The sequence below is a fragment of the Lysinibacillus sp. HST-98 genome (assembly GCF_016757845.1).
GTDB classification, from domain to species: domain Bacteria; phylum Bacillota; class Bacilli; order Bacillales_A; family Planococcaceae; genus Lysinibacillus; species Lysinibacillus capsici.
In genome coordinates, this window is sequence record NZ_JAENHX010000002.1 from 515737 (window position 1) to 573407 (window position 57671).

The following is a 57671-nucleotide window of genomic DNA, read 5'->3' on the forward strand; positions in this document are numbered from 1 at the left end:
ACGTACAATAAACATTACAAAAAATGCGATGATTGCTACAATAAAAGAGCCAACCAGGATTCGCAGAGGCGTAAATGGTTTTTGAAATGTACTAAAAAAATAAATAGAAAAGGCAATTAATGCTCCCCATAGGTTGTAAAATATAGAACCAAACATTAGATTTCACTCACTCCCTGGTTAACTGTTCGGATGTGTAATATCGACGTTGCAGGATTAAATTCAATCGTTCTACCACTATTTCCACCAGTATCCTCGGCCACTAAAGGGATGCCCTGCCTCTTTAATTCATTTTTGACAGCTTCTACATTGCGGGGACCAATACGCATTGTATCTTTGTCAGAAGTAAATTGGAACATCTGCGCACCCCCTGCAATTTTTGCCTTGAGTTTAAATTTTTGAACGCCTTCTAACTTTAGTAAATCAATCATTGCAGCAATCCCTGAATCTGCAAATTTCGCGACATTGATTGACTCAGCTCTTCCTAAACTTGAATCTGGTAACATCACATGGATTAAACCAGCAATTTTTTTTGACTCATCATACAAAATAACACCAACACATGAACCAAGACCAGAAGTTCGAATCGTGTTAGGTAGCTTTACTACATCCATTTGTGCAATTCCCACTTTAATCACTTGTCCACTACTATTGGTTAACATATCACGAAACCCCTAATGCTTTAAAAATGGCATCAAATGAGTCAGGATCTGGTAGTAGGAAGAAATGACCCCTCACCGTTTCATGGTCTTCCACACCTTCTTCAAAAATGGATGTATTTATAACAATAACATTATCGCTGACATGAGATAATTCTATTAAACCAATGCTTATTATAGCTCCAAACATATCAACACTTAGACCTGGCACAGTTGGATAAATTTTTAAATTAGTAAAATCCGATAAGGCAGATAAATAGGAGCCCGATAAAATATTACCCATTTCTTGCATAGCTGATAAACCTAACTCTGAAACAGGTCGTTTTTTAAAGTCAAAAGAGTCATCGAAAATAAGTCGACGTATAAAGCGGTTTGCTTGTTCGATAGGTAAAATAAAGAACATACTTCCCTCTGCATCACCTTCAATACGAAGGTAAATGCCAACAACTACGTTTTCTGATCCCCCAGCCAACTCCATCATATCGTTAAAGGACACCATCTCTACCTTTGGAACACGCATATCAATTTTTTTCCCAAGTAAATTGGAAAGTGCTGTCGCGGCATGCGCAGCACCGATGTTTCCAATCTCCTTTAATACATCTAAATGTAGTGATGTAATTTTTTGATTAAATGTCATTATCGATCCCTACTTTAGTGGATTTAATACTTTTTCTAAATGTAATAAGATTAATAATCGCTTCTCTACTTTAGCAACGCCTGAAATAAATTCTTCTTCAAGTGAGCCAACGACTTCTGGTTGCGGTTCAATAGCACTTGCAGGAATATCAATAACGTCGTTAGCGGAATCCACTACAAAGCCTACTTCCATATCTTCTAATGAAATAATAATAATGCGTGTTGTTTCCTCATGTTCAGAAATAGGTAATTCAAAACGTTCACGTAAATCCACAATTGGTGTGACAACACCTCGTAGATTGATTACACCTTTTACATATTTCGCTGTTTTCGGTACACGTGTGATATGCATTAATTTCTCAATTCCTTGAACATGGGACACAGGAATTGCATATTCTTTATCTGCTAATTGAAAAACTATTACTTTAATACTTTCTTGCTCCACTGCATTTGTCATACTTTACACCTCTCTTATTCATTCACCTTATTTAATTAGTGCGTTGCAATCTACAATTAAGGCTACTTTACCATTGCCTAAGATTGTTGCTCCTGAAATGGCAAAGATATTTGTTAAGTAATTTCCTAAAGACTTCAAGACAATTTCTTGTTGGCCAATGAATGAATCCACCACTAAACCAGCAAGTTTTTCACCCTTACGGACGATCACTACTGAGTGGAATTCTTCATCTTGTTGCTCTTGACGAGGCACCTCAAAGATTTCCTCTAAGAATACCAACGGCACAACTTTGCCACGGAAGTCGATTACTTTTTGATTATGCGCATTCATAATCTCTGATGAACGGATAATAGATGTTTCAATAATAGAAGATAGTGGAATTGCATAAATTTCCTTTTCAATCTCCACAAGCATAACTGAAATAATTGATAATGTCAGTGGTAATTGAATTGAGAAGATGGATCCAACATCTTGTGTTGATTCAATTGAAATATTGCCACCTAGTGATTCAATCGTTGTTTTTACAACATCTAAACCTACTCCACGACCAGATACATCGGAAATAACATCTGCAGTTGAGAAGCCTGAAGCTAGAATAAGTTCATTAATTTGTTTATCAGACATTGAATAGGATTGTTCTTGTGTAACAATACCTTTTGAAATAGCTTTCGCTAACACTTTTTCTCGATTTATGCCCGCACCATCGTCTTCAATTTCAATAAAGACGTAGTTTCCACTATGGTAGGCACGCAATACGACAGTTCCTTCTTCAGGCTTGCCTTTTGCACGACGAGCAGTTGGATTTTCAATGCCATGATCCACAGAATTACGAATCAAGTGAACAAGCGGATCTCCAATTTCATCAATTACTGTACGATCTAGTTCGGTTTCAGCACCAATAATTTCAAGGTTGATTTTCTTATTTAAATCACGTGATAGCTGACGAATCATTTTCGGGAAACGATTGAACACTGTTTCTACAGGTACCATTCGCATTGTTAAAATAATAGTTTGCAAATCACCCATCACACGACTCATACGCTCTACTGTTTCATTTAGTTCGCCATGATTTACTTCCGTAGAGATAGACTGCAATCGACCACGATCAATGACAAGCTCTTCAAACAAGTTCATTAAAATATCTAGACGTTCAATATTTACACGAATTGTTTTATTACCTACAGGTCCATGATTTTTGTCAGCCTTGGAAGGTGCAGCTTCTTTAGCAGGCTTTGCAACAGGCTCGGCTTTTGCAGCAGGCGTATTTGTTGGTATAGCGGCTACCTCAGCCACTGCAGTTGCAGTTGCTGCTACTTCTTGCTGCGCTTCAAATACTTTTTCACTAAATTTCCTTTGGTCAATTGTAGTCACAATAACCTCATCAACTTCAGAAACTTTCATTAGCTTTTTCTGCATATCCTCAGCTGTTGTTTTTGTGACAAAAGCTACATAAAATTGTTGATCAAACTGCTCATCTTCTAGCTTTTCAACAGATGGACTTGATTTAATGACATCCCCATCTTTTTCTAAAATCTCAAACACCATAAATACACGTGCTGCCTTAAGAAGGCAATCCTCACGTAATGTTACTGAAATTTCAAAAGCATTAAAGCCTTGTTCAGCCGATTGTGTAATGACTGTTTGTTCAAACGAATCATATTCTAATACACTTTCAACAACCGGTGCAGCAACCGTTGCTACCACCTCTGGTACTGCTTCCTCACCTAGTTCTATACGCTTTAGTTGTGCGACAGTTGAGGAAACATCACGCTTACCATCTCCACCGTTAGCAATATCCATCACCATTTCTTCTAAATGATCAACAGATTCAAATACAACATCTAAAATTTCAGGTGTAACATGAATCTTCTCATTACGGATGGCATCTAAAACATTCTCCATTTTATGGGTTAAATCTGCTAAATCTTCGAAGCCCATTGTGGCAGACATACCTTTTAATGTGTGTGCAGAGCGGAATATTTCCCCAACAATTGCCAAATCATCTGGATTTTTTTCTAATTCTAATAAATGTTCACTACACGCTTGTAAATGCTCTTTACTTTCTTCAATAAACATCTCTAAATATTGATTGACTTCCATAAGAGGACACCCCTTTTAAGGCAAATATTTCATTATTGTTTGTGCAATATCATCTACATCTGCAACTTCATCAACAAGTTGCGTTTCTACTGCTGCTTTTGGCATACCATATACAATGCAAGTTTCTGCTGATTCTGCAATAGCAATGACATTGCCAGTATTTTTTAATGCTTTTAGACCATTAGAGCCATCATGGCCCATACCTGTCATAATCACTGCTACTTTATCAAAATCTTTATATTGACTAACATCTTCGAACATTACATCTACAGAAGGTCGGTGGCCAGATCTTGGTGCTTCTTGATTATCAAGAACAATGCCAAAGGTTGTTCCTACTTTTCTAAGTTTTAAATGATATCCACCGGGTGCAATATAAGCTACTCCATTTTGCAAAATATCGCCCTGTTCAGCTTCTTTAACAGAAATTTCACTTAGCTGATCAAGTCGATTAGCAAGCGATTTAGTAAATCCAGCAGGCATATGCTGAACAATTAATATAGGAGCTTGAATAGACTTAGGAATTTTAGTAATAACCTCCTGAAGTGCACGAGGTCCTCCTGTTGATGTGCCAATTAACACAAGCTTCTTTCCTATTTTACTCCATTCTACCATTGGTTTAGTTACGGCTACCTTAGTAGAAACAACATTAGTAGACGTATTTGTTCGTCCATACTGTTGTGGTTCCTTTATTACGGTACTCACCCTTGTCACTTGTTCTTGTTGTCGTTTACTACCAGAAGGTTTTTTCAATTTGGAAATTGGCACCGTTGCAGCTTGTTCCACTTTGTGCACAAGTTCATTTTGAATTTTATGTAAATCAAGGGAGATGGTACCGCTCGGCTTGGCAACAAAATCGACTGCCCCACCCTCAATTGCTGCAATTGCATTTTCTGTCCCACGTTGAGTGGTACTTGAGAGCATTACTACAGGAACTGGACATTGTCTCATAATTTCTTTTAAAGCATCGAGCCCATTCATTTCAGGCATCTCAATATCCATTGTCACAACGTTTGGCTTCAACGATTGTATCTTTTTGATCGCATCTTTTCCATTTCGAGCTGTTCCAACTACTTCCACCTTCGAGTTGCCAACAAAAAAGTCACTAATTAGCTTTCTCATAAAAGCAGAATCATCCACAACTAAAAGCTTGCTTTTATGCAAAAAGTCCAATTAATCACGCCCTTTCGAGAAAATACTTCTAAGTTTCGATAAAAATTTTTTCGTTGTTTGATCATGTGCATGTATTTCCCCCGCACGTTGCTCCATAAAACGAACGACTATAAGTTGCAATGTCTTTGATATTAATGCGTCTGGATAAGCAAGTGAGAATGGCACTTGCTCGCGCACTGCCTTACGCACAACAGGGTCTTCAGGTAATGAACCAAGAATGATCGTTTCTTTGTCTAAAAAACGTTTCATTGTTAACTGTAAACGTTCATTCGTTTCTAATCCTTCTTCTTTACTGAGAGCGCGGTTACAGAGAATATAAAACTGCTTATCTGGATCTCGAACATGAATATATTTCATCATGGAGTACGCATCTGTAATAGAAGTAGGTTCCGCTGTTGAAATGACGATAATTTCATCAATGGATGTGAGTAAATCTAACGACCAATTAGTAGCACCAGCGCCCATATCAAATAAAATATAATCATAGTTTTTTTGAAGTTCTTCAAATGCTTGAATAAGTCGTTCAAACATACTATGAGACCAATCAAGCACACTCGTCATACCTGACCCACCTGAAATATACCTTAAATCGTAAGGTCCTTCAAATATTACCTCATCTAGTAGCTTATTTCCTTCTAAGTAATCTTTTAAACTATAAGAAGCATTTTTCCCAATTAAGATATGGATATTCCCCATCCCAATATCCATGTCTACAATGACAACTCTTTTTCCCTTTTGGGCTAAAGTCATGGCAAAGTTCATTGTGAAGTTACTTTTACCTACTCCACCTTTGCCACTTACAACTGCAATCGCTCTACCTAGTTCGCCTTGCTGTTTCATCATTTTTAAGCGTAATGCTTCAGCTTGGTCTCTCATTTTTCTTCACCTTGAAAAAACAAATTAAGTACTGCTTCTAAATCAGCTTCTTCAATATCTTCTGGTACTTCTTGACCATTCGTATAGTAAGCAAGTCCTTTATTATATTTAATCATTAAATTGATCATTGTGCCAATAGAATTTGTTTCATCAATTTTTGTAAAAATAAATTTTTGAATTGGTAATTGCTTAAATTGATCTACAATATTCTCCATATCCCTTTCTTTCGTTGTCATTGCAAGCACTAAATAAGATTCTGCATGATCATCGAATTTTATGAGGCGTTGGAGATCATCAACATACTTGACTTCTTTATAATTTCGACCAGCTGTATCAATAAAAACCAAATCTAAATGTGATAATCTCTGGATCGCTTGTTCAAAATCTGTTGCATTGTAAGCAATTTCTACAGGAGCTTGTAAAAGACCAGCATATGTTTTAAGCTGCTCTATTGCCGCAATCCGATAAGTATCTGTCGTAATAAAGCCAATCTTTTTCTTTTTTTCTAACACAGCTCTAGCAGCCATTTTGGCAATGGTTGTAGTCTTACCAACCCCTGTTGGCCCTAAAATGTTTATATATTTTCTTTCGTAGGATAATCCTCCGACTGGAAGAACTTCTAGCTTCTTACGTAGTAAATTTTTTGCTATCAATTTACATTGTGAAAAATTTATTTCGGATGCTTCTTTAAAATGCATAAAAAGCTCATCACCTATCGTTGTGATGAGCTCTTCACTTAGCTCTTGCTGTCTTAAGTATTCAATGAAGGGTAAGAGTTCATCGGGATATTGAGCTTGGGTAGTCTTTTTATGCATCGATTGCATTAATGATTTTAAATCAGCTATTTCTTTTCTTAATTCTTCTGACATGCTAGCATCCTCATGTACTGCTGCTACATCAAGGGGTGGTTCCTGATGTATTTTTGCTTGAATAGCATTAGTAATCTCTTGCAACTTTGCATTTTCTTTTTTTACTACAGGCAGTACAGCTGGTGTTGGTACTGAAGCCACTTGCTGTGGCTCCATTACATCAATACCCGCAACCACTTCAAAACTCTTCTTTTTTATCATGCCAAAAAATTTCTTTGTGATGACGACTTTTGAATTTAAAATGACTGCGTCTTCACCTAATTCTGCTCGCACTTGCTTCATCGCCTCTGGTATGGATGATGCATAATACTTTTTCATTTTCATTGAACATTCACCACCCCAACACTTTGAATTTCAACCGAAGCATCCAATTCATTATAAGATAGAACCGGAATTTGTGGGAAATAACGTTCCGTTAGTTGTCGTAAATACATTCGAACTGCTGGAGAGCATAATATAATAGCTGATTGCTCCATAAACGAAACACGCTCTACTTCCGCTGCAATAGTTTCTAATACTGTTTGAGAATCTTGTGGGTCCATAGCTAAATAATTTCCGTGATCCGTTTGTTGGATACTATCAGCAATCATTTTTTCTACTTTACCTGAAACCGTAATCACCTTTAATACTGAACTATCCCCAACATACTGCGCTGTAATTTGACGAGCTAATGCTTGACGCACATATTCAGCTAAGATATCTGTATCACTCGTTAATTTTGCATAGTCTGCAAGTGTCTCAAAAATAATTGGTAAGTTACGCACTGATACATTCTCTCGAAGAAGCTTACCCAGTACCTTTTGGATTTCTCCAGTAGATAAAGGTGCAGGTGTTAATTCTTCTACTAAAATTGGATGGGATTCGCGTAAGTGATCGATTAACTGCTTTGTCTCTTGACGGCCTAATAACTCATGAGCATTTGCTCGAATGATTTCAGTTAAATGTGTTGACACCACACTTGGTGGGTCCACAACTGTGTAACCATACATTTCCGCGTCCTCTTTTACTTGCTCTGTAATCCATTTAGCTGGTAATCCAAATGATGGTTCGACAGTATCAATACCTTCAATAGAATCATCGTCGCCAGGACTCATCGCTAAATAATGATCTAGTAAAAGTTCGCCTCGTGCCATTTCGTTCCCCTTTATTTTAATTCGATATTCATTTGGTTGCAGCTGAATATTGTCTCGAATGCGGACTACCGGGATCACGATACCTAACTCCAAGGCAAGCTGTCGACGAATCATGATAACACGGTCTAATAAATCCCCACCTTGAGCGGCATCTACTAAGGGAATTAATCCATAACCAAATTCGAATTCAATTGGATCCACATTTAATAAATTCACAACATTCTCAGGGCTCTTCATGCCATCAGTAGCCACTTCTTCCTCAATCTCCTGTAATTCCTCTTCATCCTCTGGCTTCTTACGTTCCATCATATAAGCTCCAGCAATTAACGAAAGACCTATTGGCAGCGTTACCCAGTTTGGTATTGGCGTAAATAACCCTAGTAATACAATGGTACCACCTGCTACATAAAGCAGCTTAGCTTGAGCAAATAATTGACCTGTAATGTCCTGGCCAAGACTTCCTTTAGAAGAGGCACGTGTTACAACAATCCCAGTGGCTGTTGAAATAAGCAAAGCAGGAATTTGGGAGACAATACCATCCCCAACAGTTAGCTTAGAGAAATGTGTTGCCGCTTCTGCAAATGGAAGCCCCATTTGGACAACCCCAATGATGATACCAAATAATAGGTTAATAATAACCATTACCATCGAGGCAATGGCATCCCCTTTTACGAATTTTGTAGCACCGTCCATCGCCCCGTAGAAGTCGGCTTCTCCTGATACTTTTTCACGACGTTCACGTGCTTCCTTTTCGGAAATAATCCCTGCATTTAAGTCAGCATCAATACTCATTTGTTTACCTGGCATCGCATCAAGTGTGAAACGTGCTGCAACTTCAGCTACACGCTCTGCACCTTTTGTAATAACAATAAACTGAATTAACACTAGAATTAAAAAGACAACTAAACCAACAAGAATATTTCCTCCAACTACGAAATCACCAAAAGTTTCAACGACCGAACCTGCATCTCCGTTTGCTAAGATGGCACGAGTTGTGGAAACACTTAGTCCTAATCGGAACAAAGTTAATAGTAAAATCACCGAAGGAAAAATAGAAAAATCCAATGCTTCTTTCATACTCATTGCTGTGAGTAGTACAATTAATCCTAATGTAATATTAATGACAATTAAAAAACTTAACATCCACGGAGGAAGAGGGATGATGAGCATCGCAACGATTAAAATAACCGCACCTAAAACCCCAATATCGCGAACTTTCATTTGTGTCCCTCCTACAAAAAGCCTTAAATTTTTCGCTTAATACGGTAAACATAAGCGAGTATCTCTGCTACTGCTTTGAAAAATTCTTCTGGTACCTGATCGCCTATTTCTACCTGGTCATACATAGCACGTGCTAAAGGTCGATTTTCAACCATTATTACATCATGTTCTTTGGCGATCAGTTTAATTTTTTGAGCAATAAAGTCTGTCCCCTTCGCAATAACACGAGGGGCATCCATACTGTCCTCATTATATTTGAGGGCAATTGCATAGTGAGTAGGGTTGGTAATAACTACATCCGCACTCGGAACCTCTGACATCATACGTCTCATCGCCATCTCACGTTGGCGTTGTTTGATTTTTGATTTGATTAGGGGGTCACCCTCACTATTTTTATATTCATCTTTAATATCTTGTTTAGACATTTTAAGATTTTTTTCATACTCATGTTTTTGATACATCCAGTCTAAAACGGATACACAAAGTAATACTAAAGAAGCTGCTATACCCATAATACCAACAAGCTTCCCTACCGTAATGAGAGTCATCCATGGACTTTTAAACGATAACGCCAAAACTTCTGGTAAGTTTGACCAAATAATAATTGTTGTAACACTTCCAATAAAACCAATCTTTAAAACAGACTTTATTAACTCCACAATGGCTTTGACAGAAAATATCTTTTTTAACCCTTTAATAGGGTCCATCTTTTTCAAATCAAACTTCATTGGCTCTAACGTAAAAAGAAAACCAAATTGCATAAAGTTACCTGCAAGTGCTCCGACAAATGCAATTGCCATGATTGGCACAATGATAAAAGCCATTTGAATCAAAGTTTCTGTAAATAGGTGCATCACACTATCAATAGTCAGTGATTCGATGCGTATGTTTTGAATAAAGGTTTGCCTGAAAAAAGCTAATAGCTCGTCACGCAAAGAGCCTGCAAAGAAAAACAAAAAGATAAATACCATTAACATTACAATGGCACTAGAAATATCTTGACTCTTGACAACTTGCCCTTTTTTTCGAGCATCCTGTCGTTTCTTAGGGGTTGCCTTTTCTGTTTTTTCACCCGCAAAAAATTGTAGCTCTAAATTCAGTAGTAGTCTCATATTATCCACCACCTAAAATGGCCATTAAATCACGCATCCCATAAATCATAATCGTAATAAGCTTTTGAATAACTTGAATCATAACGGCCATCATTGTAAATAACACTAAAAAACTAACACCAATTTTAATAGGAAAGCCGACAACAAATATGTTTAATTGCGGTACTGTTTTTGCAGTGATCCCTAAAGCTAAATCGACCAAGAATAAGGTCGCTACAACAGGAGCAGCCATCTGGAATGCTATGGCAAAGACTGCTGTGAAAGTTGTGATAATAAATTGAGGAAAGTTTTCGTTCATAAAACTAGGGAATTGATCCATCGGGAAAAATTGATAGCTGTAGTAGATTCCATTAAGAATCATATGATGGCCATCAATCGCTAACAATAAAAGTAGTGCTAGCATATTAAAAAACTGACCGATTAATGGACTTTGAGCACCTGTTTGCGGGTCAATTATATTGGCAATGGCAAAACCCATTTGAAAATCGATAAAGCTTCCTGCAATTTGAATTGCGGACATGATGATATAGCCCATTAGACCAAGTAAAAGTCCAACTAGTGCTTCTTTCATCACTAATAATATGTAATCATCATTGAATGCAAATGGCTCAACATCAATTGTATAGTACATCATCCAAGCTAAAACCAGTGCGAGAGTAATTTTGACTTGAGGTGGAATGGTTCTATAGGAAAAAAAAGGAACCGTTGCAAAAAAGGCTGAGACACGTACAAGTACTAATAAGAAAACCGTTAAATGCGGAATTAATTCATTCATGTACTCACCCTATATAACGCGTTAAATTCTCAAATATGTCTCTCGCATAGCTTGTAACTTGAGATAGCATCCAGGGGCCAAAGAATACGATGGCCACTAAGACAGCAATAATTTTTGGTACAAATGCTAACGTTTGCTCTTGTATCGACGTTGTGGCTTGAAAGATACTTACCGCTAAACCCGAGATTAAAGCAACTAATAGTAGCGGACCGCTTGTTAGAAGGATAATCATTATAGCACGCTCTGCAATGGAAATAACCAACTCACCTGTCATACTGTATCATCCCCTAAAAACTTTGTAGTAACGATTTCATAACGAGATACCAGCCATCAACCAGTACAAATAATAATATTTTAAATGGCAATGAAATCATTACTGGCGGTAACATCATCATCCCCATCGACATTAATGTACTCGCGACAATCATATCGATCACAAGGAATGGAATAAAAATCATAAAACCAATTTGAAATGCTGTTTTAATTTCACTTAAAGCAAAGGCAGGTACAAGCATAGTCAGTGGAATTTCCTCCACTGATGCTGGTTTGTCTGCTTGATTATATGTTAAAAACAAATCAAGATCTTTTTGCCTAGTATGTTTACTCATAAACTCTTTAAATGGCACACTAGCACGGTCATAGGCTTCTTCTATACCTATTTCTTCAGCAAACAATGGTTGTAATGCCTCTTTATTGACCTCTTGAAAGGTTGGAGCCATGATAAAAAATGTTAAAAATAGTGCCAGCCCAATGATCACTTGATTTGGGGGCATTTGCTGTGTTGCCAATGCTGTACGCACAAATGATAAGACTATGACTATACGAGCAAAGGATGTCATTAAAATTAAAATACTAGGTGCAAGTGATAAAACTGTTAGTAAAAGTAAGAGCTTTACAGATGTAGAGACATTCGTTGGATCGCTGTTGGAAAAAATATTGATTAAATCATTCATTTACCATCCTTCTCCTTCTGCTTCCATCTCTCTATCTCATCACTACGCTCCTGTTTTATTTCGGATAGCTTTTTTTCGAATAGATTGCCAAATGAATCTTGCTTTTGCTGCTCATTTTGCACCTTCGCGCTATCTTTTCTCTTAAACTTAGAAAATACTTCTGCAATATACGGTGATGTTGCTGCAAATTCTTGCCTTTCGTTATATAGGGCTAAAAGAGCTTCAACTTCTTCAGGATCTGTAATTTCTCGTAAAAGCTGAACGTCTTCTCCGACCCCAACTAAATACAATGTTTTACCTACCTGTAAAAGCTGAACTGACTTTTGCGCACCTAACGATAAACCGCCTAAATTTTGTACCATTTGATTACGTTGGAAGTTTAAATTTCGTTTATTTAAAAACTTCATCAATCCATAAAATAAAGCTACAACAAAAATAAGCGCCAAAACCATTTTTATGTATTCCCATGCAGATATATCTCCAGCTGCTGTTACAGTTGTTTCTTGTTTAGCAGCTGGATCAGTCGTATCTCCATTACAAGCTTCTGGATCTTTAATGCAATCCGTGACACTATTTGTATCAGCGTCTGCATAGACAGAAGTCGGTGTCGGGTACAAAAACAGGAAGGATACAAGAAATGCGAAAATCATCGTTAAACGAAATGATTTTAACATTTTCATGCAATCATCCTAGCGCTTTTTGAATCGCTTCAATTACACGATCTGCTTGGAAAGGTTTTACGATAAAGTCTTTCGCACCAGCTTGAATCGCATCGATTACCATTGCTTGTTGCCCCATTGCTGAACACATGATTACAGTTGCACTTGGATCTGTTCCCTTAATTGCTTTAAGAGCTGCAATACCGTCCATCTCTGGCATTGTGATATCCATTGTTACTAAATCTGGTTTTAGTTCATTGTACTTTTCGACAGCTTGTAAACCATCTGCTGCCTCTCCAACAACTTCAAATCCATTTTTTGATAAAATATCCTTGATCATCATGCGCATAAATGCAGCGTCGTCTACAATCAAAATTCTTTTAGACATGGTTAACTCCTCCAATTGAAACTATCTTAAATTATTTAAACGCTCTGCTTGACTTAAAACATCTGTAATACGGACACCAAAGTTTTCGTCAATAACAACGACTTCCCCTTTAGCAATTAAACGACTATTGACTAAAATATCAACCGGTTCTCCTGCTAATTTATCCAGTTCAATGATTGAACCACTTGATAGTTCTAAAATCTCTTTAACAGAACGTTTCGTACGTCCTAACTCTACAGTAACTTGCAATGGAATATCAAGTAGCATATTTAAATTTCTAGCTTCAGATTGAGAGATTACATTTGAATCGAAGCTAGCAAACTGGGCTTGTTGCACATTTACAGGTTGTGCAGGTTGTGCAGGTCTTGCCGGTTGTGCAAATTGTTGTGGCTCCTGATAAATCGGTTGCTGCATCGGTGCTGACTGCTGTTGATAAACTGGTTGTTCAGATGGTGGTGCTACAGGTATTTGCTGTTGAACAGGCGGTGGTGTAACTGGTGGAGCCTCAGGTGCAATAGTTGCTGCCACAGGTTCCTCAAACACTCCTGTTTCACCTAATAATGATTTTACAATATTTTGACTAAATTTAAGCGGTAATAATTGCATTAAATTCGAATCAATTAAATTACCAATTCTTAATCTAAATGAAACTTTCACCAGCAAATCGTCTTCTGGAATATTTTCTCGACCTTCATCTTGCGAGATGTTCATTAAATCAATTGTCGGTGGAGAAATATCTACTTTTTTGTTGAAGACTGTCGACATAGATGTAGCAGCTGAGCCCATCATTTGATTCATAGCCTCTTGAACAGCACTTAGCTGAATTTCACCTAAGTCTGGCTTCGGATTTAATCCATCGCCACCTAACATTAAATCTGCGATAATTGCTGCATCAGATTGTTTAATTACAAGTAAATTCATACCTGTCAAACCAATTGTATATTCAACTTGTACAGCTACATATGGATGAGGAAATTCCTCTTCTAATTTATTACGATTAATCATTGAAATACTTGGAGTTGTAATATCTACTTTTTGACCCAATAACGCTGAAAGAGCTGTGGCAGAGCTACCAAAGGATATATTACCTACCTCTCCTAATGCATCTTGTGCAAACGAATCAAGGTAATCCTCCACTCGTATCTCATTTATTTCTTCATTTGTTGAAGCATCAGTGTCGTTGTTTTTATCTCCCAACGTCTCGCCCCTTAATAGCGCTTCAATTTCTTCTTGGGAGAGCATTTCATCACTCATCTTCGTCTCCTCCTTTCAAAGGGTCGATAATCTGGATTGCTAATTTTTTGCCCTTTTTACCTGGTTGAACAGTGAACTTCGGCAATGTACCTACTTTTAGTAGTAATGGCGCTTCAATTTTTTGATCTAACTGTATGACATCTCCAACTTGCATTGTTAGGAAATCTTCAATGGTGATGTCCGTTAATCCTAATTCAACTGAGAGTGGTAATTGGGCTTGTTTCACACGGGTTTCAAGCATTTTTGTTTGCTCTGGTGACATCTCTTTCGTATTGGTTTGCATCCAATAGCGAACCGAAAGATTTGGAACAATTGGCTCCAATACAACATGCGGAATACAAATATTAATCATACCGCTTGTCTCACCAATTATCGTATTTAACGAAATCACGACAACCGTTTCATTAGGTGAAATCATTTGTAAAAATTGTGGATTTACTTCAAGTTCCACTAATATTGGATCTATTTCCGCAACATTTTCCCATGCTTCGCGTAAATTGTCGAATGAGCGTTCAAAAAGGTTTGTCATAATTTTTGTTTCAATTTCCGTAAGGTTATCTACATTACTATGACTTGCCCCACTACCGCCCATTAGGCGATCTAACATCGAATAGGCAATGTTCGGATTAATTTCCATCAATATATTACCATCTAATGGTGGCACTTCAAATACATTAATGAGTGTCATATTTGGAATGGAACGAACAAACTCTTCAAATGGTATTTGGTCTACTGATGCAACCGTAATTTGTACATAGCTTCTAAGCTGTGCAGAGAAAAAGGTTGTTAATAGTCGTGCGAAATTTTCATGTATTCGGGTCAAACTTCGGATTTGATCTTTTGAGAAGCGAAGTGCTCGTTTAAAATCATAAACTTTAACCTTACGTCCCTCGTCCTCTTTTTTTATGTCATCCGCTGACATTTCCCCTGTCGATATAGCGGAAAGCAGCGCATCTATCTCGGATTGAGATAACACATCTCCTGCCATTTGCCCACCTCCAATTCAAGCAGTTTCTGTTTTATTGAGTAATGAAGGAGGTAAAATATACTTCCTGAACTTCTCCCTCTTGCATTAACTCATTTAATCTTGTTTTTAATGATTTTTGGAAAATTTGTTTCCCTTGCTTACCTTCTAAGTCCTTTTGCTCCATTTCAGAAAGCTCTTGAATGGCGATGTTTTGCACTTGGAAAACGCGCTTTGTTAATTCTGCAGCAGCATCTTTGCTTGTCGTTTGAATTTTCAATGACAAGCGCACAACTCTTTTATCTGCAAGATTTGTCGTGATCTCTGGTATCTCCACTGTTGCCTCTACAATCTCATCAATGGACGGCTCAACAGCTCCTGTGGGTTTATTAAATTGCGTAAGCAATACAAACAAAATAACCCCAATCAGAATGACTGCTACTAGTAAAATAATAATCATTGTTAGCATTTTATTATTCTTCATCTTCTTCACCTCGTAGATGCGGGTTGGATAGTATTTGTATATTGTTATAAAAGGCAGTTACCTTTTGTCGCACCTCATCTTCACTCTCTAAAACAATTAATTTTGTTCCAGATGTTAATGTAATAGTCGTATCGGGAAATGATTCGACTGTTTCTATGTATAAAGCATTTAATGTAAATGCTTTGCCATTTAGACGTGTTAGTTCAATCATGAATTAGGGCCGGGTCTAGCATGAGAGCCGGCCCGACCCTCCCTCATATGAAAAATATGTTTGTTAAAATGTCCGTTTTTGAAAGGACTATATTATTATCGTTTTAAGTTTACTAGTTCTTGTAACACTTCATCTGAAGTTGTAATAATACGTGTGTTCGCTTGGAAACCACGTTGTGCAACGATCATCTCTGTAAACTCTTCAGATAAATCAACATTGGACATCTCTACTGTCCCAGGTACTACTTTACCCATACCTGCAACAGTGGCTACTTGTGCATAAGCAGCTCCTGAGTTAGCTGTTTGTTGGTAATAGTTGCCGCCTACCTTAGCTAAACCCCCAGCATTAGGGAATTTTGCCATAATCAGCTGTCCTGCCCATTTACGATTACCGTTTAGGTCAACATATTCAATCGTACCATTTGGTCCTATGCTAATCTCTTTAGCAGTCGTAGGGATACGTATCGGACCTACATCTCCAGCATCAGGGGCTAATACACCATCATCGTCAAATAAATTTGCACCTTCATCACCTGAAGCAATTGGTGCATTCTCTGGATTGATACCATCATCATCAGCTTCCATTACAATTTCATCTCCAGCAGATACACCTACTAGATATTTACCATCAGCATTAACTAAATAGCCATTGCTATCCATATAAAACACACCATTACGAGTAAATAGGGTATTGTTGAAGCCCTCTTCATCAATAAAGCCACTATCTGGGTCTGGAGCTCCATTTGCATCGGCGACCATGAAGAAACCATCTCCCTCAATCCCTAAGTCAAGTCCTCGACCAGTCCCTTGTAATGAGCCACCACCATGTATTGTATCAATTGCTGCTAATTGGGCACCTAAACCAACTTGTTGTGGATTCACTCCTCCTCGCGTAGCTGTTGCTGCGGATGCACCTGCCTGCGTTTGAGACATTAAATCTTTAAAATTTACACGCCCTTTTTTAAAGCCAATTGTATTAACGTTCGCTATATTATTACCAATTACATCCAACTTTGTTTGGAAGTTTTTAAGACCTGAAATACCTGAGTACATAGAACGTAACATATGTTTTCGTTCTCCCTTCGTTTTATATAGGGTGAGCCTCTATCAGTCAGCTCACCAAGGCTTCCTTACTTAAGAAGGTCCAGCCTTCAAAGCACAATTGTGCCATCAATATTAGTAAATAACTGTTGCTTTGCTTCCGTGCGATCCATTGCTGTAATGACAGTAGCATTTTTAGCACTGACAATTAAAGCTGCTTGATCCATCAAGACTAATGGTTGTTTGACACCTTTTGAGTGTGCTTCAAATACCTTATCCGATACAACCTGCCATTCTTGTTCAGAGATATCAATTTTTCTCTCCATGATACGTTCATGCGCATGTTTGCTCACTTTTAGCTCTTGTCTAGAAGCTTCCTGTAAATGAGCTTTAAACGATTGTTGTGTATTGATTGGCTTAGGCTGTACTGTGCGAATAGATGGATGCAAGGGTACACGATGAATTGAAAACTTATCCATCACGATTCTCCACCTTTATTCACTAATAACTGTAAAATCTTTATCTGTTAGCTTTTTATCATTGTCTAGTACGTAATTAATGACCCCATCTTTATTAGAAACAGAGACAATTCGTCCTGTTAGCTCTTGGTCACCGTCTTTATACGTTACATTCTTTCCAATTAATTGGCTAGCCTTCACTAACGGAGATTCTTGTACATTATTATTGCCATTTGAACTAGGATTGCCAGCTCCACTTAAAATTCCAGATATATTACCAGGTGAGATTTCTTTTCCATCTGCTAATTTAAAAACAACACTACCATCTACAAATTTAAGTGATTCAATTACACCTATGCCTTCATTGACCACAGGATTTTCTTTTTCATCTTTTTCTTCTGTTATTTCATGCCATTTGACTTCCTTGCCAATAAAGGTTGCATAGTTCATCATTTGTGATTGTTGTTGTGATGACAATAATGATTCCATTGCCTTTGTCATATTTTGCATTTGTTCCAAAGAAGAGAACTGCGCCATTTGAGAAATAAACTCCCTGTCGTCCATTGGATTTGTAGGGTCCTGATGCTGTAATTGTGTAATCAACAATTTTAAAAAAGCGTCTTTACCTAGCTCACTATTGCCTGTTTGCTTCGTTGGCTTTTTATAATTTGAGTAATAAAGATCATCCGTTATGGATGTATTTGTCACTTTTGTTGTAGTATCTGCCATTGTTACACCTCCTCACTTATTAAATAGTCACTAAAGGACATTCCTTCATCTTCGTCATCACTTTTTTGATCCTGTTCTTCGTCCTGCTGCTGTTTAAAGAAATTATTGAAGAAGCTTTGATCACGTTGTTGACGATCAGCATCTTGTAATGATTGTGCAATATCAAGGCGATCTACTTGTATATTTTGCTGAGCAAATGCCTGTTTTAGCTGGTGTGCTTGGTTATCAAGCAATTCACGTCCATGGGCTGTAGAAGCCAGTATACGGGCTGTAAGAACTCCATCATTTTGTACAAGTTCAATACGAACTGTCCCTAGATTTTCTGGATACAATTTTATGGTTAAGCGTGTAATACCTTGAGCATTTGAAATCTGCGCTCGATTGATAATGGCTTGCATTTCTTTTAGTAAAGCTTCGGATTGAGCAGGCTTAGCCGTTGGTAACGTTACATGGAATGTGTCTGGTTTCGTTTGTACAGTTTGTGGCGTAACCATGTCATTTGTATTTGTTTCACTTTGTTTCGTCATTTGGACTTGCTGAACAACTTGCTGGAAGCCTTGTAATGGCAATGTAACAGTTGTTTTAGTTGTTGTTACCTGCAAAGTTTCTACCTGCGTTTGTAAAGTCGTTAATAGGCTTCTCACCGTCGTTAATAGGTCTTCTTGGGGTGCTGTTAAGTCTGTCTTTTGCCCTACTAATTGCGCTAACTTCAACACTTGAAGAAGTTGTGATGCCTCTTTTGGTGTCACTTGACCTTCGCCTTGTAAAGCAGTGCTTATATTCGCCTGTAGTACCGGCGCTTGGGCATCTACTAATGTTAAGAGCTCCCAAACATCACTTGCTTCCTTTTCTTCTCCTAGTAACTGTTGGATGATTTTTTGAAGCTGCTCTTCATCAATAGCTAATGCATTTAATATATTTTCTAAATGAAGCATTTCATCCATTGCCACTGCCTTACCGTCTTCTCCAAGTTGAAGCATTAATAAGCCATCATCGTGAGAAATCCCCAGTAAATCTAGTACTTCCTCCATTGAGTCAGCATTTAATAACGCTTGTAAATCCGCAAGTTCATTTGATGAAGTCGTTTTTGTTGATTGAGTTGTTTCAGTTGAAGAAGTTAATACTTGCCCAAAAACTGAACCAAACTTTGATAAATTTTCTTTCTTCGGTGTGCTGCCTATTTTTCCTTCAGCGTTACCAACTGTTGTTGACTTTGTTGCTGCAGTTTTAGTAGGTACTGTTTTATTAATCATTTGCATCATCGCTACATCCACTATTTTTTCACCTCCTTTCAATTATCCTACTGTTTAGCCATAAGTTCCGTATATTTTGCTGCATCTTTTGCATCCATTTTCTCTAAAATAGCTGCTAATTTATCTGGCTTTAAATTCGTTAAAATCCGCAGTGCTTCTGTATCACTCATATTGATTAACACAGGTGCCGCAGCTTTCGGCGACATCTTATCAAATGTTGATAAAATATCGTTAAAGTCACGCTTCACATCATCTTGTTCACGATTTAATTTTTCAATTTCAAATTGAAGCTGTTCCTTTTCTGTCAGCAGCTTCTCTTTTTCAGTAATTGTTGAATCTAATTTTTTTTGAAGCTGGGTAATCTCTGCTTCTTTTTCTTGTACCTCTGCCTGTAAACTCACTATTTTAGAGTCGTTATTAACGACAGCATCCTTTGCTTGTTGTTCTTCTGAGGGGATAAAGGGTAAACTACCTATTGCCTTTTTTCCTAAATCAAAGACATTTGTATTCATTAAAGTTGCCACAACAAGCAAAACCGCTACTACAAACATAATCGGCAGTACAATCCAAGTAAAAAACTTAAGAAAGCCCCCAGATTTTTTCTTTGGTTGCTCTTCTACTAATTCTGTTGCTAATCGATTGTCTTTCTTTGCCATGAAATCACCTGATTTCTTTCTTGTTATACGTTTGTAATGAAATTTCATCTAAAAAAAGGCTTTCTATACGATCTTGCTCTTGTTGGAAATGCTTAAAATCCTTTTCTCTCATTTTTTCAAATTTACGTACTTCCAAGTTTTTTTCTAATAGTTTTTCTTCGTGCCAATTCATCTTAGCACGAGCTTGTATCACTTTCTGTTGTACATCTGCAATTGTTTTTTCGAGACTATCAATAAAACGACTATAATGATGAATTTCATCTATGGATGAACCAACCATTAAACGCTCCTGCTGAAATGTAATTAAATCTTCTTTCTTTTTTAGCAAGTCATATAATTTCGTTGCTATTTCTTCAAAAGAACGGACAGATTCCTTATAAGCCATTTCGGTTTCGTTTTTTTCTTGCTCGCGAATAGTTAACACTTTTTCAAAACGATACACATAACTGACCATCTATTTCGCACCACCGTTCGATAATGTTATTAACTCATTGACACTTTCTTCAAGTGTCACTTTATCTAAGTAACCCTGTTTAAGATAAGCAGTAATGAGCGGTTCATAATGAATTGCTTCATCAATCTCTTTAGAGGTTCCTCTTTTATAAGCACCGATATTGATCAAATCCTCTGATTTGTCGTAAGTATAATAGAGTTCTCTTAATCGTTCAGCAGCTTTCTTATGAGTTGGCTCTGCAACATGATTCATCAAACGACTCACACTTTTCAAGACGTTTATGGCTGGATATTGCCCTTTGTTGGCAAGATTTCGATCCAATACAATATGACCATCTAATATCCCTCGCACAGTATCCGCAATGGGTTCATTCATATCGTCACCATCTACTAAAACAGTATAGAATGCTGTTATAGAACCCTTTTCATTGGTGCCTGTACGTTCTAGTAATTTAGGCAATATCGCAAAAACCGAAGGCGTATAACCTTTTTGTGCTGGTGGTTCTCCTGTGGCAAGTCCAATTTCACGTTGTGCCATAGCCACACGTGTCACGGAATCCATCATCAGCATGACATTTAAGCCTCGATTTCTAAAATATTCGGCGATTGCTGTTGCTGTAAATGCCCCTTTAATCCGCATTAATGCTGGTTGATCGGATGTGGCTGCAACAACAATCGATCGACTTAAGCCTTCAGCACCCAAATCACGTTCGATGAATTCCCGAACCTCACGACCACGCTCGCCTATTAGCGCAATGACATTCAAATCTGCTTGTGTATTTCTTGCGATCATACCCAGTAAAGTACTTTTACCTACCCCAGAACCGGCGAAAATACCAACACGTTGTCCATTTCCAACTGTTAGCATACCGTCAATAGCCTTAACTCCCACTTCAAGCCTTTCATTAATCGGTGGACGAGTTAGTGGGTTTGGTGGATCTTGCTCTGTAGGGACTGTCATGAGACCTCTAGGTAATAGAGTGCCATCAATTGGATTCCCCATAGAATCCAATACTTTGCCGATTAACTCAGGACCCACTTTTACTTCCAGTGGGGCTCCCGTCCCTTCGACAAGGCAGCCAATAGATATTTCACGTAAGGAGGTAAAAGGCATCAAGGCGACTATTTCATCTTTAAAACCAACGACCTCTGCTAAAATAATCTGGTGACCGTGATTTACAGTTTCCACATGAATTTTACAGACATCACCTATAGAACTATCTGGACCTTGCGACTCAATCATTAAGCCAACAACTCTAGTAACCCTACCGAACTTTTTAAAAGTTGGGATATGCGGAATTTGTTCAATTAATTGAGCCGCTTTCATCAAGATCATTCCTTACTCTCTAATATTTCATGTAACTTTAATCTAAGTGCATTTAATTGCTCATCGATACTAACCATAATTCGCCCATGATTTGTTTCAATATAGCAATCTGTCTCATTATCTAAATCTTCATTTACAAAAATCATAAATGGTACGTCTATTGGGAACATTTCTGCTAATTCATCTCGGTTGGTCGTAATTAAAGCATAATAAGCTGGTGAAACATAAATTTTAATTTCCTTCATTTCTCTTGCTTCTTTCAGCCCTCTACGCACAATCGATAGAAATAGTTCGTTATCCTGTTCTAACGAAGTACCAATAATTCTTTCTGCAGCAGTTAAACCTAACTCTAAAATTACCGCTTCTTGATCCTCAATATATTTTTGAGCATTTTCTTTCGCTAACATCATTATTTCGTTCGCTGTTTGAAGTGACTGAGCCATTGCTTCAGTGGCCTTATTCACGCCATCTTCATAGCCTTGTCCAAATCCTTCATCATAAGCTTCTTGAACACGATTGGGTCTCTCTTCCTCCCAACTTAGCTTTAAATGTTCAATCTCTTGAAAGTGCCTATGTTTTTCCTGTTCAAACATCTCTCGTTCAGCTTGCAAAGCAGTTCTTGCTTCAGTAAGTAAACGATCTCGCTCTGCCACGACTTCATCCAACGTTAATTGATGCTGAGGAGGTCCTTCTTCTTGGTATTCTTCCACCGCTTCAAACATATCACGAATCTGTATTTCTTTGACATTATCGCTATCAGACTTAGTGTAAATAGAACGGATGATTCTAGACAATGACGTCATCTCCTCCACCACGAGCAATAATAATCTCTCCAGCATCCTCTAGACGACGAATAACAGCAACAATACGAGATTGTGCCTCCTCTACGTCACGTAAACGTACAGGTCCCATAATTTCCATTTCTTCTTTAAATGTTTCAGCCATACGTTGTGACATATTACGGAATATAATATCTTTTACCTCTTCACTTGATACCTTCATTGAAAGCAGTAAGTCTTCGTTTTCACAATCACGAATAACACGCTGAATGGAACGATTGTCGAGTGTAACAATATCCTCGAACACAAACATACGTTTTTTGATTTCCTCTGCAAGTTCTGGGTCTTGTATTTCCAGTGCATCGAGTATCGTTTTTTCTGTTTGTCGATCTACTCCATTTAAAACTTCAACGACTGCATCAATACCACCAGTTTCTGTATAATCCTGCGTTACGGTTGAGGATAATTTACGCTCTAACACAGATTCAATTTCGCTAATCACTTCTGGTGAAGTCGATTCCATGACCGCTATACGTTTAGCAATGTCAGCTTGTACTTCCTGTGGTAAAGAAGATAAAATAACCCCTGCTTGCCCTGCCTCTAAATAAGAGAGGATTAGGGCAATTGTTTGAGGATGTTCATTTTGGATAAAGTTAAAAATTTGCGATGGATCAGCTCTTCTAGCAAAATCAAACGGGCGTACTTGTAAAGAAGATGTTAGTCGATTGATGATTGTTTGTGCTTGTTCTACGCCAAGTGCTTTTTCTAATACTGTTTTTGCATAGCCAATACCACCTTGTGTGATATAGTCCTGCGCGAGAGCAATATTGTGAAATTCTTCAATAATTTCTTCTTTTACATTTGATTCTACTTTTTTAACACTTGAAATTTCTAATGTTAAACGTTCAATTTCTTCCTCTGTTAAATGCTTATAGACAGAAGCTGAAACTTCAGGCCCTAATGAAATTAACAAGAGAGCGGCCTTTTGTTTTCCGGTTAATTCTTTATCTTTCTTGGACACAGCCGAACCTCCTAGTTAGTCTTCAGCAATCCAACTACGCAGTAACTTTGCAAAATCGTCTGGCTTTTCTTTGGCCATTTTTTCTAGCTGCTTACGACGCATTGTAGCTTCCGTTTCAATTTCTTCATTAATATCATCAACCATTAATTCTTCTTGTTCTTCTAGGATACTTAACTCTTCTTCTTCCTTCGCACGTTTACGTGAACGGATAATGAAGAATGCTAGTAATAAGATAACAGCTAACAAGATACCCCCGATAACCCAAACCCACCATGGAATGATTGGTTTTTCATCAGCTACCTCTGTTGCCTTACCGTATAATGGTTGTACAGATACCGCCACTTTTTCATCGATCTGCTCTTGAGTAAGTTCTGCTGCTACGTCTTTGGAAATTGTTGTACGTACAATTGTACTTAAAATTTTCTCAATATCTTCTTGAACACCATCTGGTAATGACGCTGCGTCAGTTGCTGTCGGTGGTTCAACAATTACTTGAATCCCAATATCCTGAATTTTATAAGGAGCTTCTTGAATATCCTTACGTATACGGTTCACGTCATTATTAATCGTCTCTTCCGTACGTTCATAATCACCATTTCCTGCTGCACCTTCATTATAAGTTGTGAAGTTATCAGTAGTTGTTTCAGCTTCAGGGGTTCCAGCAGCGGCAGCTGCTCCTGTACCAGAATATTGCTCTGTAATTCGCTGAGCACTTATGGCAATACCTTCCATATTCTCTTCATCAACAGGTGTCACAAGATTTTCTTCACGATTTTCTTTCTTGAAATCAATATCCGTTGTGACAGAAACCATTACTTTATCTTGTCCCATCAACGTTCCAAGCATATTTTGCACTTGACGTTGTAGATCTCGTTCTACCAATTTCTTCATTTGTAATTGGCCTTCAGCTGTTGTTGTGGAAGTACCATCAGCTGTTGCGGCATTCAGATCAAAGTACTCTGAAAATTGGTTAGAGATCACGATATTTTCAGTCTTTAAATTCGGAATACTTTTTGACACTAAATTGTACATTGTAGTTATTTGCTGTTCTGTAAATTTATAGCCAGGATCAGTATTTAAAACGATAGATGCGGTTGCCTCTCCTTGAACATCCGTTACGAATACACCTTCCTCAGGAACAGTAATCATCACTTTTGCATCTTTTACACCTTCCAGATTTTTGAAAAGTTTAGCAATTTCAGTTTCAGTAGCTGCTTTTTTTAATAGGTTAAATTCATTATCAGTCATACCAAATCCTGAACTATTAGCAAATGAGTAATCGATTGAACCTGTTTGTGGATACCCCTCTGAAGCTAATTGCACTAATAAGGAGTCAACTTGCTCTTCTGGCACTAAAATAGATGTTCCACCTGGAGCAATTTGATAGGTCACACCTTGGGAATCTAGCGCTTCCTTTACTTGTCCAATTTCCCGTGTTGATAAATCTTTATAAAGTGGAACATATGTAGTTTTGGAAGCAAAAAATGTCACAATTGCTGCTAATGCGATTACACCTACTACGGAGCCAATCATAACTATTTTTTGCTTTTTACTTCGACTTGTCCAAAATTGACTGGTGTCGTTTTTTATTTTTGTCAATCGTTCATTCATTATGAATCCTCCGGTTATAGTGAATAACCTAGCCATCAATAATTTGCGAACATAATGAGCCACTCTAAGTGGTGGTTGTTAATCTATATTGAAAAGAGTTTACTTACTCTTTACAATAAAATTAAACACTCATGCGCATTATTTCTTGGTAAGCTTCAATCACCTTATTGCGAACTTCAATTGTTGCATTTAGGGTAATGCTTGCCTTTTGCGAAGCAATCATCACTTCATGCAACTCCACATCTTCACCTTTAATTAGCTTCTGAGTAAACTTATCAGAAGTTATTTGTTGATCATTTACCTTTGCAATTGCTTCTTTTAACGAGTTCGCGAAGCTTTGTTGCGCTTCATAAGGTGTAGCATTCAGCTTATTCGTGTTATTTACAACCTGAGTAGGTGTCATTAGCGAAATGGACGAAATGGCCATGTATGTATCTTCCTTTCTACTTAAATTTATTTACCAATCTCTAAAGCCTTTGTAAGCATGGATTTATTCGCATTAAATACAGTTATATTAGCCTCATAAGAACGAGTAGCCGACATTAAATCAACCATTTCTTTCAATGGGTCGACGTTGGGCATGTTTACATAACCATCTGCATTTGCATCTGGATGAGTTGGATCATATACAAGTTTGAAAGGTGTTTCTTGATCTTCTGAGATTCGAGTAATTTTTACACCATTACCAACACCACTTTTTGCATTTTTACCTAGTGCTACATTCAAAAAATTTGAAAATTGTCCTTCTTGTGCTGACAGCGTCACGGACTTACGTCGATATGGTTCCCATTCCCCATTTACTTGACGAGCGCGAGTTGTATCCATGTTAGCCATATTAGAAGAAATAACATCCATACGTAAACGCTGCGCTGTTAAAGCGGAGGCAGTGGTATTCATCCCATGAAAAATAGACATCTATTACTTACCTCCTTTAATAACAGTATTCAATGTGTTTAATTTCCCATTAACACGATCGATTAGAGCATTATAATAAATTTGATTCTCTGCTAATTTCGCTTGCTCAGCATCCATATCTACAGCATTCCCATTGTTTCTATATCGCAAGTTCTCAACAATATTGACACCTGGTGTAGCTTGTCGAAACGTGAAATCATAATGTCTATTATCAGTGCGGTATGCAGAAATAGCTATGCTCTTCTGCTCTTCCAACATATCCTTAAAACTAACATTTTTCGCCTTATAATTAGGTGTATCGACATTCGCGATATTATTTGCGATTGTTTTATGATTTAAAGTGGCATAGGAAAGTCCATTTTCCAGGCTACTAATAGTTCCTCCAAATAAATTCAAAACTGCTCACCTCATTTTATTTAAAATCTATGTACTTGTTAATTTATCCAATAATACAATTGTAATTAAGATGATACCTAGTGTCTATTGTCTTTTGTCACTTTTTAATAGTCTATACGCCCTATTTTTTCTACTCCTTAACCATGACAAAACTTCCCCATCCTTTGTGTCTCTAGGCTTCAGTAAGGATTAATAATCATCTAGTTATTTTACACCATTTCGACAGTGTTTACGATTTTATTGTGAAAAATGCCTTTTTATGAGGTTAATCGCCTTTTTTAATCCTTTTAAATAAAGGTCCCTTTTTACTAGCTCGATCACTGTGGGAGTATTTTTTATAGAGTGACCATTAGTTTATTCACCATTATTCCAAAGTAACATACCAGCATTTTTTATATGCTAATCGTCGTGACAAATTATCGAACATTTTTAGGATAAAAGCAACGAAATCCATGTTTTTGTATTAATACTCTAAAAAATAAGTGCCCTAAAATTTCGAAAATACACAAAAAAACGTCTATATTTACCATAGACAGCATCATAGTTTTGAAAAACAATACATTTTACGAAAGATGAAAAAGGCTTTCATTCCACGCTACATACTTGCCACTACACTTCTCTCTCACTCAGTTTAAAGTCTCCCCTTTCTCACAAGGGAATCAATTAGCCTTCTACTCCACCGTTCTACATTAAAAGCAAAAATTACGATCGCTAGTCTGAAAGGTCACTTTTCCTCATGGTCGACTAACGGATTCATTGTCCACGCCTCTAAAATGGACGATGACGAACCCTAATGCACCCCCTCACCTTTCTAAAAGATCTTTTTCAAATTATCTTTTTCAACAACATAAAAAGCGTCTATGTTTACCATAGACGCTTCGAGCATAGTTGCTCTCTTAAGCTACTTGCCACGTCCAAGTAGCCAGTTTCTTTAAATTCATGGCAGCAAAAGTAAGCATCGCCTGCATGGACAATTTTTTTATACCTCTTAAGGTTGTCCATCGCATACCATGCTTTTCCTTTGCATCGGCAAAGACACGCTCAATCGTTTCTTTGCGCTTTGCATAGATTTGTTTGATGTCATTGGAATGACGTAAATGTTCTGCTTCCTCTGCATATGATTCCCAAATATGACGTTGAATGAGTTTTTGATGTTGCTTACTTTCTGTACATTGGGATAGGCTCGGACACTTCGCACAAATCAAAGGATTCGATTTATATTGACGATACCCTTCTTTAGTCGTTGTCGTATACTTCAATATCTGTCCTTGTGGACAAAGATAACAATTATAGTGCTCATCATATATATACTCATACTTTCGGAAGAAACCATCTTTCGTTTTAGGACGTGTATAAGGAAGAACAGGCAACATTTGATTCTCTAATAAAAAGTTTGTAATTGCGGGTGTTTTATAGGCTGCATCTGCCGCAACAGCTAATGGTTTTTGAACGTTTTTAATGATTCTTTCCACAAGTGGCTGTAATACATGACTATCGTGCACATTTCCCGGAGTCACAATGGCACCCAAGACAAAGCCCTTTTCATCTGTCGCTGCATGAAAAGAATACGCAAACTGTTTCGTACGTTCATCCTTCACGTAATATCCACTTTCAGGATCTGTCGTGCTTTCCTTTATTTCTTTCCATTCTTCTTTTTCAAATTTCTCCGGGGAAAAGGGCTTTTTTCCGTGTTCCTCACGATCAATATTTAACTCTAATTGAAGTTTCTCTTCATAAGCCCGTGTTTCTTTTCGCACAACTTTTTTATCATACTTTCGTTTATTCGCACTCGCTTTCACATGCGTAGAATCGATAAATAAATGGTCTGCATGGAGGAGTCCTTGATGCATAATCTCTTTTAATATACGATAGAATATCTGCTCAAATATATCAGTGTCTTGAAAGCGACGGACATAATTTTTACCAAAGGTAGAGAAATGCGGAACTTCTGTATGGAAGCCAAATCCTAAAAACCAACGATACGCCATATTCGTTTCAATCTCTTTGATGGTTTGACGCATGGACCGTATACCAAAAACGTACTGAATAAACGTCATTTTAAAGAGAACAACAGGATCAATACTAGGGCGTCCTTTAGCAGAGTAGAGGTTTTCTACTAAAGGATAGATAAATGAAAAATCAATAGCCGCCTCTAGTTTTCGTACTAAATGATCTTGGGGAACTAATTGATCAATCGTTAGCATTTCTAATTGTTCACGTTCATTGATTTGATTTTTCGTCATCATGGTTGATCACCTCGAAAGTGTACTTTTTATCAATAGATGAATAAGGAATTCTTTATGTAGAAGTTGATTGGAACGAAGGGTGGCGACTCCTGCGGGAAAAGCGGGAAAGTCGAGATCCTGGACTGAGCGAAGCGAGGGAAGCAGCTCGACCCCGCCCGCGGAAAGCGTCCGCCCGTAGTGGAAATCAACGGCTTTACATTATTTTATTGTAAAAGAAAAAAGACTGTAGGCAAACTCAAAATTCATTGAGTTTGTCTACAGTCTGAAGCGTCTATGGTTTACCATAGACGCTTTCATTAGCTTCTTAAAAGAAGTATTTATTTCATTTTAATTTCTGCTAAAGCATTTAAGAATTTATCGTTTAGCACTTTAATATAAGTACCTTTCATGCCTAAAGAGCGAGATTCAATGACACCAGCTGATTCAAGTTTACGTAATGCGTTTACGATCACTGAGCGTGTAATACCCACTCGATCAGCAATTTTAGAAGCAACTAGTAAACCTTCATTACCATCAAGTTCTTCAAAAATGTGTTCAATTGCCTCTAACTCACTGTACGAAAGTGAATTAATAGCCATTTGCACGACAGCTTTGCTACGAGCTTCTTCTTCAATTTCTTCAGACTTTTCACGTAAAATTTCCATACCAACTACTGTTGCACCATATTCAGCTAAAATTAGATCATCATCTTCAAATTGTGAAGATAAACGAGCAAGAATTAATGTGCCTAAACGCTCACCACCGCCAACGATTGGTACAATTGTTGTTAAAGCATTTTGGAATAAATCTTTATTTTCTACTGGGAAAGCAGTATGTTCATTATTAATATCTAAATTTGAAGATGTTTCAGAGATCGTAAATAAGCTATGTGTGTATTCTTCTGGGAATTGTCTCTCTTCAAACATTTTTTTCATACGTTCATTTTCAATTTGTTGGTGAATTGAAATACCTAATAATTTACCTTTACGGCTTAAAATATAGACATTACTATCAATGATATCTCCTAGTGTATCTGCCATTTCCTTAAAGTTTACAGGCTTACCAGCAGAAGCTTGAAGCATCGAGTTAATTTTACGTGTTTTTTCTAATAAATTCATTATATGTTCCTCCTATAAATAATCCGAAGAGTATTTACTAAATATTCTAAAGGTTTTTACTATTGAATGATACTAATCAGCTTTATCTTACAGTATAAACTGTGACAAATCTTTGTTTTTTACAATTCCCGCAAGTTTTTGATCCACATACGCCGCATTGATTGGGATACTCGCTGGCGCAATCTCAGATGCCTCAAACGATAGTTCTTCCAGTAAACGTTCTAATATCGTGTGTAAACGACGAGCTCCAATATTGTCTGTTTCCTGATTCACTTCAGTTGCTATCTCAGCAATCCGTTCAATAGCATCTGTCGTGAAATGAATTTCTACGCCTTCTGTCTCTAAAAGCGCTTTATATTGCAGAATTAATGATTGATCTGGTTCTTGTAAAATACGGACAAAATCCTGTTTTGTTAATTTTTCAAGCTCTACCCGAATTGGAAAACGGCCTTGTAACTCGGGAATTAGGTCTGATGGTTTTGACATATGAAATGCCCCAGCAGCAACAAACAGCATATAATCTGTTTTCACTGCACCATACTTCGTAGTGACAGTAGAACCTTCTACAATTGGTAAAATATCACGTTGAACTCCTTCGCGGGAGACATTCGCCGAAGTATTTCCTTCTTTACTAGCAATTTTATCGATTTCGTCAATAAAAATGATACCCGTTTGCTCAGCTCTATTAATGGCTTCCTGTGCTACTTCATCAGCATCTATCAGCTTATTTGCTTCTTCTATTGTTAAAATACGACGCGCGTCTTTTACTTGCACACGGCGTTTTTTCTGTTTTTTAGGCATTAAACTAGATAGCATATCCTGCATACCACTATTCGCAGACATATCCATTCCTGTTCCTTGTAACGCATCAAAAATGGATGGATTTTGTTCTGTTACCTCTACAGTAACCCACTCATTTTCTAACTTACCATTGCGTAAATCAATGGCAATTTGAGCACGTTTCGAGCGAACTTCTCCATCATCTGCTGATGAATCATCATTTGTTGGTTGTTCTTTCCCACCAAATAGCATTTCAAACGGATTTTGCATCGCCTGTTTTTTACGTAAAGAAGGCACCAAAAGTTTCACGATTGCTTCATTTGCTAATTCTTCTGCTTGTTCCTTGACAGACTCCATCATTTCTTCTTTAACTAGACGGTGAGAAGCTTCTACCAAGTCACGGACCATTGATTCAACATCTCTACCCACATAGCCTACTTCAGTAAACTTTGTCGCTTCAACTTTTACAAAAGGGGCATTGGTAAGCTTTGCAATTCTTCTGGCTATTTCTGTTTTACCGACACCAGTTGGCCCAATCATCAAAATATTTTTCGGAATAACTTCAGCCTTCATATCTTCATTTAACAACGAACGACGATAGCGGTTTCGTAACGCAATAGCTACTGCTCGCTTAGCTTCATTCTGCCCAACAATGTAACGATCTAAATGCTCAGTAATTTGTCTTGGCGTTAAATTTTTTTGTGTCATTAGTTCAGCGCCTCCACGATAATATTATGATTTGTAAATACACAGATTTCAGCAGCTGTTTCTAATGCCGCTTCAGCAATTTCACGAGCAGTCATTGTTTCACCTGCATATTTTTTTAATGCTCTACCTGCAGACAATGCATAATTGCCCCCAGAACCAATGGCCAAAATGCCATCATCAGGTTCAATCACTTCTCCTGTACCCGAAACGAGTAATAAAGTCGTTTTATCCATTACTAGTAGCATCGCTTCTAGCTGGCGCAGCATTTTATCACCACGCCATTGCTTCGCTACCTCAACGGCTGCGCGTTGTAAATTACCGTTATACTCATTTAATTTGCCTTCAAACATTTCAAAAAGTGTAAAGGCATCAGCAACTGAACCTGCAAAACCAGCGAGGACTTGCCCATTAAACAGACGTCTGACCTTCCTTGCTGTACCCTTCATCACAACTGCATTTCCCAATGTTACTTGACCATCACCAGCCATGGCACAGCCTCCGTTATGATGAACCGCAAATATTGTTGTTGCATGAATTTGTCCCATCTACCTTCCTCCTTAGCTCTATTATGCCCTTGGATGAGCATTCATATATGTTTGACGAAGATGCTCTTTTGTTACATGTGTGTAAACTTGTGTAGAAGATAAATGTGAGTGACCTAATAACTCCTGCACCGTCCGCAAATCTGCGCCATTATTCAATAAATGAGTAGCAAAAGTATGGCGAAGCATGTGTGGGTAAATTTTTGTATGGAGTGAGGCCTTGTCAATCATTTCGTTTAAAATATGACGTACCCCTCTAGGAGTAAGTTCCCCACCACGCATATTGACAAACAACTGCAGATGATTCGTTTTTTTCATCAATCGTGGACGAGCTTGCTCTATGTAGTCCTGCATTGCTAAACTCGCAAATTGACCAAATGGAATGATTCGTTCTTTTCGACCTTTGCCCATTACTCGTATAATCGAATAATGAAAATCTACATCCTCTACTTGAATTGATGTCAGTTCACTCACACGAATACCTGTTGCATATAACAGCTCTAATATAGCTATATTTCTTAATGATTTCAAATCATCACCAGTATTCGCATCAAATAACTGTTTCAATTCCTCTTCGTAGAAAAAATTAGGTAAACGTGATTCTTTTTTCGGATGATAAAGCGAACGAAATGCTCCGTCATCTAATCCGTACTGTCTATTTAGAAAGCGAAAAAAGGAGCGTATCGAGGAAATTTTCCTTGAAATAGAAGCCCTTGCCCTTTTCTCATCGTACAACTTTGTTACATAAAGACGTGCATGTATATATTCAACACTTGCTAAATCATCGATTCCCTCCGTTTGTAAAAAGGTTAAAAAATCTAGCAGGTCTGATTCATATTCTCGCACTGTATGAACAGAGAAGTTCTTTTCAACTTGGATGTAAAGCATGAACTGTTCGAGTGCATCTTGGGACGAAACTAACACAGAAAGATTCACCACCAATAATTTATTAATAATTTTCTTAAATGACTGACACTTGTAATATAACGGATATACAATTCTTTGTCATCTCTTACAAGTTTGTATCGTTTTTCTTATCATTAATAAACATACATATTGACACTAAACCTATCTTCATAATATAGCAAGTGTAAATAGTTATATTTTGAGAAAAACTCCATACAAAATAATAAAATACGTCTAATTAAGCATTTTGTCTACAAAAAGAAAAAGCCTCTAAGAGTATAACAACTTTTAGAGGCTTTTGGCAATTAAATTGTTTGTGAATTCACAAAATTTCGAATTGTGCTTATTGCGCGTGCTGCATGCATTTCCGCACGCTCTGGTTTAGAACGACGACCAGGTGGTAAGTCAGGGAAAATACCGAAGTTTACATTCATAGGCTGGAAGTTTTTCGACTGCGCTTCTGTTATATAACGCGCCATGCTTCCTAATGCCGTTTCGAATGGGAAAATAACGGGCTCTTGTCCTAATGCTAAACGAGCTGCATTTATTCCTGCAATTAATCCACTACCTGCTGATTCAACATAGCCTTCTACACCAGTCATCTGACCTGCAAAGAAAATATTCTTTTGCTCACGAAGTTGATATGTTTTTTCTAAAACTTTCGGTGAATTAATGAAGGTGTTTCTGTGCATGACGCCATAGCGAACAATTTCTACATTCTCTAACCCAGGAATAAGCTGTAGCACTTCCTTTTGTGGCCCCCATTTTAAATGCGTTTGGAAGCCTACAATGTTGTAAAGCGTGCCTGCTGCATCGTCTTGACGAAGTTGAACAACTGCATATGGACGTTTTCCTGTTTTTGGATCCTCAAGACCTACTGGCTTCATCGGACCAAATAACATAGTTTTCTCTCCACGAGCTGCCATGACTTCTATTGGCATACAACCTTCAAAGTAAATTTCTTTTTCAAATTCCTTCAATGGTACAACTTCAGCTTCGATTAATGCTTGGCGGAAACGATCGAATTCTTCCTTTGTCATAGGACAGTTTAAATAAGCCGCTTCCCCTTTATCATAACGAGATTTTAAATAAACTTTATTCATATCAATACTATCTTTTTCGATAATAGGTGCTGCTGCATCGTAAAAGTATAAATAATCTAAACCTGTTAAACCTTGAATTTTTTCAGCTAAAGCTTTTGAAGTTAAAGGTCCTGTTGCAATAACTGTAATACCTTCTGGAATTTCTGTGACTTCTTCATGAATAACCTCCACAAGTGGATGGTTTTTCACAGTATCAGTTACATACCCTGCAAATTCGTGACGATCTACTGCTAAGGCCCCTCCAGCAGGTACTGAACATTGGTCTGCTGCCTTTAAGATAACAGAATCTAACATACGCATTTCTTCTTTTATAACGCCTACAGCATTTGTTAAACCGTTTGCCCGCAATGAGTTAGAACAAACAAGTTCTGCAAATTTATCAGTATGGTGCGCTGGAGTCTGCTTTACTGGACGCATTTCATAAAGTTTCACTTTTATACCCCGCTTAGCAATTTGCCAAGCTGCCTCACTACCTGCCAGTCCTGCTCCAATAACATTTACTACTTGTTCAGTCATGTTTCTTACCATCTTCCTATCATTGAGTTGGTGCTTCTTCATAGTCACACTTCGTACATTGAATTTGCACACCTTTTTTTATCTTTTTCTCTACTAATAATGCACTACATTTTGGACATGGTCTATTAATTGGCTTGTCCCATGAGACAAATTCACATTCAGGATACTGATTGCAACCATAGAATAGACGCTTTGTTTTACTTTTTCGCTCCACAATCTCGCCAGTTTCACAGGAAGGGCATTTCACACCAATAGGCTTCATAATTGCTTTTGTATTTCTACAATCTGGGAAATTAGAACAAGCCATAAATTTGCCATATCGTCCAAGCTTAAAGACCATTGGAGATCCACAAAGCTCACAGTCTTCCCCTGCAGGTTCATCTTTAATGACAACCTTTTCCATAGCTTCATCCGCATGTTTTACATGGACTTCAAAGTCCTTATAAAATTCTTCCACAACTTTTTTCCATTGTCGATTGCCTTCTTCAATATCATCTAAATCTTGTTCCATTTGTGCGGTGAATTCGATGTTTATGATATCTGGGAAAAATTCTAGTACGAGTTGGTGTACGATCTCTCCTAGCTCTGTTGGCATAAAGCGTTTAGCATCTAATACAACATAGCCACGGCGCTGAATTGTATCGAGGGTCGGTGCATATGTGGACGGGCGCCCAATTCCTAGTTCTTCCATTGTTTTAACAAGTCGCGCCTCAGAATAACGTGGTGGTGGCTGTGTAAAATGTTGTTTAGGCTCGATTTCAAGCGATTTTACTTGATCACCAATTTCCATCTCAGGTAAAAGTTTTGTCGTCTCTTCAGTTTGATCATCAGTACCTTCAATATATAGTTTCATAAAGCCTGCGAATTTAACTTGTGAACCATTTGCACGGAATAAAACATCACCATTTTGAAGATCTACAGCTACAGTATCAAGTACTGCTGGTGCCATTTGACTCGCAATAAAGCGCTCCCAAATTAAGCGATATAAGCGTAGCTGATCACGGCTAAGTACCGCCTTTAATTCATCCGGTGTCCGCATTGTACTTGTTGGACGTATTGCTTCGTGCGCATCCTGTGCATTTGAAGCTTTCTTTGTTTGTTTTATATCTGTTGCAATGTATTCTTTTCCATATTTGCCCTCAATGTACGTAACCGCTTCTGCTTTTGCCGTATCAGAAATACGTGTGGAATCAGTACGCATATAAGTAATTAGCCCGACTGTCCCCTCTTTTTTTCCAATATCTATACCTTCGTATAATTGCTGAGCTAGCATCATGGTCTTCTTAGCACGGAAATTTAATTTTCGTGCTGCTTCTTGCTGTAAAGATGATGTTGTAAAGGCTGGTGCAGCATTACGCTTACGTTCCTTTTTCGTTACATTGACAACATCAAAGTTTGTTCCTTTAACATCTTTTAAAATTGCCTTTACTTGCGCTTCATTTGTTAATTTTATTTTGTCTTTACCATTCCCATAGTAAAGGGCATCAAATGATTTTTTTCCTTTTTCAAACGTTCCTTCGATTGTCCAATATTCTTCAGGTTGGAAGTTTTTAATTTCATTTTCACGATCAATGATCATGCGTAGTGCTACAGATTGTACCCGACCTGCTGATAAACCTTTTTTCACCTTTTTCCATAGAATTGGGCTAATGTTATAGCCAACAAGTCGATCCAATATACGTCTTGTTTGCTGCGCATCTACTAAGTCCATGTTAATTGGACGTGGATTTTTAAAAGACTCTATAATTGCATCTTTAGTAATTTCATTAAATACAACACGACAATCTGAGTGAATATCAATATTTAATGCAGTCGCAAGGTGCCAAGCAATGGCTTCTCCCTCGCGGTCTGGATCGGCCGCTAGATAAACTTTCTTTACTTTTTTAGCTGCAGACTTTAATTCCTGTAACACAGGTCCTTTACCACGTATCGTAATATATTTAGGCTCAAAATTATTTTCCGCGCTAACGCCCATCTGACTACGTGGAAGATCCCGTACGTGTCCAACCGACGCTTTCACCTTATATTTCTTTCCTAAATAACGTTCAATTGTTTTTGCTTTTGCTGGTGATTCTACAATCACTAAATAATCCGCCATCTATGTCTCCCCCTTAGCGAGGTCTATTACTAATTTTTTAAGTTACCTGTTGCAAAATGTATAACAGATTTTAAGATAATGCAACTTTTTTTCAATTTTTGTTAGAAAAGAGGTCTAATGTTTCAATGATTTGATGACCATTCACTATGGGAATTGCTCCTTCAAAAAGCAATTGATTTGTCCCTTTTGATTGAGTTGCGTCTATAGGTCCTGGTACCACAAACACATCTTTTCCTTGCTCTAATGCAAGCTCTGTTGTAATAAGCGTGCCACTTTTTAATGCCGCTTCTGTCACAACTAATGCTCGAGATAAACCACTAATGATCCGGTTACGCATTGGGAAATGCCATTTTTCAGGCTTCATATAAGGGGGGTATTCTGTCATTAATAACTGGTGCTCTGCCATTTGTGTAGCAAGAATGCGGTTTTCTGATGGATAGAGATAATTAAAACCATGTCCAAGCACTGCTATTGTATGACCGCCCATATCGATAGTCGCCCTATGTGCCATTGTATCTGCACCTCTTGCAAGCCCACTAACAACCGTATAATCACGTTGAATAAGCGGCGGGACAATTAAGTCTATCGCTCTTTTTGAATACGCTGTCGCCTTCCTAGAGCCTATAATAGCTATCTGTTTTTTATTTGCTAACAGGGAATATTGACCTTTCACATACAATACAGTAGGTGGACTTGATATTTCAAATAATTGCGCCGGGAAATAGGGATGATAAAACGGGATGGGAAAAATATTAGCCTGTGCATAGGCCTCTTCAAGTGGTGTTGTCATAATTTGTCGAAAGCGCCGAGAAAGTTGATGTGCTTTATGTGCCGATATTTGTAAAACTTTTGCGATGTCGTCATAATGAATGTCTTCAAAAGAGCTTAAAATATTCACAGGGGACAACAGTTGCTGAAGTTTCTGAAGTGGTAATGGGTATACATAATGTAAGGCTAGTAATCTCTGCGTATCTACTGCGAGAATCATTCAATAAACCTCCTTTTATAATAGAAGAAATTAAATGACCGCATGATAATTTTCAACACAACATTGCATTATTATTTATAAAATCTGCCCCAAAATTGTTGATTTTTTCATAAGTAAGTAGGTAATTGTTGAATGAAGTATGATAAACAGTGTATAAGTAATGAAAAAGATGTAGCCGTAATGGCTACATCTTCCATTTTAATGGGTTTTACACTTTTCGTATAGCCCTTTTTCTTTAATTACTTTAATCAATGTTTCACCAATTACAGAAGGTGTTTCTGCAACTTCAATACCAGCTTCGTTCATTGCTTTAATTTTCTCCGCTGCTGTTCCTTTACCACCAGAAATGATTGCTCCAGCGTGACCCATACGTTTGCCAGGAGGTGCAGTTTGTCCACCAATAAAGCCTACAACAGGTTTTGTCATATTTGCTTTAATCCATGTAGCTGCTTCTTCCTCAGCTGTACCACCGATTTCACCAATCATAACGACTGCGTAAGTTTCTGGATCATTATTAAAGGCTTCAAGCACATCAATGAAGTTTGTACCGTTGACAGGGTCTCCACCAATACCTACTGCAGTTGTTTGACCAATTCCAGCTTGTGTTAATTGATGTACTGCTTCATATGTTAATGTACCAGAACGAGAAACAACTCCTACATGGCCTTTTGTATGAATATAACCAGGCATGATACCAATTTTACATTCATCAGCTGTAATAACACCTGGACAGTTTGGACCTACTAGGCGAGTGTTTTTGCCTTCCATATAACGTTTAACCTTAACCATATCAAGGACAGGAATATGCTCTGTGATACAGATTGTTAATTCTAATTCAGCATCAACAGCTTCTAAAATTGCATCTGCCGCAAATGGTGCAGGTACATAGATAACTGAAGTTGTAGCACCTGTTGCAGCTACAGCTTCTGCTACTGTATTGAAAACAGGAACTCCCTCGATTTCAAGTCCACCTTTACCTGGTGTTACACCTGCTACGATTTTAGTACCATACTCAAGCATTTGCTTCGTATGGAAAAGAGCTGTTTCGCCCGTAATCCCTTGTACAATTACCTTCGTATCTTTGTTAATAAATACAGCCATTGTTCTCCCTGCCTTCCTTAGCCTACTAGTCCCACAATTTTTTGTGCACCGTCAGCCATTGAATCCGCTGCAACGATGTTTAAACCAGATGCATTTAAAATTTCTTTCCCAAGTTCAACATTTGTACCTTCTAAACGTACAACTAATGGCACAGCTAAACCAATCTCTTTAGCAGCCGTTACAACACCCTCAGCAATAATGTTACACTTCATAATTCCACCAAAGATGTTGACAAAAATGCCTTTTACGTTTGAATCAGAAAGGATAATTTTGAAAGCCTCTGTTACTTTTTCAGCTGTAGCACCGCCCCCTACATCTAGGAAGTTAGCAGGGCTTCCGCCATAATAACTAATTGTATCCATCGTTGCCATGGCAAGACCAGCACCGTTAACCATACAGCCAATATTTCCATCTAATGAAATATAGCTTAGGTCATATTTTGAAGCTTCGATTTCTTTTGCATCTTCTTCGTCAAAATCGCGTAATTCGACAATATCCTTATGTCGATATAATGCATTGGCATCAAAATTGAATTTAGCATCTAATGCTACTACTTCGCCTTGTCCAGTTACCACAAGTGGATTAATTTCTACAATTGATGCATCTTTGTCGATAAATGCTTGATATAAGCCTAACATTAATTTAACAGCTTTCCCTACAAGGTTTGCTGGAATGTTCATATTAAACGCCATACGACGTGCTTGGAAGCTTGTTAATCCAACAACAGGATCTACTACTTCTTTGAAGATTTTTTCCGGATTTGTTTCTGCTACTTCTTCAATATCCATACCGCCTTCTTCAGATCCCATCACTGTTACACGAGATGTAGCACGGTCTAATACTAGACTTAAATAGTATTCTTTTTGGATATCAGAACCCTCTTCAATATACAAACGTTTTACTTCTTTTCCTTCTGGACCTGTTTGATGAGTCACTAAAATTTTTCCTAATAACTCTTTTGCGTATGTGCGCACTTCGTCAAGGTTTTTAGCGATTTTGACACCGCCTGCTTTACCGCGTCCACCTGCATGGATTTGCGCCTTGACTACTGTTACGTTTGAGCCAAGTTCCTTCGCTACTTTTACTGCTTCATCAGGGGAAAAAGCAACTTTTCCGTTTGGTACAGCTACACCATATTTTCTCAGAATCTCTTTCCCTTGATATTCATGGATATTCATAATACATCCTCCCATCAAACATTTGCATAGAATTGTTTTACTAACATAGACTATTCTAACGAAAGATTCTGATAAAGTCTACACTTTGTCTTTAGTTCGAATTTTCTCTCTTATTATGACGCTTTTTTCTATTTTGTGTACTAAAACAGCTTGTAAAAATAATCAGAATAATTCATTTTTTCTATATTTTTGCGCATGTTGTTGGTCCAAACGATAAATAAATGCGAAAACTTCTGCTACTGCCTGATATAATTCTTCCGGAATAGACTCGTTTAAATCTAATTGACCAAGCAACTGCACAAGGTTAGGATCCTCATAAATCGGCACATTATGCTCATTTGCTCTTGCCAAAATGTTCTCAGCAATTTTCCCTTTCCCCTTTGCTACAACAGTGGGACTATCAAATTGACCAAGCTTATACGTAAGCGCAATTGCCTCTTTCCGAGTAAGTTTTTCTTCGCTCATACGCGGATATCCACCCCACTCTGCTCCTCTCGCTGTTCTACTACAGGACCTACTTTTTCCGTTTGCCCTTTGTCAAATTGTTTAATAAACACACCTGAAAGTTGATAATTTTTTTCAGCTAGCCCAATTTTTAAAGCAGCCTTCAACGGCTCAGCAAGTGATTGAATTTCCGAATTTTCATTAAAGACCGTTACTGTGACAACTCTATTTTGAACTTGCATATCAATCACTGTTTCTTGCATAGATGCCATTTGTAAATAAAATAATACGCGTGCATAATTAGCATCAATTTTGCCATTATCTTTCATGCGACCATTCCATTGTAAGGTTGCATCCATCTTCTTTCCAAAAAATTCAAGTGGGACTTGCATGATGAGCTGATGTTGATGACCATTTTCTCCTGAAGATAACTGCATTCCATTCATACGCGTCATAAGCATCTCTGCCGCTTCCTTCATTTGAGGTGGTATATTAGTTTCCTGCAATAATGTATGGAGTTGTGGCTTTAGCTGATGCGCAATCATTTGTAAATCAGCCGACCTGTTTCCTAGTGTTGCCTCATAGCTAATTCCTAAATTTTTCAACACCGTTTTAAGTGCATGCTCCATCGCTTTACTATCCATTGAATTTTGTACTTGTGCATCTGCTAGTGTCACAACTTGCTGTATAAATGATTGCGAAGAATTAATACTATTTTTCACCAGATTGCGCATGAGTGCCTCATTCTGTGAAGGAGAATTGGCCTCTTGCTTAAATAGGGATAACAAATGATCTTTCACTGAAAGTGCATGGGCGTCCTGTGTAAATAAACGATCAGCTGTATTTTGAGTAAATGCTTTTAATAACTGATCCTGCATTTGTTTAGCAAAAACCTCTAGCGTTTGTTTTGATACTGGTAACTGATTAAAACGATCCACCAGCTGATTGATATGCTGTTTTTGCTCATTCGTTAATAAATTTTGACTTCCGGTCCATGATTTAAGCTGTTCCACCAGTTGACTAGCATTTTCTGGCTTTGTAGCAAGAATAGTTTGAATAACTTGACCAGCTTGCTGTATTGGCTGAAAGGCTTTTGCTTCAATTTTTGACCAGTTTTGCAATGTAGCCTGCTGAGGAAGAATCCCCGACTCTTTTAGCATTGATAAAGCTTGCATTTTTTCATTCACTGTTGCAGCACTATTCGTTAAACTTTGTAAAAGCCTTGCAAGCACTGCACTACCTGTTTCAACTTCAAAGGGCTTGGCAATCGCTTGTACTTGTTGCAATAAATTTTGCCTCAATGACTCAGATAGAGTTGTATCCTTCGCTAAAAGTTGAGCAAAGTTATCCATGATAGCGGTCATACCAGATGTCTTTTGACCGCTCATCAATGCTTGAAACACATCGTTTATCATAGGCATTTTTAGCTCTATCATTTTTTGAATGGTTTGTAGAGCATCTACTTTTGATATACCCTCTGGTAATGCCTTTAACCACATTTCAGCTTGCAGCATTTGTTCTTTAGAAATGGGTAGCTGCGCTTTCATAAAATGCCCTAATAATTGCTGCATCTCTGGTGATTTAGGTAAATTCATGGATTCTAATAACTGATTAATTTGCTGACTTGGTGTAGATGCCTGCGCCATCGGTCCAGTCACTATTTTCAATTCCGTTTGTGGATTTGTCCCTGTTACCTGAAAGAAATGGGCATCCCCAGCTTTTAACGGCACTTCGAGTTTAGCTATAAATTTTTGATTACCTACTTGGATTTCTGCCATTTGATCTGGATATAATTGCTTAATTGTTCCGTGAAATACTTGTCCTTGTTTTAAAGCAAGTGGTTGATTTGTCGAAGTCATTGCATTTTGCTGCAGTTGAATTGGATTAAATGATGTGGCTGTCATATACATACTCCTTTCATCAATTACTCCTTCGTGTAATTGTCTATTGTTTTTTAGCTTTATGAAAACATAGATTTTATTGGTTCAAATGATTTACGATGGTGAATAGTCGGTCCAAATTCCTCTAACGCTTTTAAATGTTGCTTTGTCCCATACCCCGCATGTTGACCAAAGCCATACATTGGAAATTCCTCGTCTAATTGCTCCATATACTCATCCCGTGCCGTTTTAGCTAAAATGGATGCGGCTGCTATCGCTAAGCTCTTTGCATCTCCTTTTATAATCGAATCTTGAGGAATTGTAATAGGTAATGTCATAGCATCTACTAAAACAACATCAGGCTTTGTCGACAATGATTCAACACTTACCTTCATAGATTGTTTTGTTGCTTCATATATATTCAGTTCATCAATTTGTTGGGCAGATTGAAAATGAATAAAATAGCTTACGGCATGCTCTTTAACTAATGTTGCAAAGCAGTTTCGTTTGTCCTTCGATAATTGCTTTGAGTCGTTCAGACCAACAAGTGCCTCACAATTTGTCGGTAAAATTACTGCTGCCGTTACGACTGGCCCTGCTAGCGGTCCCCGTCCTGCTTCATCTACACCAGCAATAAATGTATCTGTTCTCCCATAGCTTAAATCGAATGCAACTTTTTTTTGATGCTCTTGCAGTAATTGATGTTTTTTATCTTGTCTCTTTTGCCAAGTTAGCCATGCCTTTTGTACACCTGCTCTTTCATCTGCTGTAATTTCTTTCATCCAATCTTGCCATTCCTCAGCAGCTTTCAATGCAGTTGTAATTTCCTTAATGGTTTTCATTGTGTACTCCTTCTTGCTTCTATTCATTCAAACTATAGCATGTTCAGTTCTTATGTAGTCTCTTTAACTTGAAAACTATTTTCCTCTCTATAGTCATTATCGGTTAAAAAATGTATTCCTAAAAGAAAAACTGTCACAAAAGAACGTGTGACAGTTTTAAATACTTATAATTGTTCAGTTTCTTTTTCTAACTGCTCATCCACAAAATCAAAGGTAAGTTTACCTAATTGTAATCCTCGGATATCTCGAACAATTAGTTGAGCTACTTGGTCATAATCTATTTCTCCACCAGGACCAAATACACGACGTAGCTTACCAATATGGTCAAAAGTATCCACTAACTCCTCATGGATAAATTCGAGACCGTAACGCTCATCCATACGCTTTGGATAATGATTAGATAAGAATCGCAACCCATAGACAGCTAGGTCTTCCATATTTGTAATAGTATCCTTAATAGCTCCAGTTAAAGCTAATTTAAAGCCTACTTCTTGATCCTCAAACTTTGGCCATAAAATACCTGGTGTATCCAATAGTTCAAGCTCTTTACCAACTTTGATCCATTGCTGTGCCTTTGTCACACCTGGTGTATTGCCCGTTTTAGCGATATTTTTTTTCGCTAATCGATTAATCAATGTGGATTTTCCCACGTTTGGAATACCCACAATCATGGCACGAATAGCTCTAGGCTTCATTCCTCTTGCTTTCATGCGATCAAATTTTTCTTTTAAAATCTCTTGCGCCGCTTTTGTGACTTGCTGTAAGCCCTTACCCTCAAGTGAATTAATGGCTACAGCTTTATGGCCACGCTTTGCAAAATACTCTACCCATTTCCGTGTTTCTTGTTCATCTGCCATATCCGCTTTATTTAAGATCAAAAGACGCGGTTTTTGGTTAATGACTTCGTCAATCATCGGATTACGTGAGGATAGCGGTAAACGTGCATCTATTAATTCAAAGATAATATCGACAAGCTTTAATTTTTCAGTTACTTCACGTCGGGCTTTAGCCATATGCCCTGGAAACCATTGTATCGTCACAGCTATACCTCCTAAACTAAAAGAAAAGGGAGTGATTATGCTCTCCCTTTCATACATTACTTTACAATTTTTATGTCACTAAATGGCCAGAAAATCAGACTGGTATTACCAATAATTTCTTTTTGGTTCACAAGGCCAATATGTCGACTGTCTTTACTATATCGACGATTATCTCCCATAACAAAGATATACCCCTCAGGAATGGTATTGCTATCCAAGGAAACATCAATGTCATTTAAGGTGAAATCTTCTGTTAAAGTGCCCTCTGTGATTTGCGCTTTATAGGCATCTAAATAGGGTTCATCAATTGGCTCACCATTTATATACAATTGATCATCCTTATACTCTAGTGTATCTCCTGGCAATCCAATTACACGCTTTATGTAATTTTTTTGTTCAGGTGCATGAAATACAACGATATCAAAACGTTTAGGCTCACCTATTTTATAACCAATTTTATTCACAATCATTCGGTCGCCATCTTCAAGGGTTGGCATCATGGACTCTCCATCAACTGCAATGGGTGTAAATAAAAAATATCGAATAACTGCAGCAATCGCAAATGCAATTAATAGTGCTTTTGTCCATTCCCATAATTCATTTTTTTCTTTCACTTGTTTTTCCATTGAGAATTGCCCCCTTGTCTAACACCATTTTAGATGATAGTCAATAAAGATGACAAGCAAAAAGAAAAGAGGCTTGAACACAAGCCCCTCACTTTTAAGTCATAATTATCGAATTTCTTTAATACGAGCAGCTTTACCACGTAGGTTACGTAGGTAGTAAAGTTTAGCACGACGTACTTTACCACGACGTACAACTTCTAAGTTAGCGATTTTTGGTGTGTGTACAGGGAATGTACGCTCAACACCTACACCGTAAGAAATTTTACGAACTGTGAAAGTTTCGCTAATTCCGCCACCACGACGTTTAATTACTACACCTTCGAAAATTTGGATACGTTCACGAGTACCCTCTACTACTTTCACGTGTACCTTAACAGTATCACCAGGACGGAAAGTTGGTAGATCAGAGCGAAGCTGAGATTTTGTAATTTCTGCAATAATGTTTGACATTGTTTTCTCTCCTTAGACAGATGCTCATGCACGCAATCTATGCCACAGCGGAACACCGTAATTCAGTACTCCACATAGAAGTACAGATTAGATGTTATCATAAATAGATTCGGCAATCAAGCATCTAGACGATTGTTTTTTAGTTTTTCTAGATACAATTTTTGCTTGTCTGTTAATGGGTATTGCTCCAGTAAGTCAGGACGGCGCTCAAAAGTTCTCTTCAGCGACTGTTCCTCTCGCCATTGCTCGATTTTAGCATGATTCCCCGATAATAAAACATCAGGTACCTTCATGCCACGGAACTCCGCAGGACGTGTATAATGTGGATGCTCAAGGAGACCTGTTGAAAAAGAATCCTGGATATGAGAATCCTCTTGTCCTAAGACACCTGGTAACAATCTCACTATACTATCAATAACAGTCATAGCGCCTAATTCTCCACCTGTTAAGACAAAATCGCCAATGGAAATCTCGTCTGTCACGAGGTGCTGCCGTATACGCTCATCATAGCCTTCATAATGACCACACAGGAACACTAACTCTGTTTCCTGCGCTAGCTCCTCTGCTTTTTTCTGCGTAAATCGTTCACCCTGGGGACACATTAATATGATACGTGGCTGTTTACCTGCAGTAATAGCCTCTACTGCACTAAACATCGGTTCAGGCTTTAATACCATACCTGCACCACCACCATATGGATAGTCGTCAACCTGATTATGCTTGTTCCCTGAGAATGTACGAATATCCGTTACCTCTAAATTTACAGCTCCCTTTTCTTGGGCCTTCTTTAAAATAGATGCACCAAAAACGCCTGAAAACATATCAGGGAACAGGCTCAATACATGAATATTCATCATAATAAGCCTTCCATAACATGAATGACTATTTTTTTGTCCATAACATCAATATCTTTCACGATATCTTCTATATAAGGGATATAGTGTTCTTTCTTAGTCCCTTTGACTACCCATACATCGTTTGCCCCTGTTTGCAGGATATCTGCTACAACACCGATTGTTTCGCCCTCTTCAGAAATAACTGTGCAGCCTATTATTTCATGGAAAAAGAACTCATTTTCTTCAAGAAGATCATCACTCATTTGATCTTTTGTCACTTTCAGCATGCCTTCTTTAAATGGCTCAACCAAGTTGATATTGTTCATGCCTTCAAAAGTTAATAAAATAAAGTTTTTATGACGACGCACAGATTCAATCGTTACCCAGGTTGGCTTCTTATCGTCCTTTTTAAAGGCAGCAAGCTTATTTCCTACTGTAAAGCGCTCTTCTTCAAAGTCTGTTGTCGATAATACACGTACCTCACCACGAATACCATGCGTATTGACAATTCGACCTACATTAAACCATTCCATTCTATTTCACCTCGTAAAAACATGCTTATCTTCTCAAAGCATCTGGCTCATCCCAATAAGGTTCCGTTCTTGCAGATGTGCTTTGGAAGAATGTAGTTTTAGCTAAGACGCATTTGTCTTGTCAACAATAATATAAGCAATATCCTTTAGCTATACTCCTTATTTAAGCTTTATTTTCCACTTAAACAGATCATAGCGATATGCTGATGCTAAAAAAAGATAAAAAAAGGAAGGAACCTACAAGCTCCCTCCTTTTTCGTCCAGATTTTACGCTTTATACTAAAAGGCCACTTCGAACTCCTAAGCGACATGTAAACACACCTATCAGGACTCACTAGTACTTGTTGCAAGAGCGTGAAAATCTTTTCTATTAATCCAATATATCGACGTAGGTCTTCTTTTGATGGTGACTACCTGCCGCTGAATAAACAATTGTACGAATCGCTTTTGCTACTCGCCCTTGCTTGCCTATGACTTTCCCTCTATCCTCTGGATGAACAAAAAGTTTATAAACAATTCGATTTGCATTTTCATCCGTCTCAATACGAACTTCTTCTGGATAATCGACTAACGGTAAAACGATTGCTTCAATCAGCTGCTTCAAAGACGTCGCCCCCGATTATTTACTGAATTTTTGGTTATGGAATTTTTCCATGATACCTTGTTCTGAGAACAGGTTACGTACTGTATCTGATGGTTTTGCACCGTCAGCTAACCATTTAAGAGCTTTCTCTTCATCAATGTTTACAGTAGCTGGTTGAGTTAGTGGGTTGTAAGTTCCAACTGTTTCGATTTGACGACCGTCACGTGGTGAACGAGCGTCTGCAACTACGATACGATAGAAAGGAGATTTTTTAGCTCCCATACGTTTTAAGCGAATTTTAACTGCCATTTTAATAGCACCTCCGAATAAGTTTCACACAAGATAGTATATTATCAATGTTTAGGTTGTTTGTAAAGTGTTTTTTCTTAACACCTAAAAATTATTATTTAAACAATGAATCAAAGCCTGGTAATTTCATTTTTTTCTTCCCTTTACCACTTGCCATTCCAGTCATTTGTTTCATCATTTTTTTCATTTCATCGAATTGTTTAATGAGACGATTCACTTCTTGAATAGATGTCCCAGAGCCTTTCGCAATACGCTTTTTACGGCTACCATTAATGATTTCTGGGTTGGTCTTTTCAGCAGGCGTCATCGAGTAAATAATGGCCTCTACACGACCCATTTGCTTATCATCAACTTTTACATTATCTAAGCCTTTGATTTTGTTAGCACCTGGTAGCATTTTTAAAATTTCATCAAGAGGGCCCATTTTCTTGACTTGCTGTAATTGCTCGACAAAATCATCAAAAGTGAATGTTTGAGATTTAAACTTTTCTTCTAATTCTTTTGCCTTGGCTTCATCTACATTTGCCTGAGCCTTCTCGATAAGAGACAGAACATCGCCCATACCTAATATACGAGATGCCATACGCTCTGGATGGAATGGTTCAAGCGCATCCATTTTTTCGCCCATCCCAACAAATTTAATTGGTTTTTGTGTCACTGAACGGATAGATAATGCAGCACCACCACGCGTATCACCGTCAAGTTTTGTTAAAACAACCCCAGTAATACCGATTGCTTCATTAAAGCTTTCTGCTACATTGACTGCATCTTGACCCGTCATGGCATCAACAACTAGGAAAACCTCATCTGGCTCTTTTAATGAACGAATATCCTTTAACTCTTGCATTAGGTCTTCATCGATATGAAGTCGACCAGCTGTATCGATAATCACTACATCATGATGCTCTTCCTTTGCCAATTCAATTGCCTGACGTGCAATTTCTACAGGAGATACCTCAGTACCTAACGCAAAAACAGGTAGTGATAACTGTTTTCCTAATGTCTGTAATTGTTGGACAGCTGCTGGACGATAAACGTCAGCGGCAACTAATAATGGTTTACGATTATATTTTTTTCGTAGAACATTTGCCAATTTACCTGTAGTAGTCGTTTTACCCGCACCTTGTAGACCAACCATCATAATGACAGTGGGTGGCTTCGTATTAAACTTAATGGGACTTTGTTCGCCCCCCATTAATTCTGTTAGTTCATCCTGTACAATTTTAATAACTTGCTGACCTGGTGTTAAACTTTGCATAACATCAACACCGACAGCACGTTCGCTTACCTTTTTCACGAATTCTTTGACTACTTTTAAGTTAACATCCGCCTCAATTAAAGCAAATCGGACTTCTCGCATCATTTCTTTAACGTCTTGCTCTGATACTTTCCCTTTGCCTTTAATCTTTTGGATCGTTCCTTGGAGTCGTTCCGCCAATCCTTCAAAAGCCATTGCTTTCGCCTCCTAATCCCATTCTTTCAGCTGCTCAATAAGTGCTAGCTGCTCTTCAGCTGTCATACTTTTTTCTGTAATCCCCTGTGTTAGCTGTAACAGCATTTGGGTACGTTGTTTAAATTTTTCAAGTAAACATAATTTTTCTTCATATTCCTCAAGCATCGCTTCAGTTCGACGAATATTATCGTAAACAGCTTGGCGTGAAACACCATACGATTCAGCGATTTCTCCTAGAGAGTTATCATCCAAATAGTATAGCTCCATATAACTTCTTTGCTTATCTGTTAATAATGCTTGATAAAAGTCGAAGAGAAAGTTCATGCGTGTTGTTTTTTCAAGTAGCATCGAATGTTTCTCCTCCCGCTATTAGTCATTTGTATCATAACGAAAAGCGCCCGTCTGTGTCAAGGTAATCTCCTTGTCTAAAAGCCTAAATTGCACCTTTCAGGCATTTTTTGCCTTTGGCTAGTATTACGCTTTTAAACAAGTCAATTATCCAATACACAATCGAGCGTTTTTATCTATTATGTGTCAGTGTCATTTTATCCAATTTTGTTCAAAAACTGAAGCAAACTAAGTATCCAGCTTTCTCAATAGAAGACATACATGGCAATCAATTTAAAACTATTCAGCCACTGTTAGCTGTTACTCATCATTATTTTGTAGTTCCTTATCCAAACCATCAGCAAATAGTCCATAGACATATCGTTCGGCATCAAATGGCTGTAAATCATCCATTTTCTCACCAAGACCCACAAATTTTACAGGAATGTGCAGCTTGTTACGAATAGCAAGAACAATACCCCCTTTAGCAGTACCGTCTAACTTTGTTAAAACAATCCCTGTCACATTCGTTGCCTCTTTAAATGTTTGTGCTTGAACAAGCGCATTTTGGCCAGTTGTTGCATCTAATGCTAATAATACTTCATGTGGAGCATTTGGAATTTCACGTGAAATAACACGATGAACTTTTTCAAGCTCATTCATTAGGTTCACTTTGTTCTGCAAGCGTCCAGCTGTATCACAAATCAACACATCCGCTTTTCTGTTTTTTGCTGCACGAATCGCATCATACATGACTGCCGCCGGGTCAGAGCCTTCTGATTGTTTAATAACCTCACAACCAACACGATCTCCCCATACTTGTAATTGATCAATAGCACCTGCACGGAACGTATCACCCGCAGCTAATACAACCGTTTTCCCTTGAGATTTTAAACGGTGTGCTAGCTTACCTATCGTTGTTGTTTTCCCAACACCATTTACGCCAACAAATAGAATAACAGTTAGTTCACCATCTGGCTGCATAGTTAGTTCAATTATATCTTCTTCACCTTGCTCATAAATTTCTACAAGCTTCTCAGAAATCACTGCTTGGATGCCATTTGTATCTTTAATATTTTTACGTTGCACCTCATAACGCAGTTTATCCATGAGTTCCATGACTGTTTCAAATCCAACATCAGCCTGTAATAGTAAGTCCTCTAATTCTTCAAAGAAATCCTCATCCACTTTACGATAGCGTGCCACAAGGTCATTCACTTTTGATGTAAAAGAATTACGTGTTTTTTCAAGACCAGCCTTGAATTTTTGTGTTATTGACCAAGCAGAAGGTTTTTTCTCTTCCAGTGGTTCATCCTCTACTACTGCTAGCTCCTGAACATCTAGCTGTGCTTCTTCTATTTCAGGTGAGAGCTCAGCTTCCACTACGGCTTCTTTCACAATCGCCATTTCAGGTGATGCTTCATCTTGTTCAGACACTTTTAGATCAACGGTCTCAATGGCAGCAGGTTCGTTTGATTCTTCAAGCTCCGGCTCCAAATGGTCGGATTCCTGTTCTTTGTCTGTTGGGTCTAGCTTCTCTTCCTCTGCTGGATTACCCATTAATTTATCTTTTAAACGTTTAAAAAAACTCATGCTTGTTCGCTCCTTTGCTCCGCAAGTACGGGTTCATCTTCTAGTTTTACTGATACAAGTTTCGACACACCTGATTCTTGCATTGTTATACCATACAAGACATCAGCTCCCTCCATTGTTCCTTTACGATGAGTAATTACAATGAATTGTGTGTCGAGACTAAACTTTTTCAAATATTGGCTATAACGCACAACGTTCGCCTCATCTAAAGCCGCCTCTACCTCATCCAGAATACAAAATGGTACAGGTCGAATATTTAAAATGGAGAATAGTAAAGCAATGGCTGTAAGTGCACGCTCACCACCAGAAAGCAAACTTAAATTCTGCAATTTTTTCCCTGGAGGCTGTGCCACAATTTCAATACCTGTTTCCAATAAATTTTGTGGGTCAATTAAAACCAAATCAGCTTGTCCCCCACCAAACAATTCACGGAAAACACGTTTAAATTGCTCTCTAATAGCATAAAACGTTTCACTAAAGCGCAACGTCATTTCTTCATCCATTTCTTTGATTGCTTCATGTAATGTTTCCTGTGCAGCAAGCAAGTCCTCTCGTTGTTCAGTTAAGAAAGTATGACGTTCTAGTACTCTATCATATTCCTCAATCGCACTTAAATTAACAGGTCCTAGCTCTTCAATGGATCTTTTTAACAATTTAACACGTCTTCGCACAAACTCTTCATCTTCTATTGCCAGAGCTTCTTTTTCAGCCTCTTCGAATGTTAACTGATAATTTTCTTCGAGTTGTTCGATAAAATTATCCATTTCAAATTCTACACGATTACGTTTTAACTCATTGGCACGAATTGCTTCAAGGTATCCTTTATGAATACGTTGCAGTTCCTTGAGTTGTTCTTCTAATGTAGAGAGTTCTTGTTGCTGTCCTATTTTCTGCTCTTTCTTTTCAGAAATAGTCTCTTGTAAGGCATCTCTTCTTGCTTTCCATGTCACAACCTGTTCCTCAACCTCTTCATCACTTAAATGATTTGTCGATTCATCAGATTGCAGCCACATTATTTCCTGAGCAATATTTTTAACTTTTTGTTGTGCTTTGTTTAATTGTAGTGCCAGTTCAGCAGTTGTAATTTGAACTTGTGACATTTGTTCTTGCATAACCGCTAACTGTGAACGCTTTTCGGCAAGCTGTTCTCGTAAGACGTCTTTCTCTGTCTCCCCCTGTAACTTTACCTTACTTAATTGTTCGACAGTTTCATTGATTTCGACAAGCTCTAGGGCAAGGGTATTTAAGCGCTCCTCTGCTGCTTGTTTTTGTGTTAACAATGCTTCCTCACGTGTTTTTACATCCTTTGTTTCAGTTGAAGTAAAGGTTACTCTGGCCGATAAGCTTTTTTCAACGACTTCTAGCTCACGAATACGACTTGACTGTTGCATCTCATCTTTTCGTAGTTGCTCTCCTTCAAGCTTTAATTGCTCTACTTGATCTCGCAGTACCGCAAGCTTCTCTTTTTCGGCTGCAACAGCCTGTTCCGCACTATTAATGGAAGCCTGTAACGATTCTAGCTTAATGATTAAATCATCTAACTCAGCCTTTCTTGTAAAGAGTGAGGATTGCTGTTTCAGTGCACCACCTGTTAAGGAACCCCCTGCATTAACAATATCTCCTTCAAGAGTGACAACTCGGTATCGGAAACCACATAATCGGGCAATTTGACTTGCGCCTTCTAAATTTGATGCCACGATGACATTACCTAAAAGATTCTCAACAATTGTTCGATTGTCTTCGTTAAAAGTGACAAGTGCATCTGCCATTTGAACAAAGGTAGGATGTTCAGTTGCTAGCTGAATAGTTCCTGGATTAATTTTGCGTGATTTCATGACTGTTTTCGGTAAAAAAGTAGCACGTCCAGCCCGTTTTTGTTTTAACCAGTGAATGGCCTGTTGCGCATGGCGCTCATTGGTTGTGACAATATGTTGAGAGGCAGCACCTAAAGCTGTTTCAATCGCTTGTGAGTACTTTCCTTCAACTTGAATTAACTCTGCTACAGCACCCTCAATCCCTTGTAAATCACCTTTATCTCGAGCAAGCAAAACTTCTTTAACACCTTGGAAAAACCCAGAAAAATCAGCTTCGAGTTCAGCTAATGTATCTTTTCTAGCCTTTAGTTGTTGTTGGTGTTGATACGCTTTGTACAACATATCCTGCTTTTCAGCAAAGGAAATGTTGACATTTTTCAACTTTATTTGTAAGGTTTCATATTGCTCTACTTTTTTCTGTAAATTATTGGTTGTCAAGGCGTGTTCAACCACTAGCTTTTCTTTTTCAGCAATGATTTGCATAAGCTCTTGTCCAATTTCATCTGTTTGATCAGACATTTTTGCCGCCATTGCCTTTTGTTGAGCTAATTGCTGATCGATATTTTTCAATTCATTCTTGACTGTTGCTTCTTCATTTAATGAATCAATATATCGATTTTTATAGTCTTCTATTTCTTCCTCGATTTCTGTCACAGATCGATTTAATGATTGTTCTAACTGCTTGATGCTCTGCTTTAATACTGATACGGCTTGTTGCTTCTCAGAGAACACTTCTTTTTTCTCCTGTTCTTGAACCAGGAGTAATTCTACTTCTGCCTTAGCCTCTTGTAATGTCGTATTAAGCTGTAGTAGTTGATTCGATGCATTTTGGCGTTTTTCAGCCATTAATGCCTTACGACCATCCCAACGCTCTACCTCCATAGTGGCATTGACTAGCTCAGCCTGCGAAACATCTAAATAATCATCTAGATCTTTTAATAGCTTACGTATATTAGCGGTCTGTTTATCAATCATTGAAATATTTTGAGCTTGTTCTAGCTCTGTTGCAGAAAGCTCCGTAAATTCCTCTTTAAGCGCATGCAAAGATTGTGCACAATTTCTAAAATCATGCACAAGAATTGCAATATCGAAATCCTTTAGCTCAGAAGACATTTGTACATAATCTCTTGCACTAGATGCCTGCATTTCAAGCGGCTCTAATCGGTTGTCTAATTCATGGAGAATGTCTAATACACGATACAAATTTTCATCTGTTTCAACAAGCTTATGCTCAGCTTTTTTCTTTCTTATTTTATACTTTAAAACGCCAGCTGCCTCTTCAAAAATAGAACGACGATCATCAGGTCGACTATTTAATATTTCATCAACACGACCTTGAGAGATAATAGAAAATGCCTCTTTCCCAAGTCCTGAATCCATAAACAAGTCCGTAATATCCTTCAGGCGACACTGTTGGTTATTTAATAAATATTCACTATCACCTGAACGGTATACGCGTCTTGTTACACTGACTTCTGTATAAGAAAAAGCAAGTTGCTCGTCAGTATTATCTAAAATAAGTGTTACCTCTGCAAAGTTGAGTGGCTTACGTGATTCACTCCCAGCGAAAATAACATCTTCCATCTTTGCTCCACGTAACGACTTTGCCGATTGCTCCCCAAGTACCCAACGAATCGCATCTGTGACATTACTTTTTCCACTGCCATTTGGTCCAACAACGGCTGTAACACCAGGTACAAAATCAATTCCAATGCGTTCCGCAAAAGATTTAAAGCCAATCACTTCTAGTCGTTTTAGGAACATCTATTAAGCCTCCTCTTTTGCAGCTTCTTCACGCATCATCCGCATTGCACATTGTGCAGCTTGCTGCTCGGCTTCTTTTTTTGATTTTCCACGACCAATACCAAGCTCTTGTCCATTTAATAATACGCTTGATACAAAGGTACGATTATGTGCTGGGCCCTTTTCATCGATAATCTCATAATGAAGAAGTCCATTATTCGTTTGCTGTACCATTTCTTGCAATTGACTTTTAAAATCCATCACATGCGAAAAAGCACCGACTTCTACTTTTGGGAACACGACTCGTTCTAAAAATGACACGACCGTCTGTAAATCTTGATCTAAATAGAGTGCACCTACAAATGACTCAAAGACATCTGCAAGCAACGCTGGACGTTCCCGACCACCTGTTAATTCTTCACCTTTTCCAAGTAATACAAAGCGTCCAAAGCCTAGCTCGTTAGCAAAAATCACTAGTGATGGCTCACATACAATGGAAGCTCTTAGCTTTGTTAACTCACCCTCGCTCATATTTGGGTATTTCTCAAAAAGATATTTAGAAACAGACAGTTCAAGTACTGCGTCTCCTAAAAATTCAAGACGCTCATTATCCGTAAATAATTTACGGCGATGCTCATTCACATAAGATGAATGCGTGAATGCTTGATACAATAAATTTTTATTAATAAATGTGATATTTAATTCATGCTGTAACAGCTCAAATTGGTTGCGTACTTTTTCAGGAAGTACGCCAGATTTCTGCATAGTTCCTTTTCTTTTCATAGCCATTGAACAAATCTGCCTTCCTAATAGTTTCTACCGTTTTAGTGTACCTTTTTCAGGGCGTTTATGCAAAAGTATTTCGGCTTAAACACAATGTTTTGGAAATTTTCCCGAAAATTCCTCTTCATACAGCATGCATCTCCCATTAGAGAGAAGTCTGAAGCTGACTGGTCATTAGATTTTTAACATAAAAAAGGGACGTTAATAGATCGAAAACCGATCCATTTCGTCCCCTTTAAATACATCTTCATTCATTGAATCTGCTCCTTCAAAAAAGGGATGCAGAAAAAGTAATTTCTACTTTATTCAAGCTACCATAAAACCATTGTATGATTACGATGACCATTACACCATTAGAGGTGATCTATTTTCACTAAATAAAGTTTTAACGAAATTAGTTTAATTTACTTTCGATGTATGAGATTGCAGTACCTACTGTTGAGATTTTTTCAGCATCTTCATCAGAAATTTCCATATCGAATTCGTCTTCAAGCTCCATTACAAGCTCAACTACGTCTAATGAGTCAGCACCTAAATCATCACGGAAAGAAGCTTCAAGCGTTACTTCGCTTTCTTCCACACCTAAACGGTCCACGATTACTTTTGTTACGCGTTCTAATACTGTAGACAAATGATTCACCTCCCCTCAAATGATTATACAAAAAATCAGCGTATATGCCTAATTGAAATTACATGACCATACCGCCATCAATATGAAGCGTTTGTCCAGTCATATAATTTGCGTCATCCGATGCTAAGAAAGCTACTGCTTTTGCAATATCCTCTGGCTGACCAAGTTTCGCAAGAGGAATCTGTGTTAGCATACCTTGTTTGATATCCGCTGGCAATTGTTCTGTCATTTCTGTTTCGATAAAACCTGGTGCAATAGCATTAACTAAAATATTACGAGAAGCTAATTCCTTTGCCGTCGTTTTTGTTAGTCCAATTACACCTGCTTTAGCCGCAACATAGTTGGCTTGACCAGCATTACCTGCTACACCAACGATGGAAGAAATATTAATAATGCGACCTGCACGTTGCTTCATCATTTGACGTGTGACCGCTTTCGTACAAAGGAAAACCCCTTTAAGGTTTGTATTTAATACATCATCCCATTCGTCTTCTTTCATACGCATGATCAAGTTATCTCTTGTAATACCAGCATTATTCACTAAAATATCAAGGGAGCCGTATGTTTTCACAGCAGCATCCATTAATGCTGTCACTTCTTCTGTTTGAGAGATGCTAGCTTGTACAGCAATTGCTTCGCCACCATTTTCTTGAATCATCGCTACTACTTCTTCTGCTTTTGCTTGAGAGCCACTATAGTTCACAACAACCTTAGCACCTTCATCTGCAAGCTTTAAAGCAATAGCTCTTCCAATCCCTCTTGAAGCTCCTGTTACAACGGCTACTTTTCCTTCTAATTTACGCATTGATTGACCACTCCTTCGACGCTTCTAAAACTGCTTCTAACGAAGCTTCATCATATACACAATAAGCTGCAACAGAGCGATCAATTTTTTTCAAGAGACCGCTTAATACTTTACCAGGTCCACATTCAATAAAAACGTCAACACCTTGCGCAAGCATTTCACGCATAGAAGCTTCCCATTGAACAGCACTGTATACCTGTTCAACTAGCTCTTGTTGTATTGCTGCTACATCTTTTAATTCCTTCGCCATCACATTGCCAATTACAGGAATTTCAGGTGCAGATAAAGAAATCTCTGCCAATGCTGCTTGCAGTTTCTCTGAAGATGGACGCATTAAATCAGAGTGGAAGGGACCACTTACAACTAAAGGTATTGCTCGTTTTGCTCCAGCTTCTTTAGCAGCAACACTTGCTTTATCCACACCTTCTTTAGTGCCCGAAATAACAATTTGTCCTGGACAATTCACATTAGCCACCTGAACAGAGTCACCTGATGCTGATACCTGCTCTGTTACCTCGTTCAATGCCTCTAGTTCCATTCCTAAAATTGCTGCCATTGCGCCTTGTCCTGCTGGCACAGCTTCATTCATATAAAGACCTCGTTTATGCACGATTGACACGGCATCATCAAATGACATAACACCTGCTAACACCAATGCACCATATTCTCCAAGTGAATGACCCGCTGCGTAGTGTGGTTGAATACCTGCTGCGCGTAACTTTTCAGCCACCATTACACCAGTAGTAAGTAGTGCTGGCTGTGCATGATATGTCAGTGTTAACTCTTCTGCTGGACCTTCTAACATTAATTTAGATAATTCAAATTGAAGAGCTTGATCTGCGCGATCATAAAATGCTTTACTTTCTGCAGCATTCTCAACAAACTCTTGACCCATTCCAACTACTTGTGAACCCTGTCCTGGAAAAATAAATGCTATTTTTGTCATTTGAATAATCCCCTTTACTTAATCAATTTCTATGTGGCGTACTGTCTCGGTAATCGTCGAAATAACCGTATGCTCTACCATCGTATTGGCTTGTCGAATGGCACTGAAAATCGCTTTCGCATTTGATGATCCATGTGCCTTAATAACAGGTGCTTGTAAGCCAAACAATCCTGCGCCACCATATTCTGTATAGTCCATTTTATTTTTTAAGTCA

Annotated in this window: 61 protein-coding genes (2 of these 61 only partly in view); all 61 read right to left on the minus strand. The window is 38.0% G+C overall.

Going from position 1 to position 57671, the window contains the following annotated elements; all coding sequences use genetic code 11:
* Window positions 1–156: the beginning of a hypothetical protein gene (locus tag JIN86_RS08185; RefSeq protein ID WP_009371156.1), read on the minus strand. Its footprint begins 216 nt before the window's first position; 156 of the gene's 372 nt are visible here — the first part of the coding sequence; it begins with the start codon at window positions 154–156; its stop codon lies off the left edge, out of view.
* Window positions 156–659 (minus strand): chemotaxis protein CheD, encoded by a 504-nt coding sequence (locus JIN86_RS08190; RefSeq protein ID WP_004269269.1) that lies wholly within the window; start codon window positions 657–659, stop codon window positions 156–158. Before JIN86_RS08190 ends, JIN86_RS08185 begins: the two co-directional genes overlap by 1 nt.
* Window position 660: 1 nt before the next feature.
* Window positions 661–1293, minus strand: coding sequence for a chemotaxis protein CheC (locus JIN86_RS08195; RefSeq protein WP_004269270.1), 633 nt, complete (start codon window positions 1291–1293; stop codon window positions 661–663).
* Between the two features lie 9 nt (window positions 1294–1302).
* Window positions 1303–1749 (minus strand): chemotaxis protein CheW, encoded by a 447-nt coding sequence (locus JIN86_RS08200; protein ID WP_004269272.1) that lies wholly within the window; start codon window positions 1747–1749, stop codon window positions 1303–1305.
* A 27-nt stretch (window positions 1750–1776) separates the two neighbouring features.
* On the minus strand, window positions 1777–3849 hold the full coding sequence (locus JIN86_RS08205) for a chemotaxis protein CheA (RefSeq protein WP_202341658.1): 2073 nt from the start codon (window positions 3847–3849) through the stop codon (window positions 1777–1779).
* A 15-nt stretch (window positions 3850–3864) separates the two neighbouring features.
* Entirely contained in the window at window positions 3865–5019 is a 1155-nt protein-coding gene (locus JIN86_RS08210; protein ID WP_004269276.1) for a protein-glutamate methylesterase/protein-glutamine glutaminase, read from the minus strand.
* Entirely contained in the window at window positions 5020–5895 is an 876-nt protein-coding gene (locus JIN86_RS08215) for a MinD/ParA family protein (protein ID WP_004269279.1), read from the minus strand.
* Window positions 5892–7088 carry a flagellar biosynthesis GTPase FlhF gene (gene flhF / locus JIN86_RS08220; RefSeq protein WP_004269281.1) on the minus strand — a complete coding sequence of 399 codons (1197 nt, stop codon included), beginning with the start codon at window positions 7086–7088 and terminating at the stop codon, window positions 5892–5894. The genes JIN86_RS08215 and flhF overlap by 4 nt, the downstream gene beginning before the upstream one ends.
* On the minus strand, window positions 7085–9118 hold the full coding sequence (gene flhA, locus JIN86_RS08225; protein WP_004269282.1) for a flagellar biosynthesis protein FlhA: 2034 nt from the start codon (window positions 9116–9118) through the stop codon (window positions 7085–7087). The genes flhF and flhA overlap by 4 nt, the downstream gene beginning before the upstream one ends.
* A 23-nt stretch (window positions 9119–9141) precedes the next feature.
* Window positions 9142–10230 (minus strand): flagellar biosynthesis protein FlhB, encoded by a 1089-nt coding sequence (gene flhB / locus JIN86_RS08230; protein ID WP_202341659.1) that lies wholly within the window; start codon window positions 10228–10230, stop codon window positions 9142–9144.
* A 1-nt stretch (window position 10231) separates the two neighbouring features.
* Window positions 10232–11005, minus strand: a complete 774-nt coding sequence (fliR, locus tag JIN86_RS08235) for a flagellar biosynthetic protein FliR (protein WP_004269284.1) — start codon at window positions 11003–11005, stop codon at window positions 10232–10234.
* Window positions 11006–11009: 4 nt separating this feature from the next.
* On the minus strand, window positions 11010–11279 hold the full coding sequence (fliQ, locus tag JIN86_RS08240) for a flagellar biosynthesis protein FliQ (protein ID WP_004269285.1): 270 nt from the start codon (window positions 11277–11279) through the stop codon (window positions 11010–11012).
* 13 nt (window positions 11280–11292) lie between these two features.
* A complete protein-coding gene (gene fliP / locus JIN86_RS08245) occupies window positions 11293–11958 on the minus strand; it encodes a flagellar type III secretion system pore protein FliP (protein WP_004269286.1) in 666 nt (221 codons plus the stop codon).
* Window positions 11955–12638 carry a flagellar biosynthetic protein FliO gene (locus tag JIN86_RS08250; protein WP_009371154.1) on the minus strand — a complete coding sequence of 228 codons (684 nt, stop codon included), beginning with the start codon at window positions 12636–12638 and terminating at the stop codon, window positions 11955–11957. The genes fliP and JIN86_RS08250 overlap by 4 nt, the downstream gene beginning before the upstream one ends.
* Before the next feature lie 4 nt (window positions 12639–12642).
* On the minus strand, window positions 12643–13005 hold the full coding sequence (locus tag JIN86_RS08255) for a response regulator (protein ID WP_004269288.1): 363 nt from the start codon (window positions 13003–13005) through the stop codon (window positions 12643–12645).
* A gap of 21 nt (window positions 13006–13026) precedes the next feature.
* On the minus strand, window positions 13027–14259 hold the full coding sequence (gene fliY / locus JIN86_RS08260; protein WP_004269289.1) for a flagellar motor switch phosphatase FliY: 1233 nt from the start codon (window positions 14257–14259) through the stop codon (window positions 13027–13029).
* A complete protein-coding gene (gene fliM / locus JIN86_RS08265) occupies window positions 14252–15247 on the minus strand; it encodes a flagellar motor switch protein FliM (protein ID WP_004269290.1) in 996 nt (331 codons plus the stop codon). The genes fliY and fliM overlap by 8 nt, the downstream gene beginning before the upstream one ends.
* Window positions 15248–15278: 31 nt before the next feature.
* Complete coding sequence (gene fliL / locus JIN86_RS08270; protein ID WP_004269291.1) at window positions 15279–15707, minus strand: flagellar basal body-associated protein FliL; 429 nt, start codon at window positions 15705–15707, stop codon at window positions 15279–15281.
* The gene (locus JIN86_RS08275; protein ID WP_004269292.1) at window positions 15697–15918 is read right to left on the minus strand and encodes a flagellar FlbD family protein; all 222 of its coding nucleotides are present in this window, start codon (window positions 15916–15918) and stop codon (window positions 15697–15699) included. The genes fliL and JIN86_RS08275 overlap by 11 nt, the downstream gene beginning before the upstream one ends.
* Window positions 15919–16013: 95 nt before the next feature.
* Window positions 16014–16982, minus strand: coding sequence for a flagellar basal body rod protein FlgG (gene flgG, locus JIN86_RS08280; protein WP_004269293.1), 969 nt, complete (start codon window positions 16980–16982; stop codon window positions 16014–16016).
* Window positions 16983–17068: 86 nt separating this feature from the next.
* On the minus strand, window positions 17069–17437 hold the full coding sequence (locus JIN86_RS08285; RefSeq protein ID WP_004269294.1) for a TIGR02530 family flagellar biosynthesis protein: 369 nt from the start codon (window positions 17435–17437) through the stop codon (window positions 17069–17071).
* A gap of 15 nt (window positions 17438–17452) precedes the next feature.
* Window positions 17453–18145 (minus strand): flagellar hook assembly protein FlgD, encoded by a 693-nt coding sequence (gene flgD, locus JIN86_RS08290; RefSeq protein ID WP_004269295.1) that lies wholly within the window; start codon window positions 18143–18145, stop codon window positions 17453–17455.
* A gap of 2 nt (window positions 18146–18147) precedes the next feature.
* The gene (locus JIN86_RS08295) at window positions 18148–19419 is read right to left on the minus strand and encodes a flagellar hook-length control protein FliK (RefSeq protein ID WP_004269296.1); all 1272 of its coding nucleotides are present in this window, start codon (window positions 19417–19419) and stop codon (window positions 18148–18150) included.
* A gap of 26 nt (window positions 19420–19445) precedes the next feature.
* Entirely contained in the window at window positions 19446–20054 is a 609-nt protein-coding gene (locus JIN86_RS08300) for a MotE family protein (RefSeq protein ID WP_009371153.1), read from the minus strand.
* A 4-nt stretch (window positions 20055–20058) separates the two neighbouring features.
* A complete protein-coding gene (fliJ, locus tag JIN86_RS08305) occupies window positions 20059–20508 on the minus strand; it encodes a flagellar export protein FliJ (protein WP_004269298.1) in 450 nt (149 codons plus the stop codon).
* Complete coding sequence (fliI, locus tag JIN86_RS08310) at window positions 20509–21834, minus strand: flagellar protein export ATPase FliI (protein ID WP_202341689.1); 1326 nt, start codon at window positions 21832–21834, stop codon at window positions 20509–20511. It abuts the gene before it with no gap.
* 5 nt (window positions 21835–21839) lie between these two features.
* Window positions 21840–22628, minus strand: coding sequence for a flagellar assembly protein FliH (fliH, locus tag JIN86_RS08315; RefSeq protein WP_004269300.1), 789 nt, complete (start codon window positions 22626–22628; stop codon window positions 21840–21842).
* Window positions 22621–23634, minus strand: a complete 1014-nt coding sequence (fliG, locus tag JIN86_RS08320; protein ID WP_193831172.1) for a flagellar motor switch protein FliG — start codon at window positions 23632–23634, stop codon at window positions 22621–22623. The genes fliH and fliG overlap by 8 nt, the downstream gene beginning before the upstream one ends.
* A 15-nt stretch (window positions 23635–23649) precedes the next feature.
* A complete protein-coding gene (gene fliF / locus JIN86_RS08325; RefSeq protein WP_004269302.1) occupies window positions 23650–25245 on the minus strand; it encodes a flagellar basal-body MS-ring/collar protein FliF in 1596 nt (531 codons plus the stop codon).
* 121 nt (window positions 25246–25366) lie between these two features.
* Window positions 25367–25672, minus strand: coding sequence for a flagellar hook-basal body complex protein FliE (gene fliE / locus JIN86_RS08330; protein ID WP_004269303.1), 306 nt, complete (start codon window positions 25670–25672; stop codon window positions 25367–25369).
* Window positions 25673–25698: 26 nt separating this feature from the next.
* On the minus strand, window positions 25699–26160 hold the full coding sequence (gene flgC, locus JIN86_RS08335) for a flagellar basal body rod protein FlgC (RefSeq protein WP_004269304.1): 462 nt from the start codon (window positions 26158–26160) through the stop codon (window positions 25699–25701).
* A 3-nt stretch (window positions 26161–26163) separates the two neighbouring features.
* The gene (gene flgB / locus JIN86_RS08340) at window positions 26164–26556 is read right to left on the minus strand and encodes a flagellar basal body rod protein FlgB (RefSeq protein WP_004269305.1); all 393 of its coding nucleotides are present in this window, start codon (window positions 26554–26556) and stop codon (window positions 26164–26166) included.
* Window positions 26557–27452: 896 nt separating this feature from the next.
* Window positions 27453–28802: an IS1182 family transposase gene (locus JIN86_RS08345; protein WP_202341660.1), complete on the minus strand. Its 1350-nt coding sequence runs from the start codon at window positions 28800–28802 to the stop codon at window positions 27453–27455.
* A gap of 317 nt (window positions 28803–29119) precedes the next feature.
* On the minus strand, window positions 29120–29899 hold the full coding sequence (gene codY / locus JIN86_RS08350; RefSeq protein WP_004229266.1) for a GTP-sensing pleiotropic transcriptional regulator CodY: 780 nt from the start codon (window positions 29897–29899) through the stop codon (window positions 29120–29122).
* Window positions 29900–29986: 87 nt separating this feature from the next.
* Window positions 29987–31387 (minus strand): ATP-dependent protease ATPase subunit HslU, encoded by a 1401-nt coding sequence (hslU, locus tag JIN86_RS08355; protein WP_004229268.1) that lies wholly within the window; start codon window positions 31385–31387, stop codon window positions 29987–29989.
* Complete coding sequence (gene hslV, locus JIN86_RS08360) at window positions 31387–31932, minus strand: ATP-dependent protease subunit HslV (RefSeq protein WP_004229270.1); 546 nt, start codon at window positions 31930–31932, stop codon at window positions 31387–31389. Before hslV ends, hslU begins: the two co-directional genes overlap by 1 nt.
* A gap of 21 nt (window positions 31933–31953) precedes the next feature.
* The gene (gene xerC, locus JIN86_RS08365) at window positions 31954–32853 is read right to left on the minus strand and encodes a tyrosine recombinase XerC (RefSeq protein WP_004229272.1); all 900 of its coding nucleotides are present in this window, start codon (window positions 32851–32853) and stop codon (window positions 31954–31956) included.
* Window positions 32854–33140: 287 nt separating this feature from the next.
* Entirely contained in the window at window positions 33141–34454 is a 1314-nt protein-coding gene (gene trmFO / locus JIN86_RS08370) for an FADH(2)-oxidizing methylenetetrahydrofolate--tRNA-(uracil(54)-C(5))-methyltransferase TrmFO (protein ID WP_004229274.1), read from the minus strand.
* Window positions 34455–34473: 19 nt separating this feature from the next.
* Complete coding sequence (gene topA / locus JIN86_RS08375) at window positions 34474–36552, minus strand: type I DNA topoisomerase (protein WP_004229276.1); 2079 nt, start codon at window positions 36550–36552, stop codon at window positions 34474–34476.
* Window positions 36553–36643: 91 nt separating this feature from the next.
* Window positions 36644–37540: a DNA-processing protein DprA gene (dprA, locus tag JIN86_RS08380; protein WP_202341661.1), complete on the minus strand. Its 897-nt coding sequence runs from the start codon at window positions 37538–37540 to the stop codon at window positions 36644–36646.
* Window positions 37541–37738: 198 nt separating this feature from the next.
* On the minus strand, window positions 37739–38641 hold the full coding sequence (gene sucD, locus JIN86_RS08385; RefSeq protein WP_202341662.1) for a succinate--CoA ligase subunit alpha: 903 nt from the start codon (window positions 38639–38641) through the stop codon (window positions 37739–37741).
* Window positions 38642–38658: 17 nt separating this feature from the next.
* On the minus strand, window positions 38659–39819 hold the full coding sequence (sucC, locus tag JIN86_RS08390; RefSeq protein WP_004229281.1) for an ADP-forming succinate--CoA ligase subunit beta: 1161 nt from the start codon (window positions 39817–39819) through the stop codon (window positions 38659–38661).
* 162 nt (window positions 39820–39981) lie between these two features.
* Window positions 39982–40284, minus strand: coding sequence for an EscU/YscU/HrcU family type III secretion system export apparatus switch protein (locus tag JIN86_RS08395; RefSeq protein WP_048391628.1), 303 nt, complete (start codon window positions 40282–40284; stop codon window positions 39982–39984).
* Window positions 40281–42167: a hypothetical protein gene (locus tag JIN86_RS08400; protein ID WP_004229285.1), complete on the minus strand. Its 1887-nt coding sequence runs from the start codon at window positions 42165–42167 to the stop codon at window positions 40281–40283. The genes JIN86_RS08395 and JIN86_RS08400 overlap by 4 nt, the downstream gene beginning before the upstream one ends.
* Window positions 42168–42223: 56 nt before the next feature.
* Entirely contained in the window at window positions 42224–42985 is a 762-nt protein-coding gene (locus JIN86_RS08405) for a ribonuclease HII (RefSeq protein WP_004229288.1), read from the minus strand.
* Window positions 42986–43149: 164 nt separating this feature from the next.
* Window positions 43150–44025 (minus strand): ribosome biogenesis GTPase YlqF, encoded by an 876-nt coding sequence (ylqF, locus tag JIN86_RS08410; RefSeq protein ID WP_004269405.1) that lies wholly within the window; start codon window positions 44023–44025, stop codon window positions 43150–43152.
* A 56-nt stretch (window positions 44026–44081) separates the two neighbouring features.
* Window positions 44082–44651, minus strand: a complete 570-nt coding sequence (gene lepB, locus JIN86_RS08415) for a signal peptidase I (RefSeq protein ID WP_004269406.1) — start codon at window positions 44649–44651, stop codon at window positions 44082–44084.
* Between the two features lie 105 nt (window positions 44652–44756).
* Window positions 44757–45101 carry a 50S ribosomal protein L19 gene (gene rplS / locus JIN86_RS08420; RefSeq protein WP_004269407.1) on the minus strand — a complete coding sequence of 115 codons (345 nt, stop codon included), beginning with the start codon at window positions 45099–45101 and terminating at the stop codon, window positions 44757–44759.
* Between the two features lie 116 nt (window positions 45102–45217).
* Window positions 45218–45955 carry a tRNA (guanosine(37)-N1)-methyltransferase TrmD gene (gene trmD, locus JIN86_RS08425; RefSeq protein ID WP_202341690.1) on the minus strand — a complete coding sequence of 246 codons (738 nt, stop codon included), beginning with the start codon at window positions 45953–45955 and terminating at the stop codon, window positions 45218–45220.
* Complete coding sequence (gene rimM / locus JIN86_RS08430) at window positions 45955–46470, minus strand: ribosome maturation factor RimM (protein WP_202341663.1); 516 nt, start codon at window positions 46468–46470, stop codon at window positions 45955–45957. Before rimM ends, trmD begins: the two co-directional genes overlap by 1 nt.
* A gap of 370 nt (window positions 46471–46840) precedes the next feature.
* Window positions 46841–47074 carry a KH domain-containing protein gene (locus tag JIN86_RS08435; RefSeq protein WP_004269410.1) on the minus strand — a complete coding sequence of 78 codons (234 nt, stop codon included), beginning with the start codon at window positions 47072–47074 and terminating at the stop codon, window positions 46841–46843.
* Window positions 47075–47089: 15 nt separating this feature from the next.
* Window positions 47090–47362: a 30S ribosomal protein S16 gene (gene rpsP, locus JIN86_RS08440; protein WP_004269411.1), complete on the minus strand. Its 273-nt coding sequence runs from the start codon at window positions 47360–47362 to the stop codon at window positions 47090–47092.
* A gap of 94 nt (window positions 47363–47456) precedes the next feature.
* Window positions 47457–48815: a signal recognition particle protein gene (gene ffh / locus JIN86_RS08445; protein WP_004269412.1), complete on the minus strand. Its 1359-nt coding sequence runs from the start codon at window positions 48813–48815 to the stop codon at window positions 47457–47459.
* A gap of 12 nt (window positions 48816–48827) precedes the next feature.
* Window positions 48828–49163: a putative DNA-binding protein gene (locus JIN86_RS08450; protein WP_004269413.1), complete on the minus strand. Its 336-nt coding sequence runs from the start codon at window positions 49161–49163 to the stop codon at window positions 48828–48830.
* Window positions 49164–49463: 300 nt separating this feature from the next.
* Entirely contained in the window at window positions 49464–50735 is a 1272-nt protein-coding gene (ftsY, locus tag JIN86_RS08455; RefSeq protein WP_202341664.1) for a signal recognition particle-docking protein FtsY, read from the minus strand.
* Complete coding sequence (gene smc / locus JIN86_RS08460; RefSeq protein ID WP_202341665.1) at window positions 50732–54313, minus strand: chromosome segregation protein SMC; 3582 nt, start codon at window positions 54311–54313, stop codon at window positions 50732–50734. Before smc ends, ftsY begins: the two co-directional genes overlap by 4 nt.
* 3 nt (window positions 54314–54316) lie before the next feature.
* Entirely contained in the window at window positions 54317–55081 is a 765-nt protein-coding gene (rnc, locus tag JIN86_RS08465) for a ribonuclease III (protein ID WP_004269416.1), read from the minus strand.
* Between the two features lie 388 nt (window positions 55082–55469).
* Window positions 55470–55706 carry an acyl carrier protein gene (gene acpP / locus JIN86_RS08470; RefSeq protein WP_009371143.1) on the minus strand — a complete coding sequence of 79 codons (237 nt, stop codon included), beginning with the start codon at window positions 55704–55706 and terminating at the stop codon, window positions 55470–55472.
* 58 nt (window positions 55707–55764) lie between these two features.
* Entirely contained in the window at window positions 55765–56511 is a 747-nt protein-coding gene (fabG, locus tag JIN86_RS08475; RefSeq protein ID WP_009371141.1) for a 3-oxoacyl-[acyl-carrier-protein] reductase, read from the minus strand.
* Entirely contained in the window at window positions 56504–57457 is a 954-nt protein-coding gene (gene fabD / locus JIN86_RS08480; protein ID WP_009371139.1) for an ACP S-malonyltransferase, read from the minus strand. Before fabD ends, fabG begins: the two co-directional genes overlap by 8 nt.
* 18 nt (window positions 57458–57475) lie before the next feature.
* A protein-coding gene (gene plsX / locus JIN86_RS08485) for a phosphate acyltransferase PlsX (protein ID WP_202341666.1) crosses the window boundary here: on the minus strand, window positions 57476–57671 show its final stretch. The gene runs 797 nt beyond the window's last position; only the last 196 of its 993 coding nucleotides appear in the window; its start codon lies beyond the right edge, outside the window — the gene reads right to left on this strand; its stop codon occupies window positions 57476–57478.

Coding starts and splice junctions, on each gene's coding strand:
- JIN86_RS08450 (WP_004269413.1), bottom strand. CDS start 49,163: ATGCTACTTGAAAAAACAACACGCATGAACTTTCTCTTCGACTTTTAT.
- fliJ (WP_004269298.1), bottom strand. CDS start 20,508: ATGGTCAGTTATGTGTATCGTTTTGAAAAAGTGTTAACTATTCGCGAG.
- codY (WP_004229266.1), bottom strand. CDS start 29,899: ATGAATTTATTAGAAAAAACACGTAAAATTAACTCGATGCTTCAAGCT.
- fliP (WP_004269286.1), bottom strand. CDS start 11,958: ATGAATGATTTAATCAATATTTTTTCCAACAGCGATCCAACGAATGTC.
- sucC (WP_004229281.1), bottom strand. CDS start 39,819: ATGAATATCCATGAATATCAAGGGAAAGAGATTCTGAGAAAATATGGT.
- rimM (WP_202341663.1), bottom strand. CDS start 46,470: ATGGAATGGTTTAATGTAGGTCGAATTGTCAATACGCATGGTATTCGT.
- rnc (WP_004269416.1), bottom strand. CDS start 55,081: ATGGCTATGAAAAGAAAAGGAACTATGCAGAAATCTGGCGTACTTCCT.
- fabG (WP_009371141.1), bottom strand. CDS start 56,511: ATGCGTAAATTAGAAGGAAAAGTAGCCGTTGTAACAGGAGCTTCAAGA.
- fliQ (WP_004269285.1), bottom strand. CDS start 11,279: ATGACAGGTGAGTTGGTTATTTCCATTGCAGAGCGTGCTATAATGATT.
- JIN86_RS08190 (WP_004269269.1), bottom strand. CDS start 659: ATGTTAACCAATAGTAGTGGACAAGTGATTAAAGTGGGAATTGCACAA.
- fliM (WP_004269290.1), bottom strand. CDS start 15,247: ATGGCAGGAGATGTGTTATCTCAATCCGAGATAGATGCGCTGCTTTCC.
- topA (WP_004229276.1), bottom strand. CDS start 36,552: ATGGCGGATTATTTAGTGATTGTAGAATCACCAGCAAAAGCAAAAACA.
- JIN86_RS08285 (WP_004269294.1), bottom strand. CDS start 17,437: ATGGATAAGTTTTCAATTCATCGTGTACCCTTGCATCCATCTATTCGC.
- fliE (WP_004269303.1), bottom strand. CDS start 25,672: ATGGCCATTTCGTCCATTTCGCTAATGACACCTACTCAGGTTGTAAAT.
- JIN86_RS08275 (WP_004269292.1), bottom strand. CDS start 15,918: ATGATTGAACTAACACGTCTAAATGGCAAAGCATTTACATTAAATGCT.
- smc (WP_202341665.1), bottom strand. CDS start 54,313: ATGTTCCTAAAACGACTAGAAGTGATTGGCTTTAAATCTTTTGCGGAA.
- ftsY (WP_202341664.1), bottom strand. CDS start 50,735: ATGAGTTTTTTTAAACGTTTAAAAGATAAATTAATGGGTAATCCAGCA.
- JIN86_RS08400 (WP_004229285.1), bottom strand. CDS start 42,167: ATGACAGCCACATCATTTAATCCAATTCAACTGCAGCAAAATGCAATG.
- flgG (WP_004269293.1), bottom strand. CDS start 16,982: ATGTTACGTTCTATGTACTCAGGTATTTCAGGTCTTAAAAACTTCCAA.
- ffh (WP_004269412.1), bottom strand. CDS start 48,815: ATGGCTTTTGAAGGATTGGCGGAACGACTCCAAGGAACGATCCAAAAG.
- JIN86_RS08345 (WP_202341660.1), bottom strand. CDS start 28,802: ATGATGACGAAAAATCAAATCAATGAACGTGAACAATTAGAAATGCTA.
- fliI (WP_202341689.1), bottom strand. CDS start 21,834: ATGAAAGCGGCTCAATTAATTGAACAAATTCCGCATATCCCAACTTTT.
- trmFO (WP_004229274.1), bottom strand. CDS start 34,454: ATGACTGAACAAGTAGTAAATGTTATTGGAGCAGGACTGGCAGGTAGT.
- dprA (WP_202341661.1), bottom strand. CDS start 37,540: ATGATTCTCGCAGTAGATACGCAGAGATTACTAGCCTTACATTATGTA.
- JIN86_RS08200 (WP_004269272.1), bottom strand. CDS start 1,749: ATGACAAATGCAGTGGAGCAAGAAAGTATTAAAGTAATAGTTTTTCAA.
- fabD (WP_009371139.1), bottom strand. CDS start 57,457: ATGACAAAAATAGCATTTATTTTTCCAGGACAGGGTTCACAAGTAGTT.
- JIN86_RS08195 (WP_004269270.1), bottom strand. CDS start 1,293: ATGACATTTAATCAAAAAATTACATCACTACATTTAGATGTATTAAAG.
- lepB (WP_004269406.1), bottom strand. CDS start 44,651: ATGGAAAAACAAGTGAAAGAAAAAAATGAATTATGGGAATGGACAAAA.
- flhA (WP_004269282.1), bottom strand. CDS start 9,118: ATGAAAGTTCGCGATATTGGGGTTTTAGGTGCGGTTATTTTAATCGTT.
- fliR (WP_004269284.1), bottom strand. CDS start 11,005: ATGAATGAATTAATTCCGCATTTAACGGTTTTCTTATTAGTACTTGTA.
- trmD (WP_202341690.1), bottom strand. CDS start 45,955: ATGAATATTCATGTATTGAGCCTGTTCCCTGATATGTTTTCAGGCGTT.
- fliY (WP_004269289.1), bottom strand. CDS start 14,259: ATGAGTGATGAAATGCTCTCCCAAGAAGAAATTGAAGCGCTATTAAGG.
- JIN86_RS08205 (WP_202341658.1), bottom strand. CDS start 3,849: ATGGAAGTCAATCAATATTTAGAGATGTTTATTGAAGAAAGTAAAGAG.
- JIN86_RS08300 (WP_009371153.1), bottom strand. CDS start 20,054: ATGGCAAAGAAAGACAATCGATTAGCAACAGAATTAGTAGAAGAGCAA.
- rplS (WP_004269407.1), bottom strand. CDS start 45,101: ATGTCAAACATTATTGCAGAAATTACAAAATCTCAGCTTCGCTCTGAT.
- flgC (WP_004269304.1), bottom strand. CDS start 26,160: ATGTCTATTTTTCATGGGATGAATACCACTGCCTCCGCTTTAACAGCG.
- hslV (WP_004229270.1), bottom strand. CDS start 31,932: ATGGGACAAATTCATGCAACAACAATATTTGCGGTTCATCATAACGGA.
- JIN86_RS08250 (WP_009371154.1), bottom strand. CDS start 12,638: ATGAAAATGTTAAAATCATTTCGTTTAACGATGATTTTCGCATTTCTT.
- flhB (WP_202341659.1), bottom strand. CDS start 10,230: ATGAGACTACTACTGAATTTAGAGCTACAATTTTTTGCGGGTGAAAAA.
- flgD (WP_004269295.1), bottom strand. CDS start 18,145: ATGGCAGATACTACAACAAAAGTGACAAATACATCCATAACGGATGAT.
- JIN86_RS08255 (WP_004269288.1), bottom strand. CDS start 13,005: ATGTCTAAAAGAATTTTGATTGTAGACGACGCTGCATTTATGCGCATG.
- JIN86_RS08405 (WP_004229288.1), bottom strand. CDS start 42,985: ATGAAAACCATTAAGGAAATTACAACTGCATTGAAAGCTGCTGAGGAA.
- fliL (WP_004269291.1), bottom strand. CDS start 15,707: ATGAAGAATAATAAAATGCTAACAATGATTATTATTTTACTAGTAGCA.
- JIN86_RS08215 (WP_004269279.1), bottom strand. CDS start 5,895: ATGAGAGACCAAGCTGAAGCATTACGCTTAAAAATGATGAAACAGCAA.
- hslU (WP_004229268.1), bottom strand. CDS start 31,387: ATGACACAAAAAAATTTAACGCCAAGACAAATTACTGAGCATTTAGAT.
- JIN86_RS08395 (WP_048391628.1), bottom strand. CDS start 40,284: ATGAGCGAAGAAAAACTTACTCGGAAAGAGGCAATTGCGCTTACGTAT.
- fliF (WP_004269302.1), bottom strand. CDS start 25,245: ATGAATGAACGATTGACAAAAATAAAAAACGACACCAGTCAATTTTGG.
- sucD (WP_202341662.1), bottom strand. CDS start 38,641: ATGGCTGTATTTATTAACAAAGATACGAAGGTAATTGTACAAGGGATT.
- flhF (WP_004269281.1), bottom strand. CDS start 7,088: ATGAAAATGAAAAAGTATTATGCATCATCCATACCAGAGGCGATGAAG.
- rpsP (WP_004269411.1), bottom strand. CDS start 47,362: ATGGCAGTTAAAATTCGCTTAAAACGTATGGGAGCTAAAAAATCTCCT.